General features: G+C 47.6%; 71 protein-coding genes (2 of these 71 running past the window's edge). 66 read left to right on the top strand and 5 right to left on the bottom strand.

Features of this window, described 5'->3' with window-relative positions; genetic code table 11:
• The 6 genes from EUBREC_RS09715 to EUBREC_RS09690 all read left to right on the top strand — a co-directional run.
• Positions 1 to 721, top strand: partial view of an MATE family efflux transporter gene (locus tag EUBREC_RS09715; RefSeq protein WP_049757254.1) — the 3' portion only. 614 nt of this gene lie to the left of the window's left edge; the window shows 721 of its 1,335 coding nt (coding positions 615–1,335); its start codon lies beyond the left edge, outside the window; it ends in the stop codon at positions 719 to 721.
• Positions 722 to 793: 72 nt separating this feature from the next.
• Entirely contained in the window at positions 794 to 2,137 is a 1,344-nt protein-coding gene (locus EUBREC_RS09710) for an ATP-binding protein (protein WP_012742986.1), read from the top strand.
• 8 nt (positions 2,138 to 2,145) lie between these two features.
• Positions 2,146 to 5,967, top strand: coding sequence for a type IA DNA topoisomerase (locus EUBREC_RS09705; RefSeq protein WP_012742985.1), 3,822 nt, complete (start codon positions 2,146 to 2,148; stop codon positions 5,965 to 5,967).
• Positions 5,968 to 6,132: 165 nt separating this feature from the next.
• Positions 6,133 to 6,807: an LbetaH domain-containing protein gene (locus tag EUBREC_RS09700; RefSeq protein WP_012742984.1), complete on the top strand. Its 675-nt coding sequence runs from the start codon at positions 6,133 to 6,135 to the stop codon at positions 6,805 to 6,807.
• Between the two features lie 122 nt (positions 6,808 to 6,929).
• Complete coding sequence (locus tag EUBREC_RS09695; RefSeq protein WP_012742983.1) at positions 6,930 to 7,631, top strand: iron-sulfur cluster assembly scaffold protein; 702 nt, start codon at positions 6,930 to 6,932, stop codon at positions 7,629 to 7,631.
• Between the two features lie 18 nt (positions 7,632 to 7,649).
• A complete protein-coding gene (locus tag EUBREC_RS09690) occupies positions 7,650 to 8,660 on the top strand; it encodes a GGGtGRT protein (protein WP_012742982.1) in 1,011 nt (336 codons plus the stop codon).
• A 228-nt stretch (positions 8,661 to 8,888) separates the two neighbouring features.
• On the opposite strand, the gene EUBREC_RS09685 is transcribed toward EUBREC_RS09690, so the two are convergent.
• Genes EUBREC_RS09685 through EUBREC_RS16665 form a run of 5 tightly spaced genes read right to left on the bottom strand, consistent with a single transcriptional unit; the run spans position 8,889 to position 11,575 of the window.
• Entirely contained in the window at positions 8,889 to 10,019 is a 1,131-nt protein-coding gene (locus EUBREC_RS09685; protein ID WP_012742981.1) for a tyrosine-type recombinase/integrase, read from the bottom strand.
• Positions 10,006 to 10,581, bottom strand: a complete 576-nt coding sequence (locus EUBREC_RS09680; RefSeq protein ID WP_012742980.1) for a hypothetical protein — start codon at positions 10,579 to 10,581, stop codon at positions 10,006 to 10,008. The genes EUBREC_RS09685 and EUBREC_RS09680 overlap by 14 nt, the downstream gene beginning before the upstream one ends.
• Positions 10,559 to 10,846 (bottom strand): helix-turn-helix domain-containing protein, encoded by a 288-nt coding sequence (locus EUBREC_RS18390; RefSeq protein ID WP_243006245.1) that lies wholly within the window; start codon positions 10,844 to 10,846, stop codon positions 10,559 to 10,561. Before EUBREC_RS18390 ends, EUBREC_RS09680 begins: the two co-directional genes overlap by 23 nt.
• A 28-nt stretch (positions 10,847 to 10,874) precedes the next feature.
• Positions 10,875 to 11,168: a hypothetical protein gene (locus EUBREC_RS09670; RefSeq protein ID WP_012742978.1), complete on the bottom strand. Its 294-nt coding sequence runs from the start codon at positions 11,166 to 11,168 to the stop codon at positions 10,875 to 10,877.
• A 41-nt stretch (positions 11,169 to 11,209) separates the two neighbouring features.
• The gene (locus EUBREC_RS16665) at positions 11,210 to 11,575 is read right to left on the bottom strand and encodes a helix-turn-helix domain-containing protein (RefSeq protein ID WP_012742976.1); all 366 of its coding nucleotides are present in this window, start codon (positions 11,573 to 11,575) and stop codon (positions 11,210 to 11,212) included.
• Positions 11,576 to 11,816: 241 nt separating this feature from the next.
• On the opposite strand from EUBREC_RS16665, the gene EUBREC_RS09660 reads away from it, so the two are divergent.
• The 60 genes from EUBREC_RS09660 to EUBREC_RS16640 all read left to right on the top strand — a co-directional run.
• Entirely contained in the window at positions 11,817 to 12,233 is a 417-nt protein-coding gene (locus tag EUBREC_RS09660) for a helix-turn-helix transcriptional regulator (protein ID WP_012742975.1), read from the top strand.
• A 28-nt stretch (positions 12,234 to 12,261) separates the two neighbouring features.
• Entirely contained in the window at positions 12,262 to 12,756 is a 495-nt protein-coding gene (locus EUBREC_RS09655; protein WP_012742974.1) for a helix-turn-helix domain-containing protein, read from the top strand.
• A 30-nt stretch (positions 12,757 to 12,786) separates the two neighbouring features.
• Positions 12,787 to 13,395, top strand: coding sequence for a cell wall hydrolase (locus EUBREC_RS09650; RefSeq protein WP_041254101.1), 609 nt, complete (start codon positions 12,787 to 12,789; stop codon positions 13,393 to 13,395).
• Between the two features lie 14 nt (positions 13,396 to 13,409).
• The gene (locus EUBREC_RS16660) at positions 13,410 to 13,709 is read left to right on the top strand and encodes a hypothetical protein (protein ID WP_049757235.1); all 300 of its coding nucleotides are present in this window, start codon (positions 13,410 to 13,412) and stop codon (positions 13,707 to 13,709) included.
• Positions 13,645 to 13,899, top strand: a complete 255-nt coding sequence (locus EUBREC_RS17490; RefSeq protein WP_012742971.1) for a hypothetical protein — start codon at positions 13,645 to 13,647, stop codon at positions 13,897 to 13,899. Before EUBREC_RS16660 ends, EUBREC_RS17490 begins: the two co-directional genes overlap by 65 nt.
• Entirely contained in the window at positions 13,878 to 14,108 is a 231-nt protein-coding gene (locus EUBREC_RS09640) for a hypothetical protein (RefSeq protein ID WP_041254099.1), read from the top strand. Before EUBREC_RS17490 ends, EUBREC_RS09640 begins: the two co-directional genes overlap by 22 nt.
• A gap of 1 nt (position 14,109) precedes the next feature.
• Positions 14,110 to 15,018: a recombinase RecT gene (locus tag EUBREC_RS09635; protein WP_012742969.1), complete on the top strand. Its 909-nt coding sequence runs from the start codon at positions 14,110 to 14,112 to the stop codon at positions 15,016 to 15,018.
• Positions 15,019 to 15,029: 11 nt separating this feature from the next.
• On the top strand, positions 15,030 to 15,827 hold the full coding sequence (locus tag EUBREC_RS09630) for a PD-(D/E)XK nuclease-like domain-containing protein (RefSeq protein WP_012742968.1): 798 nt from the start codon (positions 15,030 to 15,032) through the stop codon (positions 15,825 to 15,827).
• A gap of 19 nt (positions 15,828 to 15,846) precedes the next feature.
• Positions 15,847 to 16,626, top strand: a complete 780-nt coding sequence (locus EUBREC_RS16655; RefSeq protein ID WP_012742967.1) for a phage replisome organizer N-terminal domain-containing protein — start codon at positions 15,847 to 15,849, stop codon at positions 16,624 to 16,626.
• A 2-nt stretch (positions 16,627 to 16,628) separates the two neighbouring features.
• On the top strand, positions 16,629 to 17,483 hold the full coding sequence (locus EUBREC_RS09620) for an ATP-binding protein (RefSeq protein WP_012742966.1): 855 nt from the start codon (positions 16,629 to 16,631) through the stop codon (positions 17,481 to 17,483).
• A 4-nt stretch (positions 17,484 to 17,487) separates the two neighbouring features.
• Positions 17,488 to 17,757, top strand: coding sequence for a hypothetical protein (locus tag EUBREC_RS09615; RefSeq protein WP_012742965.1), 270 nt, complete (start codon positions 17,488 to 17,490; stop codon positions 17,755 to 17,757).
• 10 nt (positions 17,758 to 17,767) lie between these two features.
• A complete protein-coding gene (locus tag EUBREC_RS09610; RefSeq protein ID WP_012742964.1) occupies positions 17,768 to 18,217 on the top strand; it encodes a RusA family crossover junction endodeoxyribonuclease in 450 nt (149 codons plus the stop codon).
• Between the two features lie 10 nt (positions 18,218 to 18,227).
• Positions 18,228 to 19,352: a DUF1351 domain-containing protein gene (locus tag EUBREC_RS09605; RefSeq protein WP_012742963.1), complete on the top strand. Its 1,125-nt coding sequence runs from the start codon at positions 18,228 to 18,230 to the stop codon at positions 19,350 to 19,352.
• Positions 19,352 to 20,020 (top strand): hypothetical protein, encoded by a 669-nt coding sequence (locus EUBREC_RS09600; protein WP_012742962.1) that lies wholly within the window; start codon positions 19,352 to 19,354, stop codon positions 20,018 to 20,020. The genes EUBREC_RS09605 and EUBREC_RS09600 overlap by 1 nt, the downstream gene beginning before the upstream one ends.
• Before the next feature lie 2 nt (positions 20,021 to 20,022).
• On the top strand, positions 20,023 to 20,334 hold the full coding sequence (locus tag EUBREC_RS09595) for a hypothetical protein (protein WP_012742961.1): 312 nt from the start codon (positions 20,023 to 20,025) through the stop codon (positions 20,332 to 20,334).
• A 9-nt stretch (positions 20,335 to 20,343) separates the two neighbouring features.
• Positions 20,344 to 20,568 (top strand): hypothetical protein, encoded by a 225-nt coding sequence (locus tag EUBREC_RS09590; RefSeq protein WP_012742960.1) that lies wholly within the window; start codon positions 20,344 to 20,346, stop codon positions 20,566 to 20,568.
• 5 nt (positions 20,569 to 20,573) lie between these two features.
• On the top strand, positions 20,574 to 20,879 hold the full coding sequence (locus tag EUBREC_RS09585; RefSeq protein WP_012742959.1) for a hypothetical protein: 306 nt from the start codon (positions 20,574 to 20,576) through the stop codon (positions 20,877 to 20,879).
• A gap of 51 nt (positions 20,880 to 20,930) precedes the next feature.
• Complete coding sequence (locus tag EUBREC_RS09580) at positions 20,931 to 21,137, top strand: hypothetical protein (protein WP_041254097.1); 207 nt, start codon at positions 20,931 to 20,933, stop codon at positions 21,135 to 21,137.
• Between the two features lie 97 nt (positions 21,138 to 21,234).
• Positions 21,235 to 21,441, top strand: coding sequence for a hypothetical protein (locus EUBREC_RS09575; protein ID WP_012742957.1), 207 nt, complete (start codon positions 21,235 to 21,237; stop codon positions 21,439 to 21,441).
• Between the two features lie 89 nt (positions 21,442 to 21,530).
• Positions 21,531 to 22,127, top strand: a complete 597-nt coding sequence (locus EUBREC_RS09570; protein ID WP_012742956.1) for a hypothetical protein — start codon at positions 21,531 to 21,533, stop codon at positions 22,125 to 22,127.
• Positions 22,128 to 22,406: 279 nt separating this feature from the next.
• On the top strand, positions 22,407 to 22,922 hold the full coding sequence (locus EUBREC_RS09565) for a hypothetical protein (RefSeq protein ID WP_012742955.1): 516 nt from the start codon (positions 22,407 to 22,409) through the stop codon (positions 22,920 to 22,922).
• 273 nt (positions 22,923 to 23,195) lie between these two features.
• Complete coding sequence (locus EUBREC_RS09560) at positions 23,196 to 24,614, top strand: putative antirestriction adenine methyltransferase (RefSeq protein WP_012742954.1); 1,419 nt, start codon at positions 23,196 to 23,198, stop codon at positions 24,612 to 24,614.
• Between the two features lie 8 nt (positions 24,615 to 24,622).
• A complete protein-coding gene (locus EUBREC_RS09555; RefSeq protein WP_306718470.1) occupies positions 24,623 to 25,486 on the top strand; it encodes a ParB/RepB/Spo0J family partition protein in 864 nt (287 codons plus the stop codon).
• Between the two features lie 7 nt (positions 25,487 to 25,493).
• Positions 25,494 to 25,955 (top strand): helix-turn-helix domain-containing protein, encoded by a 462-nt coding sequence (locus EUBREC_RS09550; protein WP_012742952.1) that lies wholly within the window; start codon positions 25,494 to 25,496, stop codon positions 25,953 to 25,955.
• Positions 25,955 to 27,403, top strand: a complete 1,449-nt coding sequence (gene terL, locus EUBREC_RS09545; RefSeq protein WP_012742951.1) for a phage terminase large subunit — start codon at positions 25,955 to 25,957, stop codon at positions 27,401 to 27,403. Before EUBREC_RS09550 ends, terL begins: the two co-directional genes overlap by 1 nt.
• An 11-nt stretch (positions 27,404 to 27,414) precedes the next feature.
• Positions 27,415 to 28,893, top strand: coding sequence for a phage portal protein family protein (locus tag EUBREC_RS09540; protein WP_012742950.1), 1,479 nt, complete (start codon positions 27,415 to 27,417; stop codon positions 28,891 to 28,893).
• On the top strand, positions 28,814 to 29,770 hold the full coding sequence (locus EUBREC_RS09535; RefSeq protein ID WP_012742949.1) for a phage minor head protein: 957 nt from the start codon (positions 28,814 to 28,816) through the stop codon (positions 29,768 to 29,770). Before EUBREC_RS09540 ends, EUBREC_RS09535 begins: the two co-directional genes overlap by 80 nt.
• Positions 29,771 to 29,774: 4 nt before the next feature.
• A complete protein-coding gene (locus tag EUBREC_RS09530; RefSeq protein WP_012742948.1) occupies positions 29,775 to 30,254 on the top strand; it encodes an XkdF-like putative serine protease domain-containing protein in 480 nt (159 codons plus the stop codon).
• Between the two features lie 85 nt (positions 30,255 to 30,339).
• Positions 30,340 to 30,552, top strand: a complete 213-nt coding sequence (locus EUBREC_RS09525) for a hypothetical protein (protein WP_012742947.1) — start codon at positions 30,340 to 30,342, stop codon at positions 30,550 to 30,552.
• Positions 30,553 to 30,581: 29 nt separating this feature from the next.
• Positions 30,582 to 31,838: a hypothetical protein gene (locus EUBREC_RS09520; protein WP_012742946.1), complete on the top strand. Its 1,257-nt coding sequence runs from the start codon at positions 30,582 to 30,584 to the stop codon at positions 31,836 to 31,838.
• 17 nt (positions 31,839 to 31,855) lie between these two features.
• Positions 31,856 to 32,287: a structural cement protein Gp24 gene (locus EUBREC_RS09515; protein ID WP_012742945.1), complete on the top strand. Its 432-nt coding sequence runs from the start codon at positions 31,856 to 31,858 to the stop codon at positions 32,285 to 32,287.
• An 18-nt stretch (positions 32,288 to 32,305) separates the two neighbouring features.
• Positions 32,306 to 33,331 (top strand): hypothetical protein, encoded by a 1,026-nt coding sequence (locus tag EUBREC_RS09510; RefSeq protein WP_012742944.1) that lies wholly within the window; start codon positions 32,306 to 32,308, stop codon positions 33,329 to 33,331.
• A gap of 11 nt (positions 33,332 to 33,342) precedes the next feature.
• Positions 33,343 to 33,942 (top strand): hypothetical protein, encoded by a 600-nt coding sequence (locus tag EUBREC_RS09505; protein WP_012742943.1) that lies wholly within the window; start codon positions 33,343 to 33,345, stop codon positions 33,940 to 33,942.
• Positions 33,942 to 34,352 carry a hypothetical protein gene (locus tag EUBREC_RS09500; protein WP_012742942.1) on the top strand — a complete coding sequence of 137 codons (411 nt, stop codon included), beginning with the start codon at positions 33,942 to 33,944 and terminating at the stop codon, positions 34,350 to 34,352. Before EUBREC_RS09505 ends, EUBREC_RS09500 begins: the two co-directional genes overlap by 1 nt.
• A complete protein-coding gene (locus EUBREC_RS09495; protein ID WP_012742941.1) occupies positions 34,349 to 34,705 on the top strand; it encodes a hypothetical protein in 357 nt (118 codons plus the stop codon). Before EUBREC_RS09500 ends, EUBREC_RS09495 begins: the two co-directional genes overlap by 4 nt.
• Entirely contained in the window at positions 34,702 to 35,160 is a 459-nt protein-coding gene (locus EUBREC_RS09490; RefSeq protein WP_012742940.1) for an HK97-gp10 family putative phage morphogenesis protein, read from the top strand. Before EUBREC_RS09495 ends, EUBREC_RS09490 begins: the two co-directional genes overlap by 4 nt.
• 13 nt (positions 35,161 to 35,173) lie before the next feature.
• Positions 35,174 to 35,476 (top strand): DUF5026 domain-containing protein, encoded by a 303-nt coding sequence (locus EUBREC_RS09485; RefSeq protein WP_012742939.1) that lies wholly within the window; start codon positions 35,174 to 35,176, stop codon positions 35,474 to 35,476.
• Complete coding sequence (locus tag EUBREC_RS09480; protein ID WP_012742938.1) at positions 35,473 to 36,354, top strand: hypothetical protein; 882 nt, start codon at positions 35,473 to 35,475, stop codon at positions 36,352 to 36,354. The genes EUBREC_RS09485 and EUBREC_RS09480 overlap by 4 nt, the downstream gene beginning before the upstream one ends.
• Positions 36,355 to 36,365: 11 nt before the next feature.
• Entirely contained in the window at positions 36,366 to 36,605 is a 240-nt protein-coding gene (locus EUBREC_RS09475; protein WP_012742937.1) for a hypothetical protein, read from the top strand.
• A gap of 2 nt (positions 36,606 to 36,607) precedes the next feature.
• Entirely contained in the window at positions 36,608 to 38,011 is a 1,404-nt protein-coding gene (locus EUBREC_RS09470) for a phage tail sheath subtilisin-like domain-containing protein (protein WP_012742936.1), read from the top strand.
• A gap of 16 nt (positions 38,012 to 38,027) precedes the next feature.
• A complete protein-coding gene (locus tag EUBREC_RS09465) occupies positions 38,028 to 38,492 on the top strand; it encodes a hypothetical protein (protein WP_012742935.1) in 465 nt (154 codons plus the stop codon).
• A 79-nt stretch (positions 38,493 to 38,571) separates the two neighbouring features.
• Positions 38,572 to 39,141 carry a phage tail assembly chaperone gene (locus EUBREC_RS09460; RefSeq protein WP_012742934.1) on the top strand — a complete coding sequence of 190 codons (570 nt, stop codon included), beginning with the start codon at positions 38,572 to 38,574 and terminating at the stop codon, positions 39,139 to 39,141.
• A 153-nt stretch (positions 39,142 to 39,294) separates the two neighbouring features.
• Positions 39,295 to 43,983 carry a phage tail tape measure protein gene (locus EUBREC_RS16650; RefSeq protein ID WP_049757234.1) on the top strand — a complete coding sequence of 1,563 codons (4,689 nt, stop codon included), beginning with the start codon at positions 39,295 to 39,297 and terminating at the stop codon, positions 43,981 to 43,983.
• A gap of 3 nt (positions 43,984 to 43,986) precedes the next feature.
• Positions 43,987 to 44,670, top strand: coding sequence for a LysM peptidoglycan-binding domain-containing protein (locus tag EUBREC_RS09450; RefSeq protein WP_012742931.1), 684 nt, complete (start codon positions 43,987 to 43,989; stop codon positions 44,668 to 44,670).
• A gap of 10 nt (positions 44,671 to 44,680) precedes the next feature.
• On the top strand, positions 44,681 to 45,922 hold the full coding sequence (locus tag EUBREC_RS09445) for an XkdQ/YqbQ family protein (RefSeq protein ID WP_012742930.1): 1,242 nt from the start codon (positions 44,681 to 44,683) through the stop codon (positions 45,920 to 45,922).
• Positions 45,923 to 45,937: 15 nt separating this feature from the next.
• The gene (locus EUBREC_RS09440; RefSeq protein WP_012742929.1) at positions 45,938 to 46,294 is read left to right on the top strand and encodes a hypothetical protein; all 357 of its coding nucleotides are present in this window, start codon (positions 45,938 to 45,940) and stop codon (positions 46,292 to 46,294) included.
• Between the two features lie 14 nt (positions 46,295 to 46,308).
• Positions 46,309 to 46,746 (top strand): DUF2634 domain-containing protein, encoded by a 438-nt coding sequence (locus tag EUBREC_RS09435; RefSeq protein WP_012742928.1) that lies wholly within the window; start codon positions 46,309 to 46,311, stop codon positions 46,744 to 46,746.
• 14 nt (positions 46,747 to 46,760) lie between these two features.
• A complete protein-coding gene (locus EUBREC_RS09430; protein ID WP_012742927.1) occupies positions 46,761 to 47,879 on the top strand; it encodes a baseplate J/gp47 family protein in 1,119 nt (372 codons plus the stop codon).
• Positions 47,880 to 47,890: 11 nt separating this feature from the next.
• A complete protein-coding gene (locus EUBREC_RS16645) occupies positions 47,891 to 49,162 on the top strand; it encodes a putative phage tail protein (RefSeq protein ID WP_012742926.1) in 1,272 nt (423 codons plus the stop codon).
• Entirely contained in the window at positions 49,159 to 49,554 is a 396-nt protein-coding gene (locus EUBREC_RS09420) for a phage tail-collar fiber domain-containing protein (protein WP_012742925.1), read from the top strand. The genes EUBREC_RS16645 and EUBREC_RS09420 overlap by 4 nt, the downstream gene beginning before the upstream one ends.
• 19 nt (positions 49,555 to 49,573) lie before the next feature.
• On the top strand, positions 49,574 to 49,801 hold the full coding sequence (locus tag EUBREC_RS09415) for a hypothetical protein (RefSeq protein ID WP_012742924.1): 228 nt from the start codon (positions 49,574 to 49,576) through the stop codon (positions 49,799 to 49,801).
• Between the two features lie 2 nt (positions 49,802 to 49,803).
• A complete protein-coding gene (locus EUBREC_RS09410; protein ID WP_012742923.1) occupies positions 49,804 to 51,498 on the top strand; it encodes a hypothetical protein in 1,695 nt (564 codons plus the stop codon).
• A 385-nt stretch (positions 51,499 to 51,883) separates the two neighbouring features.
• Positions 51,884 to 53,140: an RNA-dependent RNA polymerase family protein gene (locus tag EUBREC_RS09405; RefSeq protein ID WP_012742922.1), complete on the top strand. Its 1,257-nt coding sequence runs from the start codon at positions 51,884 to 51,886 to the stop codon at positions 53,138 to 53,140.
• The gene (locus EUBREC_RS09400) at positions 53,106 to 53,465 is read left to right on the top strand and encodes a hypothetical protein (RefSeq protein WP_012742921.1); all 360 of its coding nucleotides are present in this window, start codon (positions 53,106 to 53,108) and stop codon (positions 53,463 to 53,465) included. The genes EUBREC_RS09405 and EUBREC_RS09400 overlap by 35 nt, the downstream gene beginning before the upstream one ends.
• On the top strand, positions 53,458 to 53,562 hold the full coding sequence (locus EUBREC_RS18005; protein ID WP_281952380.1) for a CD1375 family protein: 105 nt from the start codon (positions 53,458 to 53,460) through the stop codon (positions 53,560 to 53,562). Before EUBREC_RS09400 ends, EUBREC_RS18005 begins: the two co-directional genes overlap by 8 nt.
• Positions 53,563 to 53,580: 18 nt before the next feature.
• A complete protein-coding gene (locus EUBREC_RS09395; protein ID WP_012742920.1) occupies positions 53,581 to 53,871 on the top strand; it encodes a hypothetical protein in 291 nt (96 codons plus the stop codon).
• On the top strand, positions 53,858 to 54,319 hold the full coding sequence (locus EUBREC_RS09390) for an OTU domain-containing protein (protein ID WP_012742919.1): 462 nt from the start codon (positions 53,858 to 53,860) through the stop codon (positions 54,317 to 54,319). The genes EUBREC_RS09395 and EUBREC_RS09390 overlap by 14 nt, the downstream gene beginning before the upstream one ends.
• A 16-nt stretch (positions 54,320 to 54,335) precedes the next feature.
• The gene (locus EUBREC_RS09385; protein WP_012742918.1) at positions 54,336 to 54,557 is read left to right on the top strand and encodes a hypothetical protein; all 222 of its coding nucleotides are present in this window, start codon (positions 54,336 to 54,338) and stop codon (positions 54,555 to 54,557) included.
• A 66-nt stretch (positions 54,558 to 54,623) separates the two neighbouring features.
• Positions 54,624 to 55,328: an endolysin-like domain-containing protein gene (locus tag EUBREC_RS09380; protein WP_012742917.1), complete on the top strand. Its 705-nt coding sequence runs from the start codon at positions 54,624 to 54,626 to the stop codon at positions 55,326 to 55,328.
• 71 nt (positions 55,329 to 55,399) lie between these two features.
• Positions 55,400 to 55,614, top strand: partial view of a GH25 family lysozyme gene (locus EUBREC_RS16640; RefSeq protein ID WP_012742916.1) — the start only. Its footprint extends 850 nt past the window's final position; 215 of the gene's 1,065 nt are visible here — the first part of the coding sequence; the start codon lies at positions 55,400 to 55,402; its stop codon lies beyond the right edge, outside the window.

Below are 55,614 nucleotides of genomic sequence, written 5' to 3'. Positions count from 1 at the left end.
ATATTGTTTGAGCAAAGCAGATACCAGCTATAAGCTCTGCTTTAATAAGCTTGCGATTGATAAGGAATATATGCTTCAGATATTTCAGGTGGGAATTCCGGCCGGCATACAGAGCACAGTCATAAATATCTCAAATGCCATGCTTCAGTCATCAGTCAATTCCTTTGGCTCAATAGCAATGGCTGGATATACGGCGGCAAACAATATACTTGGCTTTTTGTATGTATCTGTCAACTCAATCACACAGGCCTGCATGAGCTTCACGAGCCAGAACTATGCGGTAGGAAAACAAAAGAGAATGGACAGGGTACTGATAGACTGTCTGTTCCTCACGACAGCGGTAGCACTTGTGATGGGAAGTGCTTCATACATATTTGGAACACAGATACTTGGCATATATACAAGTAATAGCGAGGTAATTAAATCAGGACTTGAGATTATTTCGATTACAACAATCCCATATTTCCTGTGTGGAATCATGGACCTTTTTCCGGGAGCACTAAGAGGAATGGGATACTCAACTGTACCTATGATACTTTCTATAATAGGAACAGTCGGAGTCAGAATCATCTGGATATATGGTCTGTTTCCAAGCCACAGGTCGCTGTTTTTCCTGTTTATATCATATCCCGGTTCATGGATAGCGACAATCATCATGCAGGCTATCTGCTATATGTTTGTCAGAAATAAAGTGAAAGCTACAATAGGAGCTCGGAAATAATAATTAAAATCTATTTGTATATGTGTTAAATTGTGATATAATATTTCCAGTTGATTATTTTGGAGGAATATTATGAAAGCAAAACACACAGATTTAGAGAAACTTGAGCAGCTCTATAAAGAGTCGGGTAACCAGCTCGTAGTGCTCTACGGAAGGAGAGGCTGTCAAAAGGAGGAGCTCATAAAGGAATTTTGTGACGGAAAGAAATTCTTTTACTACAGATGCAGACAGGCATCGCCAGAGCATCAGCTTGAGATGATGGGGGAGGAGATAAGCCGTCAGTACAAGGTGAGCCTGAGCAGACAGACATATGAGGAGTACTTCGCGAGAATCAAATCAGGTGACCCTTCCAAGCTTGTCGTGATAATCGATGAGGCACAGTTTGTGGCAAAGAGGGATACATCATTTATGGAAGCAGTTGCAAAGCTTAAAAAGCACAAGCTGTATCCGGGACCTGTACTTATAATACTTGCCACATCATCTACAGTCTGGGCAACACAGGAGGCATCAGAGCAGTTTAAGGGAGCCGAAATGAAGCTTGAATCGCTCAATTTCCTTGAGGTTGTAAGACATTTTGAAAGTCTTCCGGTCGCGGAAATCGTGAGGATTTACGGAGCAATCGGTGGAGTTCCGGCATATCTGGATAAGTGGGATGCAGCTAAATCCTTTAAGGAAAATATATGCAGGCTCGTATTGACACCATCGGGAGCACTGTATGGTGAGGCGGATGCTGTTATATCCTCAGAGCTTCGAGAGCTTTCTGCATATAGCACAATACTTGCAGCAATCGCAAGAGGTGAGAACAAGCTCAATGATATTTTCCATGCGACAGGATTTTCGCGTGCCAAAATCAGCGTATATTTAAAAAATCTTGCCACCTTCAATATCGTGGAAAAAGTAGTTTCATTTGAGACCGGCGGATGGGAAAATGCAAAGAAGGGAGTATATCAGATAAAAGACACATTTGTTAATTTCTGGTTTAAGTTTGTCTATCCGAATATGTCTAATCTGTATCTGCTTTCACCGGAAGAGTTTTATGATACATATATAGAAAAAGAGCTTGATGCGTATCTTGAGAGATATTTCAGGGAGGTCTGCACAGAGTATCTGCTTATATTAAATCAGATGGGACAGCTTCCGTTTACCATAAAGCGTGTGGGTACATGGATTGGAAAGACAGGCCGCATAGACATCGTGGCTCAGAGCGAGGATAGAAGGAGTATCATCGGCTTCTGCAACTGGGACAAGCCAATGATGACCATGGATATGTGCGAGAATATGGCTATGGCTATGGATCAGGCAAGGCTTACATCTGATGACTATTATCTGTTTTCGGCAACGGATTTTGAACCTGCACTGCAAAGCTATGTAGTCAGAGACCCTAGATTCAAGCTCATCAACATGAATGAATTATAGAGGAGCTTATGGGAAAATCACTGATAATAACAGAGAAGCCATCTGTGGCACAGGAATTTGCGAAGGTGCTGCGGGTGAGCGGACGTAATGACGGTTATATAGAAAATGGAGAATATGTGATTTCATGGTGCGTGGGACATCTGGTCGGGCTGGTCTACCCTGAGTCCTACGACATGAAATACAAGAAATGGCGTCTTGAGGATCTGCCGTTTCTGCCAAAGGAATACAAATATGATGTGATAGACAGCGTGCGCAAGCAGTACAATATTGTGCACGCTCTTTTGCAGAGAGAGGACATTGACAGAGTTTACTGGGCAGGTGATGCCGGAAAAGAAGGACAGACTATTGAGGAGAATATCAGAAACTTTGGTGGTGTCAGGGAAGGCATGGAGGAGCTTCGAGTCTGGATAGATTCGCAGACTGAGGAGGAAATCCTAAGAGGCATAAAAGAGGCAAAGCCGATGAGTGCGTATGCAAACCTCGGAAAGAGCGGCATCATGCGTACCATCGAAGACTATGCGATGGGCATCAACTTTTCGCGTGTCATGTCGGTCAAATACGGCAATCTGCTAAACGATGCAGCGGGTACACGCTCGTACACGGCAATCGCGGTCGGACGAGTGATGACCTGTGTGCTTGGAATGGTAGTAATCCGTGAGCGTGAAATCAGAAACTTTAAGGAGACTCCGTTTTACAGGGTAATCGGCAGGTTTACGGATGCCGGTGTAGAGGCAGAGTGGAAGGCTGTAGAAGGCTCAAGGTACTTTGAATCACCGCTTTTATACAAGGAAAACGGCTTCAAAGAGGAAAAAGATGCACTCGCTTTAATTGAAGAATTAAACGGCAAACAGGCAAAAATTAAATCTATAGTTAAGAATATTACTAAAAAAAGAGCACCGCTTCTTTTCAACCTGGCGGAGTTGCAGGCAGAGTGCTCAAAGAAGTTTAAAATCAGCCCTGATGAGACATTACAGGTGGCTCAGGATCTGTATGAAAAAAAGCTCACAACCTATCCTAGAACAGATGCCAGGGTGCTTTCAAGCGCTGTGGCAAAGGAGATTGGAAAAAACATAGGCAGGCTTAAAGGTTTTGAACCGACAGCAGACTTTGTGGAGCATATTATGCAAAAGAGGCTATATACCAACATAGCTGATACGCAGTACACGGATGACAGCAAGGTAACAGACCACTATGCTATCATTCCGACAGGTCAGCTTACAGAGCTTTCGGGGCTTACATCGCTTCAAAGAGCAGTATTTGAGCTGATTGTCAGGCGTTTCCTTAGTATTTTTTATCCACCGGCAGAGTATGAGAATGTGAAGCTTGTCGTAGATGTGGATAAGGAAAGTTTTTTTGCATCATCAAAGGTACTAAAGAGCGAGGGCTATTTACAGGTGGCGAATCCGCCGAAAAAGAAGTCGTTTGAGGAATCAAACGCACGAATACTTGGTAAAAACAGTGAAACTGCAGATAGTACAGATGAAAACAGCACAGCAAACGGCAGCAATGATGAGATAGTCGTAAATCCCAAGGTGATGCTTGAGCTTGCCGATAAGCTAAAGGCGGGTGATGAGATAGCATGCCAAGGCTATAATATCAAGTTTGGTAAGACATCTCCGCCAAAGCGCTATACATCAGGCTCCATGGTGCTTGCCATGGAAAATGCAGGACAGCTTATCGAGGACGAGGAGCTTCGTGAGCAGATAAAGGGCTCAGGAATAGGCACCTCAGCAACGAGAGCGGAGATAATCCAGAAGCTTGTCCGTATAGGATATCTGAATCTTAACAAAAAGACACAGATACTCACACCCGAAAGCCTTGGCGAGATGGTGTTTGAGGTCGTATACATGACAGTTCCGGCACTTCTTAATCCAAAGATGACAGCCAACTGGGAAAAGGGACTGGACGGAATTACAAGGGGCACGGTGGATTTCTGGGAATACAGGGGAAAGCTTGAGAGCTTTATCCGCAAAGAGACAGAAAAGATGATTGAGCAGAATCTGCGCCCTGAGATTGCAGACCGCATCAGCAGCTTTGCAGGCAAAAATGCCAGAGGTGCGGCGGCCAGACGAAAGATAGGTGTCAAGTGCCCTGTTTGCGGTGGCGAGATAGTGACCACACCGTTTGGCTATGGCTGCGCCAATTACAAAAATGATAAATCAGGATGTAATTTTAATATCGGACAGGTGGCAGGACTTGATATTCCGGAGGAACAGGTCAAAAAGCTGATTGAAGAAGGAATCACCGACACAATCCGTGGTTTTAAGTCGAAGAGCGGCAAACGCTTTGATGCATGCTTAAAGCTCAACAAGGATGAACAGACGAACAAGGTATCAGCCACCTTTGATTTTGAAAATGTAAAGCCGCAAAAGGTCGAGGGCATTGTATGCCCGGACTGTGGAGGCGATATATATGTGTCGCCATACGGCTACCGATGTGCAAACTATAACAGACAGACAGAGGATGGCTGCCATTTCTTCGTTGGAAGGATAGCAGACAAGCAGCTGTCACAGGTACAGTTTTTAGAGCTCATGGCAAACGGCAGAACAGAGACGATAAAGGGCTTTAAATCAAAATCGGGAAAGCGCTTCAACGCATGCCTCGTTTTAAAGAAGGAGCCGGTCACAGAGGGAAGTGAGAAAATGCACACCGTCGTAGCATTTGACTTTGACAATGTGGAGGACGAAATCATAAAGGATGTCGTCTGTCCGCTTTGTGGTGGTCAGATAAAAAAGACATCGTTTGGCTATGGCTGTGTGAACTACAAGGGTGATGAGCCGGGAAGCTGCCGCTTTTCGGTGGGACAGATTGCGGGAAAGACAATCACAGCCGCAAACTTAAAGCAGCTTCTTAATGATAAAAAGACCGAGACCATACGAGGCTTTAAATCCAAAAGCGGGAAACGCTTCGATGCGTGCCTGGTGCTTAAGGAGGATGAAAACAAAAAGCTCTCTGTCCAGTTTGATTTTGACCATGTAGAGCCAAAGACAGTGAAGGATGTAGTATGTCCGAAGTGCGGAGGCAAAATCCAGGTGGCGCCATTTGGCTTTGTATGCGAGAACAACAGGCGTGATGATCCTGAGAGCTGCCGCTTTATGGTGGGCAAGGTCGCAAGCGTCAAAATAAAGGAATCAGTCCTTAAGGAACTTTTGACAAAGAAAAAGACAGAAGTTATATCAGGATTTGTCTCAAAGACAGGCATGAAGTTTGACGCACCGCTAAAGCTCACAGAAGACGGAGATATAGCCTTTGATTTCCCCGAAAAGCCTAAGCCAATCGAGACAAATGTACTCTGTCCAAAGTGTGGCAGACCTCTCAAAAAGACACAGTGGAAATATGAGTGTGAGTGCGGCTTCAATGTTTGGCATACTGTGGCAAAGGTGGAGCTTTCAGAGGAAATTCTCACGGAGCTGTTTACCACAGGAAAGACTAAAAAGAAGGTCACAGGCTTCACCTCCAAGGCGGGAAATGTATTCGATACATGTCTTAAGTTTGAAAATGACCAGATATCATTTGATTTCGATAACCCCGGCGAGGAAGAAGTGCAGAGCACGGCTGAAGTACATAACAATGCTGATGCACATAACAATGCCGATGCACAGAGCAATGCTGATGCATATAACAATGCTGATACACAGAGCAATACTGATGCACATAACAATGCTGAAGTACAGAGCACGGCAGATGATGCGCCGGATGAGACAACCCTGAATGAGATGGGAATCCCAGAGGAATTTCTGGCAGGATTTGATATGGCAGCTGATAGTGTACAGGCAGATGATGTGTCGGAGGCGGCACTTGCGGCGGCGCATGAGCTGTTCGGTGAGTAGCTTTGCCTATAATTAATTATTAAATCTATAATTAATATGAATTTTTATATTTATGTTTAATACTTATATTTATGTTTAATATTTATATTTAAGTTTAAATATTAAAATGACAGTTAAAACAATAGTCAATAATTTTCACATAATTAAAAGAAAGGACATAGAAAAATGGAAAACGCAAAAATAACAAACCTCTATAATCTGGATGAAACAATCGCAAAGGAGTATTTATCACAGTTCACTTATCCATGGGAGGCACTTGCCGGAATAAGTGATTTCATCAAGGAGCTCGGACCAACACTTGACCCTGAAATCTATGAGAAAAGAGGCGAGGATATCTGGGTAGCAAAGAGCGCAACAGTATTTGACAGCGCATATCTGCACGGTCCACTCATCATCTGCGAGGATGCAGAAATCAGACAGTGTGCTTTTATCCGTGGCAGTGCAATCGTAGGAAAGGGCTCAGTAGTAGGTAACTCCACAGAGCTTAAAAATGTAATCATCTTCAATTCAGTACAGGTGCCACACTACAACTATGTAGGAGATTCAATTCTTGGCTACAAATCACATATGGGCGCAGGCTCTATTACATCAAATGTAAAGAGTGACAAGACTCTTGTAGTCGTAAAGGATGTTTACGATACAAAAGAGGAGATTGAAACCGGTCGCAAGAAATTCGGCGCTATGCTCGGTGACCATGTGGAGGTGGGCTGCAACTCAGTGCTCAATCCGGGAACAGTAATAGGAAGAAATTCAAACATTTATCCGCTTTCAAGAGTACGCGGAGTCATCCCTGCAAACCACATTTTCAAGGACAAGGACAACGTAGTTCTTAAAAAATAGTAATGTTGTTTGAAAAAATATTGTATTTTTGTTGTTTTTTGTCGATGATACTCTAGACTTATTACAAAAAATATGAGAGAATAAATCGGGTATGTTAAAACCATAACGAAAGGAGTCTTAAGATGATTTACACTAAGGAAGTTGAAAACATGTGTCCTGTAGCTAAGGGCGCAAAACATGAGCCAGCTCCTATCCCAGAAGAAGGAAAATGGGTTCATTCTAAGAAAATTGAGGACATTTCAGGATTTACACACGGTGTAGGCTGGTGTGCACCACAGCAGGGTGCCTGCAAGCTCTCACTCAATGTAAAGAATGGAGTAATTGAAGAGGCATTAGTTGAGACTATCGGATGCTCAGGAATGACACACTCTGCAGCTATGGCAGCAGAAATCTTACAGGGTAAGACAATTCTTGAGGCATTAAACACAGACTTAGTTTGTGATGCCATCAATACAGCTATGAGAGAGTTATTCTTACAGATCGTTTACGGTCGTACACAGTCTGCATTCTCTGATGATGGACTTGCTGTTGGAGCAGGACTTGAGGATTTAGGAAAGGGACTTCGCTCACAGGTTGGTACAATGTACGCAACAAAGGCAAAGGGAGTTCGTTACCTTGAGATGGCTGAGGGCTATGTAACAGGAATCGCTCTTGACAAGAACGATGAAGTAATTGGATACCAGTTCGTTTCTCTTGGAAAAATGACAGATTTTATCAAAAAGGGTGATGACGCTAACACAGCTTGGGAGAAAGCTTCAGGATCATACGGTCGTGTAACTCCAGAGCAGGGTGCTGTTAGGATCATCGATCCAAGACAGGAATAAGAGGAAAGGAGAACGACAATGGCATTATTTGAAGCATATGAAAGAAGAATAGACCAGATCAATGCTGTACTTAACAGCTATGGTATCAGCTCAATCGAAGAAGCTGAAAAGATTACAAAGGACGCTGGACTTGATGTTTACGATCAGGTAAAGAAAATCCAGCCAATCTGTTTCGAGAACGCTTGCTGGGCATACACAGTTGGTGCAGCAATCGCAATCAAAAAAGGATGTAGAAGAGCAGCAGACGCTGCAGCAGCAATCGGAGAGGGACTTCAGGCATTCTGTATCCCTGGATCAGTTGCTGATCACCGTAAGGTAGGTTTAGGACATGGTAACCTTGGAAAGATGCTCCTCGAGGAGGAGACAGAGTGCTTCTGTTTCTTAGCAGGTCACGAGTCATTCGCAGCTGCTGAGGGTGCTATCGGAATCGCTGAGAAGGCAAACAAGGTTCGTCAGAAACCACTGCGTGTTATCCTTAACGGACTTGGAAAAGACGCTGCACAGATCATCTCACGTATCAACGGATTCACATTCGTAGAGACACAGTATGACTACAAGGCAGCTAAGCTCAACATCGTATCTGAGCATGCATACTCAGACGGACTCCGTGCAACAGTTAAGTGTTACGGTGCAGATGATGTTCAGGAAGGTGTTGCAATCATGCATCACGAGAACGTTGGTGTTTCTATCACAGGAAACTCTACAAACCCAACTCGTTTCCAGCATCCGGTAGCAGGTACATACAAGAAAGAGTGTATCGAGCAGGGCAAGAAGTACTTCTCAGTAGCATCAGGCGGTGGTACAGGACGTACACTTCACCCAGACAACATGGCAGCAGGACCAGCTTCTTACGGTATGACAGATACAATGGGACGTATGCATTCAGATGCACAGTTCGCAGGATCTTCATCAGTTCCGGCTCACGTTGAGATGATGGGACTTATCGGAATGGGTAATAACCCAATGGTTGGTGCTACAGTAGCAGTTGCCGTTTCCATCGAGGAAGCAGCCGAGGCTGGAAAGTTCTAAATAGACTTTACAAATTGAAAAGACGTTAAACCCAGGAAGTACCGTAATCACAGCGATTGCGGTACTTTTTTGGTGCCTGGAAGTGGAAAAATGAAATTGGGTGTGAGATGGTGTAAAAAGTGGTGAAAATGGGAAAGTAGGAAACCGGTAGGTAACAAGTAGGAAACATGGAGAAGGTAACACTTTTTCAGTTACCTGCAGAATGCGGAAATACCGCAACCACGAGGGTTACGGTATCTTTTCCAGTTCGGCTCTGAGCCATTCTAAGTCACGGTCTGTATAAGCCGCCTCTGTTATGTCGGTGATTCTGTGACCGACAAGTTTTTTGATGGTGTATTCGTCAACCTCGGCTTTCTTTGCCATGGTGATGAATGTCATTCGAGGGTCGTGCGGCCGATGATCGTCTCTGAGTTTGAGAGCGGTGATCACTTTATCGAAACGGCCGGCATATTTGTCGTAGGTGATTGCCATGCCGCCCTTTGGAGAATCCGGATCATTAAAGAGCCGGTGGCTTCCAAGTTCAAGGGCATAGTCGTAGTTTTTCTTAACCAGGTCAAATATTTTCGGGTGGATAGGCACCATACGGTGTCGCCCGGCCTGTGTTTTCATACCACCGACAATATAGCGTTCTTCAAGATGCACGTCCTCTAGTTCCAGTATGGCGAGTTCTTGCGGTCGCCATCCCATGTAGCACTGTATGAGAACCCAGTCCACGAACCGGATTTTGCCGACGTTTTCCCAAAGCGTCTGCATCTCTGAGTCCTGGAAGATGATGTGGCCACGTTTTGCTTCTTCCTTTTCTTTGATGATGTCGTCCGACAGTTCAAATGTGCGGGAGTAGTTCTTATCAACAAGCTCATATTCGAGCGCATAGTCCAGCATTAAATTAAACATAGACTTGATCCGGGATTTTGTGCCTGCAGACGCAAGCACCTTTTCGCCCTTATTGGCTCCACGTGAAGGAATGATGTAGCCATCTTCCATTATGCCCTTGATGTGGCGGGCACGCAGGTCCTTAACACGCATTCCGGCAATGGCGTGGCAGTAGCTCCATGCTGACTTGATGGTACGGCAGGATGATTCACTTTCCAGGGTAGGGAAGTAAGCTGCAGTCCATTTGTCGTAGAGTTCCGCCAGGGTCATAGCGGCATTTTGTATATCGTAAGGATTAGCTCCGTACTCAGCGAGTGCCTGCAGAGCTTCCTTCTTAGTCTTGAATGTTCCAAGAGGAACACGGTTTTGCACGGTCTTTCCGGTCTGTTCGTCCGTGATCCAGCCTAGAGTAACACGGGCCAGGTAAGGCTTACGACGGTTTCCGGAAAGTTTTGTCACGCTGCCGTAGCCGTTAGGTAGTTTCATTTGACAACCTTACTGATTCCACAGCCGCAGGCAGGCCAGCGAAATCCGTTTTTGCTGGTTCGAGTTTAAGGAGAGAAGAGAGCGTGATTGTTTTCTGCTCCGGCACCTTCTCATTAAGAACCGAGGTGGGTAGAACATAAAAGTCCCAGTAGTCGAGATCAAGAATTGAAACATCACGTGTACGAGCGGTAAAGACGCAGAACACATACAAATCACTGTTACGCATAGCCATAGAGGCGTAGGTAGCTCCATCCCAGGCAAATTTCTTTGCAATGTCGAAGCTAATCTGCGAGAACACATCTTCCAGAGTCCACGCCTGCAGATAGGCAGACGACTTGACCTCGATCCGGAGACCGGAAGGAGAAGTAAGGTCGAACGGTAGCCAGTCGGCACGTGCGACGTCTTTTGTTTCCAAGGCAGAGTGTACGAGAAATTCGGCAAGCACTCCACGGTGGGTATTGTTGAGCAGATCAGAATACGCCCAACGCCAAAAATCCTGCAGCATGATAGAAGTACCGGAACCATGCAGGGTAAATGGTTCATTGCCGTTTAGTTGTTCCATGGTTTCCTCCGTATCTTTCCAGGAGCGTCCATAGGACACGCTTATCGTCGCTGGAAGCGATGGAATACAAGGACACGAGCATTTTATCGTCCGGGACATTATGCCGTCCAAGAAGGTAATCTACGGACACATCGAGGGCATCAGCCAGTAGCACGACATTATCGACGGTCGGTGTTCGCAGTCCATTGAGGTAGCGTGAGATTGTAGCGGCAGTCACACCGGAAAGAGCGGCAAGGTCGTTACCGTTCAAATGGTGTTCCTGCATACAATGCGAAAGACGCTCTGAGAATTTGTTAATATCCATAGGCGTAACCGGAGATACCGGTACCACGTATGGAACAGTCTAAAAGTTTCTTGCACTCAGAGTCCGTAAGCGGACCGTATGAGTGAACCAATCCGAACAACTGCAGGTCAGTGAGCATAAGCCGGTGCTGCAGGTGCCGGATCTTTGCTACGACACCGTAGGAGCGGTTCCTGGTGCCGTGATTGCAGCTGTCACAAAAAGAGGAGAGATAAAGAAGCAATGCAGCGGCATCGTTCCCGGACCTCTCCTCATTGCGTGCCAGCTCAAAGTATTTGTTATTCATAGGCACATCTCCTCAGTACCGGCCGTAAAGTCGGTACCATTCTAAACTGATAATCTTTTTTCTTTGTCGAGGTATTTCTGAGACTCTGTATAGGCTTTCAGAAATCCCTTGAGTTCCCCGATAAACTCAAATTGTTTGTTCTGTGGCAATGCCCGGTACAGTTCGAGAAGCTCGTCCTCTTCTGCAGTGGTGAGCTTGCGGGCAGGAGCCTCTTCGCCGGTCAATAGGTAATGAACTGACACGCCAAGGAAGTCTGCAATCGGTTTGATGTATTTCGCTGGTGGGTCGCTATTGCGAGTTTTCCAGGTAGACATCGTAGATGTCCGAATGCCGAGGCGGTCGCACAGATCAGTAGCCTTTTTGTCCGTTTTTTCAAGGGTTTCAGTGATTCTTTCGATGATTTCCATAGGCAACCTCCGTGGTAAAAATAATACGCAAATAAGAGCAAAAACATTTACAAACTCGCAGATACGTGCTATAATAAATACATGAAATACAAAACAACTCAAAGTTGCGAGCCGAGAGATTGTGCTTGTATTTCGTGCGTCTGTTTGCGAGTTTGTAAAGAGGTTTACTTACATTATAGCACGCAAATCAGAAAAGATAAATAGTTTTTACACAAATGCGAGAAAGGAGTGAAACGCAAGCATGAAGCAGGAAACATCACAGTGGGGCAAAGCTGTTAAAAAAGCAGTAATCGACCACGATATGACATTGAAGCAGCTGGCCGAAAAAATCGGCTACAGCAATGCTACTGTTTCCCAGGTAGTCAACGGCAGATATTCCAATTCGAGTTACAAGGTAATCGCTGAGAAGATCAACGAAGTGCTTGGAACGGAAGGACTGCCGGAGAGAACCGAAACACCGTCCGATGAATGGTGTCAGACAGTGAAGGTGGAACTGGTAAAACAGAGCATGACCGTCAATGAGCTGGCGAAGCAGCTGGATGTCTCCAGGGATCGGCTGTCACTGGTAATTAACGGCAAGATGATGAACGAAGCAATCGTAAGCGGGGTGAATAACCTGCTAGGAATCAACCTGGTCGCTGTTCCAGCTGATAAGTAAATTATAGCGGAAGGGTAGGTAACAAGAAATGGGAAGAGGCCCTACAAACGAGAACACAAATATGTATTTCCAGGCCAGAAAAAAGGCGGCAACGTACAACGAGAGGCTATGGAGCCGTGAAGGAGCTGCAGAACTGTTGGGGATATCGGTTTCAACATTGGCAGATTACGAGCTTGGCAATACGAAGGTTGTCCCGGTGGACAAGGTGGTGCTTATGGCTGACCTCTACAACGCCCCGGAATTGATTACTGGGTACTGTATGCGAGAATGCCCGGTACACGGATTCCTACCACTGGCAACCGAAGAGAAAAGTTTAGAAGGAATTGCATTAAGGCTTTTACAGAACTTCAATGAGGATTCATTGAAGAATATGCGAGACAGTCTGATCGAGATAACTGCAGATGGAAAAATCACAAAGGATGAATTGCCAGCCTTGGAAAAAATCATCGGGCAGCTCGAAAAGATGGCAGAGGTAATAAGCGAAATGAAAATTGTCGGAGAGAAGTATTTGAACGGCAAGTAAGCCGGAGCAACGCCGGAAAGGAGTTCAGAATTGAAGAAAGCAAGTAAGCGAAGAATATTGTTTGCGGCAAGAATGGCAACGATGGTCGGAGCTGCCTGTTTTGCAGTAAGTGGCATTTCAGAAACGCTCGGGCAGGAGAAAGAAAAAAGCCGGCCGGTCTACATAGCCACAGAGGAAGTGGCAGAGACGACGTATATGCCGGAGGTCGAAGAGACAACACAGCCAACGGAGACAGCAAAGGCAGTTGAGACAGAAGAACCGTTGATTGCAAGTATGGATTGGGACAAGGACGATTCTTACCTGCTATGCAAGATAGCAATGGCCGAAGCTGAGAGCGAAGGCGTGAAAGGAAAGGCACTGGTCATGCTGGTGGTCCTCAACAGAGTTTGGAGCAATGAGTTCCCGGACACAATCGAGGAAGTCATTTTTCAGAAGAACCAGTTCAGTCCAGTAGCAAACGGAAGATACGACGCAGTAGAGCCGGACGAGGAGTGCTACGAAGCATTGAAGCTGATCCAGGTAGACCATTGGAACGAAAGCCAGGATGCTTTGTATTTTGAGAGCAAGAGCGACAGTAAGTGGCACAGCGAGAATTTGGAATTTCTTTTCAAGTACGGCAAACATTACTTCTATAAGTGAAAGGAACAGGCGGTATGAGAAGATTTAGAAAGAAAGTCAGAAGATTTGTGAGACTGTATTGGTTTTGGGTAAGCCTGGGACTGGTCCTCACAAAAGTATCGGTTGAAGCAGCGTACATTGAGAGAGGCTATAAAGCCTACGGCGGTGAGTGGCTGGTCTTACCAGTGGTGTTGATCGTCGGATATTTCGTAAATGAGGCGAGAATGTACCTGCCGGACTTCATCGAAGAATGGAGAGAGGAGAAAGCCTATGAGCGAAGAGTTGCAGAAAATCGTAGACGAGTACAGAGAGAAAGAAATTCACATCTCAGATGAAGAGGCTGAGCAAATCTTATGGTTGTGCAACCGGAAGATGGATATAAGCAAGATCGAGAACAGAGAGGAATACCTGCCGCTGCTATTCAAGGACGAGGTTAAGAACTATCTGTTCAGATGCTCGGTAAACGCTACGACGTTTTTGAGAAGATTGGAGGCAGAAGGAATATGTGTGCAGAATGCGGTATGAACCCATGCCATCCAAGATGCCCGAACGCACCGGAGCCGGTACCGGTTCACGAATGCGTGAAATGCGGGTACGGAATCCTGGTAGGAGATAAGTTTTGGGATTCTCCGGAAGGGAAGATTTGTGAAGAATGCGTGGATGATATGAGCGCAGAAGAAATATTAAAGTTGTGTGGCGAAAGCCTCACGGAAGCAGAAAAGGAGGAAAGGTAGTATGGCAGAACAGAATGCAGTGGCAACACAGCAGGGAACGCAGTTAAGTGTAGCAGCGCAGGTTAAGAGCATGATTTCCCAGGACGCAGTAAAGAAGAAATTTACGGAAGTCTTAGGGCAGAAAGCACCGCAGTTTTTAGCATCCATTACGAATGTGGTTGCTGGATCAGCACAGTTAAAGAAATGCCCGGCAACAACGATCATGAGCGCAGCGTTTGTAGCAGCAACCTACGATTTGCCGATTGACAGCAATTTAGGGTTTGCGGCAATCGTGCCTTACAACAACAATAAGTACAATCCGCAGACGAGACAGTGGGAGAAACATCCGGAAGCACAGTTTCAGATGATGTATAAGGGATTTATCCAGCTGGCGATCCGCTCCGGATATTATGAAAAGATGAACTGCTCGGTTGTCTATAAGGACGAGCTGGTTTCATACAATCCGATTACCGGAGAGGTTGAGTTTGTGACGGACTTCTCGAAGTGTACGCAGAGAGCCGAAGGAAAATCGGAGAACATCGCTGGCTATTATGCCTGGTTTAAGTTATTGACAGGTTTCAGAAAAGAACTGTTTATGACAACGGCAGAGGTTGAGAACCATGCCCGCAAGTATTCGACAGCGTACAGATACGACCTGGAAAATAACAAGAAGGGCAGTAAGTGGACGACAGATTTTGAGGCAATGGCATTAAAGACGGTTATCAAGATGCTCCTAAGCAAGTGGGGTATTTTGTCAGTGGATATGCAGAGAGCAATCCAGGACGATCAGAAAGTTTACGACGAGGACGGCGAAGGAAGTTACGGTGACAACCAGCCAGACATCGTAGAGGCACAGGACCCGTTCGGTAATATCGAGCAGAAAGAAGAGGAACAGCAGATCGGCGGCTTAGATTTGGAAGAGGTTGAATAGGAGGAAGAAGAATGCAGCTGACATCAGAAAATTATTACAGCCAGGAGGCTAACAAGGAGTACATGAGCGTATCGGGATATAAGGATTTTGCCGGAACCTACGGCAAGATGCCTTGCGAGTTCTACGGAATGGAGAAACTGAACGGACGCTGGGAGGATGAAAAGAGTACAGCACTGCTGGTAGGAAGCTATGTAGACAGTTATTTTGAGGGAAGCCTGGATCAGTTCAAGAAGGACAATCCGGAAATCTTCACTCAGAAGGGAGAGTTAAAGGCAAACTTCAAGCAGGCAGAGGAGATCATCGCCCGTATCGAGCGAGACGAATACTTCATGAAGTATATGAGCGGTCAGAAGCAGGTCATTATGACAGGAGAACTGTTCGGGGCGAAGTGGAAGATCAAGATGGACTCATACATTCCGGGAGTGGCTATCGTTGATTTGAAGGTCATGGCATCCATTACGGATTTGAAGTGGGTAAAAGACATCGGCTACCTCGATTTTGTCCGTTACTGGGGTTACGACATCCAGGGGGCGGTCTACCAGGAAATCGTGAGACAGAATACCGGCGAGAAGTTGCCATTCTTTATTGCGGGAGCAACGAAGCAGACAGAGCCGGACATCCGTATTATCCACGTAACAGACAACTATCTGCAGGAGGCATTGCACATGGTAGAGATGAATATGCCGAGAATCCTCAGAGTTAAGAATGGAGAGGTTGAGCCGGACAGATGCGAATTGTGCGATTGCTGCAGACACAACAGAGTCTTAAAGAAGCCGATCTCGATTATGGACTTAACAGCAGGCATTTAAGGAGATAGGCGGTGACTGAATGGCAGACAACAGAAAGTATTACTACCTAAAGCTGAAAGAGGACTTTTTCGACACGGACGAGATGAAGATTTTAGAGAGCATGAAGGACGGATATTTATACAGTAATATCCTGCTGAAACTCTATCTGAAAAGCCTGAGCAATTCCGGCAGGTTGATGTATAGAAATGTGATTCCGTACACGCCGGAAATCCTGGCAACTTTGACAGGGCACCAGGTAGGCACCGTCGAGAAAGCATTGGATGTATTCAAGAAGCTGGATTTAATCGAGATGCTCGATAACGGAGCAATCTACATGATGGATATTCAGAACTTCATCGGCCAGTCGTCCAGTGAGGCTGACAGGCAGAGAGAATATTACAACCGCATGAAGGCTGAGAAGGAAGCACTGGCAGGAGAAAACACAGAAACGCCGGAACTTCCGGAGCCGAAAGAACCGGTACTGCCTGCAGAACGGAAGTCAAATAAGGCGATTGGTAATTACACCACGGATTTCGAGGAACTGTGGGAGGCATACCCGAGGAAGGTTGATAAAGGGCAGGCATACAAGAAGTATAAGGCCCGCCTGGAAGATGGCTTCTCCCACGAGCAGTTGTATGAAGCGGTAAAGAACTATGCGGCACAGTGTAAGAAGCAGAGAACAGAGACAATGTACATAAAGCATGGCAAGACATTCTTAGGAGAGTCAACGCCGTTCCTGGACTATCTGCCAAAGGACAAGCCGGTACAGAGCGAAGCAGAGTACGACGACAACGAGAATCCGTTCGGAAGGAGTGAGTGACGATGAATTTGGATTTGCAGAAGGTTTTACCTGCAGAAGCATTCGAGACAGAGCAGAATGAGGGCGACTACATCGGCAAAGACGGACTGCTTTACTGCGGAGTCTGCAGAACCAAAAAGCAGACCAGGTTGCCAGCGTCGGATTTTACCGGCGGCAGGGAGATAATTGTTCCATGTATCTGTAAGTGCAAGGTTGAGGAGAACAAACGCAAGGAAGAGGAAGAAAAGAAGAGACAGGAAATGCAGCGTTTGGAAAGATTGAAAGCCAGCAGCCTTATGGACGCCAAGCTGAAAGCGGCAAGGCTGGACGGATACCAGGTGGACGGAGACAATCAGAAAATCTACAACCTCGCAGGCAATTATGTGAAAAGGTTTGACGAAATGTACGAGAAACGCCAAGGGTTGTTGTTTTGGGGGACGGTCGGAACCGGGAAGAGTTACACGGCCGCCTGCATTGCGAATGAGTTGCTGAATCAGATGATCCCGGTGGTTATGACATCATTCGTGAAGATACTGCAGAACATCCAGGGCAACCCCGACGAGGAAGAAAGAATAATGGCGGGACTGAATGCGGCAAAGCTGTTGATTATCGACGACCTGGGAGCAGAGAGAAGTACCGATTATGCGTTAGAGAAGGTGTACAACATCATCGACAGCAGGTATTTATCCGGAAAGCCGTTGATCCTCACTACGAATATGACATTGAAGGATATGCAGGAGTCAGAGGACATCCGATACAGACGTATCTATGACAGAATATTTGAGATGTGTTTTCCGGTAAGGTTTGCAGGCAGAAGTTGGAGAGAAAAGGCGGCGTCGAAGAGGTTCGATGCCATGAAGAATTTAATGGAGGAATGACAGCATGGGATTGATTAAGGTGGCAGAAATCAGCATTGAAAAGCTGGAAGATCGCAAGACGGTTACGGCAATCCTGCACGAGAACGGTTATACCGTCGGGCCAGGAAAGAGAAAAAAGACAGAGACCGGAAAGCAGTTAGATTACTACTTGAAGGTGTATGTGGAGGAAGGCACAGATAAGGCAGAACTCTACAAAGCAACAAGCGGAAAAACGAAGGTGACAGCCAAGAAGGTGACGGATAAGATGTCGGCCGAGATTGGCGACAAGGCATAGGAGGCAGAAAGTGGATGAAGATATGAAGCAGATTCGTTTCACAATACCAGGACAGCCATTCGGGAAACAGAGACCGAAGTTTTCAAGAGCTGGGGCGTATGTTAAGACGTACACCCCGAAAGAGACCACCAGTTATGAAAACCTGGTGAAGCTGTTTTATAACGAAGCAGCCAAAGGAAAGATGTTTCCGGAAGGGGCAATGCTGGATGTAAGGATAATTGCATATTACGAAATTCCGAAGTCTACCAGCAAGAAGAAACGCAGGGAAATGTTGGAACACAGGATCAGACCAACCAAGAAGCCGGACTGGGATAATATCGGCAAGATTGTTTGCGACAGTCTAAACCTGGTAGCGTACCACGATGATTCGGCAGTTGTGGATGCACAGGTAAGGAAGTTTTACTCAGAAACGCCGAGGATTGATGTGATGATAAAGGTCGTAGGACCGGATCAAATTTAGGAGGTAGACAATGGCAGGAAGAAAGAAAACTGAAACAGTGGAAGCAGAAGTTGTTGAGACAGCGGTAGTACCGGCAGGGAAAATGGAGTTCAGACTGATTAACCCGACAGAGGATGGTTTTCTCAGACGCATTCAGTGGAACAAGGAAGAGTTGGAGGCTGCAGTAAGAGCCAAGATCGCCGGTTACGAGAATGTGGTTTACACCGAGGAAAACATTAAGGCAGCGAAGAATGACAGGGCAGAGCTGAACAAGCTCATTAAGGCTATTGAGGAGAGAAGAAAGCAGGTAAAGAACATCATCAATAAACCTTATGCAGTGTTCGAGGCAGAGTTAAATGAAATCACGGCACTTATCAATGAGCCGGTCGCACTGATCGACCAGCAGGTAAAGGCGTTCGAGGAAAAACAGAAGGAAGAAAAGAAAGAGGCTATCAAGGCTACCTACGATGAAAATATCGGAGATTTGGCCGAGGTATTGCCGTTTGAAAAGATTTTCGACAGCCGTTACCTTAATCAGACATATAAGCTGGCAACCGCACAGAAGGAAATTGTGGACAAGATCGACACGGTTAAGACAGATTTGGAGATTATCGACATCCTGGATAGTAAGTATAAGTTGAATGCGAAGGATGTGTATATCAAGACCCTGGACCTCAGCAAGGCACTGGCAGAGAACAAGAGACTGGCAGACTTGGAAGAAAAACTGGAAGCAGACAAGCGTCGTAAGGCTGAGGAAGAGGCCGAGAGAAAACGCCAGGAAGAAATCCGCAAGCAGAAGGAAGCTGAGGAGCAGGCAAAGCGCGAGGCAGAAGAAGAGGAGCGTAAAGCGGCAGAAGCTAAGAAAGCACAGGAAGCCGCCGCAGAAGTCGAACAGACAGAACCTCAGTCCGAAATGGGTAAGGTGATTGAGTCTATTGAAAAATCGGCATTCGCCCAGGCAGTAGCCGGAGAAACGCAGGCGGAACCAGCAGCGCAGGTGGTTGATCCGTTTGCGCCAAAAGAAGAACCTGAGCAGGAAAAGAAGTACAGAGTACGTTTCTTTGCAGACGGAACTAAGGAGCAGCTGGGGAAACTGATTGCTTTTATGAATGAGAACAATATCAAATACGGCAAGATTGCAAAGGAGAGTAAGTGATGAATGATTTTGACAAGAAATTGGATTTCGACAGCAATACCTTCGAGAATATGAAGCACGATATGAATTTTGTTCTGCAGAGACTTCTTGGAAACATGATTGAGAAGCAGTCCAACGAAGGAAGTATGACAATTAAGATTGACGTTACCATGGTAAAGGAGTTTATCCCGAACTATGACCCGAATATCAAGGGAGAGTCCAGGGAGATTAGCAAGCCGCAGTTCAAGCACAAAGTCACATCTGCAGTAAAGATTACCGACGAGAAAGGTGGAAATCTCAATAACGAGATGGAGATGGTTATGGATGAAGAGACTGGTTGTTATGTATTACAGCCGATTGCGAACACCCAGCAGAGAACGATTTTTGATTCAGACTTCATGCAAGGTCAGAAGCAGGAAGGTGAAGGAAACGAGGATATTATCGACGGTACATACATCGATGCAGATGTAAGACCGGCGTTACCTGGACCGGCAGATGAAGAGAAGCCTGCGGAGACCGAGAAAACAGATACCCAACCTGCAGAAGAAACGCCGTCAGAAGAGAACAACGGAGAGCCGGGAGATACACCGGCCGAGGAACCTAACGAGGAAGAGCCGGAGGATATTACAGACGACATCCTGGGAGATGCAGACACAGAAGGTTACGATTACGAAGATCCGGAGGAGTAGATATGGGACTGATGAAACCAAGAGTGAGCAGTTATGTGGACAGAGGCAATGAATTGATTGCAAAGGGCAAGACCAAGCAGGCAATGAACCTGGTGAGTCACGGTCTGCAGTATTACTCAGAGAGGGTTATCGACAGCATATCTCCATACGCCAAGAACGACGCGGGACTGATAGTTTTAGTCCTGCGCCACCTGGCAGATGAAGTCGAGAAGAACAACCCAGGAGCAAAGGAACTGGCGGCTGGTATGGAGAAGTGCGTAGGCAAACCTTCCCTGCAGGAGATTGAAAGAATTAAGAAACCGAACAGAAAGTAAGGAGGCAGAATGAATACACCGGAGAGTGATATGGAACAGATGAAATTTGCGAGAGAATGGGTAAGAGCGCATGCTGCAAAGAAGATGGCAAAGTATGAGAAAAAGCTGAGAAGAGCTGCAAAGGATTTCTTCGGGCATCCGGTAGCAATCGCATATTTGAAGCCTGGCGTGATGCTTGAGATTAAAGATACCGGAGAAAAGGCAAAGATTGTAGCGGACGAAGAGAAAGGATAAGCGATATGGCAAGAGGTTTCTTATACGTGTATGAGCGGATATACAAAGGAGAGACTGAGATGCAGGCTGAGTTCCGGAAGATACCGGTCAACGGTAAGCGAACCTCAGTAGCAGATCAGAAGAGAGTCCGGAAGATTATCTCAGATAACGCATATAGAATAGCGCAGGAATGCTCGGTGCTGGTGAGCTATCCAAAAATGAGAATTGAAGGTACTGCAGTCAACTTGGAAGATGCGAACATCATGCTCCCGGACTGCAGAATCATCAGCATTGAAGAATTGAAGAAAATTGAGCGGGGGGGGGTGAAATAGGTGCGAAGGCACAAAGAGACCGAAGAGGAAGCGGTAAAGAGGCGGCAACAAATGTATGGATGCAATGGAAAGTGTTGCGATAGAGTAATTGATCCGGAAACGGGCGAAGGCCAGTATTTCATATGTGGTGGTATAGATACCTGCGACGAAACAAGGGTAGGCGAGTTTATAGGAATGGTAGGAGCAGTACTGTTTATCGTCCTGGCACCGATCATGTTTATAGCGGGAATAGTAGCTTTGATAGTGTTTGGAATATAGGAGAGCAATAATGGAATGTGATGTAAGAAAGGAGTGATAAAATCCCATGAGGTCCCATGATCCGTTCGGGACTTGCAGGAACTGCGGGTGTCATATTATGTGGGTTAAGACAAAGGCTGGAAAGAATATGCCGGTAGACCCAACGATGATCAGCTACCGCAGGCCAGGAGCAGGAGTGAAGGCAAAGGAGAAGATAGTTACGCCGGAAGGCGAGGTCGTATGTGCTGATAAGGTATCATCCGAGAGCGCAGAAGGCTTTGGCTACATATCACACTTTGCCACCTGCAAGGCAAGAAACCGTTGAGAAAAAGAAAAGCCGCCCCTTTGATAGGAACGACTCGTGACTGAGAATATTATACTCGCAAATGCGAGCAAAGTCAAGGAGGCGACATTATGGCAACGGAGAATAAGGAGAAGGCAAAGGGCGAAGCAATCTTCCCACTAACGCAGGAACAGATCAACCAAATAGCTGCTATCGGTGCCAAGGAAGGTGTAAGGGCATACAAGGAAGAGCAGAAGAAGGAAGAGCGTAGGAGAAAGAAGGAAGATAGCAAAGTCAGAAAGACAAAGAAACTGCTCAGCTCGTACAGAAGAATCAAGGCGACATTATCGGATGGAGAGCAGTTCACTCCGGAGGAGCAGGCAGAACTGAGATGGAAGTTCATTGAGGACCTTATGGGAAACACAAGAGAGATAGCAGGAAAGTCCGAGAGGACAATCAAAGATACGGAGCGCAAGCGTGAAGAGGATTTATACTGCGTGTTCCGGATAGAAAAAGCGACCGAAATGTACCGTGAGGAGTGCGAAAAGAGCGGAAGCGAAGAGGCGAAACGCCGTTATAGAGAGTTAAGCATGATGTACCTGGACGAAAAGCCTTATACGGTGCAGGAGATTTCGGAAGTAGAAAACATAAGCGATAAGACCGTCTACAAGGACATAGGAATAGCATGTGGCATTGTGGCTATTTACTTACTGGGTGCGGATTTCTAAACGCTCCCTGTGGCTGTAAAACAACCTGGTAGAAAATGAGTAGGTTGCATAAAGAATTACCAAGTGGTAATATGCTAATTAGCCGATAACCCAAATGTCACCCCTAAAAATAGCCAGTTGTATTTCTTCCCAACGGCAGGCACGGCAGGGCGAAATCCCTGCCAGTTAGCCGAAGAGGAAATATGAACAATCGGTTAAATAAGGCTATTTCAGTGTACTTAGGCAGGTCTGTATAGTATAATAAAACTATAAACAACCAGCATAAAAGGAGTGATTGAGATGGCAATTTGGATTAGCAGGTATAGCAACAAGGAATTACAGAGTGGCAAGTATTACCCGGTAGGAATAAGCATCGGAACACCGAAGTTTCCGCTGGGATACACGCTGAGGAAGCAGTGCTACTCACTGGCACCGAAAGGCTATATGCTGAATATGGAGCTTGACAGATTCAAGCCTGCATATTACGAGAAGTTGGAAGGTATCGGCACCGACAGAATTATTGATATGGTCGAGAAGATGAATACGGAGGCAAGAGCAGAAGGGAAAGAACTTGTGCTTCTCTGCTACGAAGATGTGAGAGTTCCAGGAGACTGGTGTCACAGAACCGTATTCGCTGAGTGGTGGGCGGAACAGACCGGAGAACTGATTGAGGAGTTATACGATCCGTCAGAGCCGAAGGTCAAGAAGTCTGCAGTCAAGAAAGAAGGCAAGGAACCTGTCAAGAAGGCAGTCGAAGCCAGGAAGGAAGAACCTGGTTACGAGCAGCTGAGTTTGTTTGGTTTGGCAGGGATTTAATCATAACATCCGGAACTGGTGTAAGTAGCACGTGGCTATTCCATAGTTAAGGTCCTGTTCATCGCAGGGTTCCGGTCCAAAAACAACGGCATCGCATCCGAAAGGGTACGGTGCCTTATTTGTTATCACGGAACGTACCTCAGTGTCCTTCGGGTCTGAGGTCTTTTTTGTGCAATATGCTGAGGCAGGTATCAAAAATCCCCGGGTCAGTACCAGGGAACCGCCTCGGCTTTTTGTATATATTGAACAATTTTTAGGGAAGGAGACAAGGATATGGCATTTTTTATGGATCCGGGAGCAATGTTCCTGGGGTGCTTAGGTCCGTCGGAGCAGAAGTTTCTTGTTACTCTGATAGAGACTGCAGCAAAGTCCGGATATACAAGGTTCGTTGAGCCGTGTGCCGGTACCTTTGCAATGGCGAACCTGGCAGTACAGAATGGGTTTAGGCCGGAGCAGATCGAGACCAGCGACGTCAATATGATGTCAACAGTCCTCGGATATGCGATTACCGGCCAGTCATTAGAGCCACTGGAAATCCATGCACAAGGCTTTAGTGACGAAGAGCTTCTTGACCCGGCAACGGCATTGTATGCGCAGCTGTACCTCAGAACCTCGAAGAATGCGGGCAATGATTATTTCTATCAGATACTCACAGACCTACGCCTCAGACGAGAGGAACACATCGAGAGTATCAATCGGCAGATAGAGGTAATCAAGAATCTGCTAGGTGGCATGAGCTACAGACCATTGGATATGTGGGAGCATCTGAAAGAGGTGCTGGACGATCCGCACGCTTTGGTTATTGCAAACCCACCGACCTACTTCTCCGGATATGAGAAGTTCTACGACACACAGGGCAAGATGACCTGGAAGGAACCGCCGTATGAACTGTTTGATCCGGAGACAGGGCACCAGCAGTTCTACGACCTCTGCATGGATGCAAAGGCGTTGGTTATCTGTTACCAGGAGAAGAGAGCGGGCGAAGCGGTAGGATATACGATATATGCTCGCTCCGGCACGAGAGCAGATTTGAATGCTTACATCACTACGAACCGGGAGGTAGAGGCAACCGCCCTGGCAAACGGCAAGAAGATAAAGCGCCCGGCAGAGAGTAAGTTACAGCCGTTAGACTGCAGTATGCTTCCGAGAGATTATGTGATCCGGGAAGATAGCAGGGTACAGGTTATCCCGATTAAGTCAGCAGAGGCTCAGTATTACAGAGAGTTATGGACTCACAATTTTGTCGGTTCATCGGCGACGTTCAACAGGGCATTGCTGATTGATGGCTATGTGGCTGGGGTATTCGGCATCTCGAAGATGGCGGCAGACAGCGTATTCGTTTGGTACGTGATGAAGGTGCCACACAAGACATACCGCCTCGGCAGGCTGTGTTATATGCTGGCGCAGAACAGAGATTTTGTAGATACACTCCTGGACAATATCGAACAGGAGAAGGTCACAAAGATGCGCACCGCAATGCTTACCAGGTACCCGGAGAACAAAGAGGTACGAGGCATCATGAAACTGGTAAACAGGGTTGAGGACAAGAAGAACGGCTACAAGCTCACGTATGAGGCTGAACTAGTAGAGGGAAGAACCGAACAGCAGACGCTTCAAGAATGGCTAAGGAGGGAAAACGAATGGCAGAAGAACAGAGCAAAGGCATCCAGCAAATCGAAGGATGCGAAGTAATCTATGATATGGGTTCCGGCTTGGTGATCGCCAAGGTTCCGCTGGATAAGGTTAAGGAGCAGGACATCAACGCCAGGATAATGAAAAACGAGATGCAGGATCAGTTGACCGCTAATATCAAGAAGCGAGGACAGCTGGAAAGCCTGCCTCTTTTTGTTTTGGTGGATGGCAAGCTGGAAATCATCAGCGGCCACCACAGAGTAAAGAGCGCACGTGCTGCAGAGATGAAGGAAATCATCGCTATTGTCGATGTGTCCGGTCTCTCACGAAGCAAGATTGCGGCAAAGCAGCTGGCACACAATGCAATTTCCGGTTTCGACGACGACAGTACGTTGAGAGAAATCGTGAAGATGATAGACGATGTGGACGATATGATTGAGTCATTCGTCGGCAAGGAGATCATGGAAGAACCGCTGGAACAGTACGACAAGATGCTGAGTCCTGCGGTTCAGTTTGATTTTAAGAATGTGACGTTTACATTCCTTCCGCACCAGGTAAAGGATATGGACGCACTGGTTAAAGACCTGGAATCAAAGGCTCCGGACATTGTGGGCGTGGCATCCTACGAGCAGTGCAAGGGATTTGTGGAGACACTTAGCAAATATCAGAAGTTTACGGACATCCGAAACGTCGGTGCGGCTATCCACTCCATGATTGAGAACGCCGCTCAGAAGATGGACGACTGCGGTTTCACAGAGGAAGGAGAATGGACCTACCTCGCTAAACTGTTTGGCAGTAATGCGGTACCGGGTGAGTCCGCTTCCGTTATTCAGCAGGCAATCAAGAAAGCTGAGAAGGAAGGGACAATCACGAGTAAGAACAGGTGGCAACTGATCGAGTACCTATGTGCTGACTACCTCAGTGGCAGGTAGTTAATGTATGGCAGCTAAGTCAAAATACAATGCCCCTTACCACGATAACTGGGCGTGGTCTTTGGCTGCAATGGGTGCCACCAATGAAGAGATCGCCCTTGCCATGGGAGTCTCCGAACGAACCATTATGCGATGGGCCAAGGAACACGAATCATTCGGCAAGGCGCTTGGAGAAGGTAAAGGCGTATCAGATGCGAAGGTAATAAGGAGTCTCTACGAGAGGGCTACCGGCTATGAGTACGAGGAAGAGAAGAAAATCATTGAGTATGACAAGGACGGCAATGTGAAACCGGTCAAGATTGAAAAGACCAAGAAGCACGTACCGCCGGATGTCACGGCTCAGATATTTTGGTTGAAGAACCGGCAGAGAGACCGCTGGCAGGATAGACCACAGGACTATGTGGATCAGACCAGCGACAATGATGCGGAGGTTCAGATTTACCTTCCGGATAATGGGAGGGACGATTGATGAAAGAGAAAATCGTATTAGCTCCGCAGAAAGGACCGCAGGAAATGTTTTTAGCGACCTCTGCGGATATTTGCATTTATGGAGGCGCTGCAGGCGGAGGAAAAACCTTTGGACTGCTGTTAGAGCCGCTTCGGTACATGAACAATCCGGACTACAACGCAACTATCTTCCGACGTGACTACACGCAGGTAACATCTCCAGGAGGCTTATGGGATAGTTCACGAAAGATTTACCGCTACGTGAAAGGTTCCCGGCCGTTAAAGACACCAAAACTACACTGGACTTTCAAAAGAGGCGCATCGGTCAATTTCGCCCACCTCGGACGTGATGAAGATTGCGACGACTGGCAGGGCTCACAGCTCACGATGATAGGATTTGACGAGCTGACGCACTTTAGCGAGTACCAGTTCTTTTATATGCTGTCTCGAAACCGTACAGATTCCGGTGTAAAGCCGTATGTACGAGCCACCTGCAACCCGGACGCAGACTCTTGGGTTGCTGAGTTCATTTCCTGGTGGATAAACCAAGAGACCGGCTACCCAATACCGGAACGGTCGGGAGTGATCCGCTGGATGGTGCGGCTGAATGAGGTCGTTACCTGGTTTGACAGCAGGGAAGAGGCAGTGCAGGGAGCTATCGAGAACGGTGTCAAGCCGGAACAGGCTGAGACGATGCCTAAGAGCGTGACGTTCATTGCGAGTACGCTGCATGATAACAAAATTCTGATGAAGAATGACCCAGGGTATTTAGCCAACCTGCAGGCGATGACTCTTGTGCAGAGAGAGCGACTACTGCATGGCAACTGGAAGATTAAAGCCGCCGCAGGTTTGATGTTCAAGCGAGTAAAGGTAAATATGCTGGAAGAGATACCGCCCGATGTTATCAAGTGGGCGAGAGGCTGGGACCTTGCGGCAACATCTGAGGATGAAAAGGGAGACCCGGCATACACAGCAGGCGTGCTGATCGGAAAGAGAAGAAACGGACGGTACATTGTGGCCGACGTTATCAATCGCCGGTTGAGTTCGTCCGATGTGAGAGAAATTATAAAGCAGACCTGCATAGCCGACAGGGCGAAATACGGAAGGGTAGCAACAAGACTTCCGCAAGACCCAGGCCAGGCAGGTAAAGACCAGGCACAGAGTTTTATGAAGCTCTTGGCCGGTTTTACTGTTAAGTGCATTCAAGAGTCCGGAGACAAGGTGACGAGAGCAGAACCGTTCTCGGCACAGTGGTTAGGGCTCGAAGGCATGGATAAGGGCAATGTTGATGTGCTGATTGCACCGTGGAATGAAGAGTATTTCAACGAGTGCGAGAACTTCCCACAGTCGAAATTCAAGGATATGGTGGATGCAAGTTCGTCGGCATTTACAGAGTTGGAGAGTGGTGCTACATACTCAGCACCGCCTAAGGATAGCCAGTTAGGCAAGAGCAGTTATTGGAATAAGTGAGGTGAGAACAGATGGCTAACAAAGAAATCGGTCGCATAGGTCAGCGACGCTACGGAGGAACAATCTATGAGGAGTTCCTTCACGAACTGAGAGGCACACGAGGAATAGAGGTCTACCGTGAAATGTCTGAGAATGACGATGTGGTAGGTGCGATCCTCTTCGCTATCGAGATGCTGGTAAGACAGTGCGACTGGAATGTAGAGCCGGGAGGCGACACCGCAAAGGACAAAGAGGCTGCAGAGTTCGTAGAAAGCTGTATGCACGATATGCAGGACACCTGGACGGACACAATTTCGGAAATCTTATCTTTCCTCACTTACGGTTGGAGCTTCCACGAGATCGTGTATAAGCGCCGTATGGGAAATACGAAGAACCCAACCACGAAGAGTAAGTACACGGATGGTTTGATTGGATGGAAGAAGTTACCTATCAGAGCGCAGGAAACGCTCTACAGATGGGAATACGACAACGAGGACAATCTGCTGGGAATGACTCAGATGCCGCCTCCGGACTTTGGTACCTACACGATACCAATGAGTAAGGCTTTGCTGTTCCGTACAAAGAGCAGGAAGAACAACCCGGAAGGACGAAGCATTTTGAGAAATGCTTACCGATCCTGGTACTTCAAGAGAAGAATCCAGGAGATTGAAGGAATCGGCATTGAAAGAGACCTTGCAGGACTCCCGGTAATGCACGGACCGGAAGGGTTAGACCTTTGGAACGATGATATTGAGGACAACAAGCAGACACGAATTGCGTTGGAAAATATGGTAAAGAGTATTCGCCGAGACGAGATGGAAGGTGTGGTACTTCCGGCAGGATATGAGTTGGAGCTGTTAAGTTCCGGCGGCACCCGACAGTTTGACACGAATGCGATCATCAACCGCTACGATACCCGAATTGCAATGACGGTACTGGCGGATTTTATTTTCTTAGGGCATTCAGAGACCGGTTCCTGGGCGTTGAGTTCCGATAAGACGGAGTTGTTCGCTATGGCAATCGGTGCATTCCTAGACATGATCTGCGAGACATTCAACAGCCAGGGCATCCCGCCGTTGATCGATATTAACGGTGAACATTTTGCAGGCATCACGGAGTACCCAAAGATGTCCCACGGCGACATTGCAGATGTGGACGTAACGAAGGTCGCGGCATTCATCAAGGATATGACTGGCATCGGAATCTTAGTACCGGACGACGGACTGGAAGATTACATTCGCCAGGTCGGACACCTGCCGGAGAGGACAACGGACGACAGAACAGTAGACCAGCGGCGTAAGCAACAGGCGGAGCAGAACCAGCCACCGGAGCCTGAGACAGCCGCAGGAAGCGATGGAAACGACGAAGGCGAAGAAATCCCCGACAATGTGGCGGAAGCCGCTAAAAGGCGATTAGGAAGGAGCGGTGCAAATGGCAATAAGGTTCATACGGCCAAAGCGAATACGCAAGGCAAAGACACCGGGCAGTCAAGAAGTCCTACGCAGACTTGAAGAGTACCTGCAGAACGAATGTGACGAACCGGTTGAAATCCTATGCGGGTTTTGGCAGGATCAGCAGGATGCCATCACGTACCAGGAACTCCGAAAGGCAGTAGCGGACGGAAGCCTCAGCAAAGAGACATTAGAGGCTTGGCAACAGGATTACTCAGTGCTTGTTGCCGAGAGATTACAGTCAATGTGGACGCAGGCAATGGCAGCGGGACCAACCGGGCAACCAATCCTGGACGGTCTCGCTTTTGAGTTTGACACTCAGACACCTGGCGTTCTCGACTGGATCGGTGAAAGAGGAGCTGAGTTTGTTACCCGATGCACAGAAGAACAGAAGGACGCAATAGCGGCACTCCTGGAAAAGAAAATGAGAGAGAGCCATACAGTAGATGAACTGGCAAGGCTCATTCGTCCATGCATCGGTCTGACAGAGGGTGACGCAAGAGCAAACGCCAGGTATTATGACAATATCGTGGCTACGATGCGAAAAGAGCATCCGAGAATGAAGATTGAGAGCATCCGCCGGAAGGCATTGGACGCTTCTCAGAAATATGCAGAGAAACAGCACCGGGCCAGGGCGTTCACAATCGCTCAGACCGAGAGTGCTTTTGCTTATAACCGTGGAGCCGATGAAGGCATACGCCAGGCACAGGGCGAAGGGTATCTTGGAACGATGGTAAAGAGATGGAGTACATCCGGAGACGATTCGGTGTGCGACATCTGCAATGCGCTGGAAGGTACTGAGGTAGATATGGACTCCGACTTTGATTTCAAAGGAAAGGTTCTGTTTGCAGGACAACATATGTTACCACCTGCACACCCGAGATGTGCCTGCGCTATCGAGTATATCGAAGTGGCTGCACCGAGAGGAAGGAAGTGAGAAAGTGAAGAAGTTCTCTGATTTCATCAAGAAGTCTGCAGAACCGCAGAAGAAAGAGCCTGCCAGCAATGTGATTAAAGGCAGGTTTAAGATTGCCAAGTCCGACGACGACAAGCACCTGGCATTTGGCTGGGCGAATGTGGCTATCCGTGCTGACGGAGAAGAGATTGAGGACTGGCAGGAGGATATCATCGAGCCGGAAGAACTGGAAAACGCAGCATACCAGTATGTATTACTCTATCGTGAAGGCGGAGAAATGCACGAAAGAGGCGGAGCTGCAGTCCTGGTTGAATCCGTGGTATTCACGGAAGAGAAAATGCAGGCAATGGGAATCCCGGCAGGCACTCTTCCGATTGGTTGGTGGATCGGCTTCAAAGTAACCGACGAGGATGTATGGGAAAAGGTTAAGGACGGCACATATCCGATGTTCTCAATCGAAGGAGAAGCCGAGAGAGTCGAAGTAGAAGATGAAAACACCTTGTAAAAATGGGGCGTATTGAGTTTTTCAGCAGTCTTAACCTTATAATTCCACATACGAGAGTGTAATAAGGGCATAGGTAGTTCACATTATGGAGACAAATCTAAGCAAAAAGAACAAATTGATAAAACAGATCAGCAAGGCATCCGATATGGTGCCTTTTTCTGATTTCCTGCTCGAATTTATGGACCGCTACGGTTTGAATAACCTGCAAGAGTCCACAGTAGAGCAGTTAGAAGAGTTTATCAGCAACAGAAACATCATTCCGTTATTAGGAGAGGCACCGCAAAGGTGTCTTTTTTAATATAAATCTTGCGGAAAGGAGGAAGCAAAGTGGCAACAAAGTTAAAAAATCTCAGAATCAGCAAGGTTGATTTTGTAGATGAAGGTGCAAATCCGGATGCTCACATTAAGCTAACAAAGAGTAAAGGCGAAAAGGGGCAGTCCACAGGAGAGAATGGCGATAAGAATGGTTTTGTCAGCCGATTGTTCGGTTTCATCGGCAAAAAGGCCGGCATGAACCAGGAAGAGATCGACAGTGCAGTAGAGGAAGTTCTGAAAGGCAACTCTGTTAGTTTCAACGAGCGTTTCAATGAAATCAAGAACAGAAAGATTGCTGATGAAATTTGGGATATATGCTACGCACTGCAGGCAAGCCTCTGTTCGATTCTGAATGATGAGGAGCTGGATAGCACCGGCGCAGCAACAGCGATGAATGAGAGCCTTGACGAGTTCACTGCAGTAGTGAAGGAAGCGATTAGCAACTGGTCCGGCGGAAAGGTAATCAACATCGTAAAGAGTGACGAGGTGACGGAGAGTGACCTGGCAATGATGAAGTCTGCGGCTGCAAGGCTGAATGACAACATCGAGAAGGCACAGACCGCCGCTGGAAAGCCTGCCGGTGAAGGAGACGATCCGGAGGTAGACACAGAGGACAAAAAGGACCAGGGCAAAAAGAAACAGTCGAAAGGAGACAACGAAGATATGAAGATCGACAAGAGCAAAATGACCCAGGCTGAGCTTCTCATTCTCGAAGATATTGAGAAGAGATACGGCGTGGAAGACGACCCGGCTCAGACAGAGCAGACTCCGGAGGGAAAACCTGCGGTAACAAAGTCTGTTGAGAAGCCTGAGCAGAACCAGGAAACACCTGCAGATGGCGAGGACATCTACAAGGGACTCAATCCTGCTGTTAAGGCAGAAATCGAAGCACTCAGAAAGTTCCGTGAGGATGCTGAGAACAGAGAACTTGAAGCCGCAGCAGGCAAGTATGAAATCATCGGCAAGAAGAAAGAGGAGCTTGTACCTATGCTCAAATCTCTCAGAGCTACCGGTGGAACTGCATACAACGATATGATCGCCGTTCTTGATGCCACCGTGGAAGCGGTCAACAAGTCCGGCGTTTTTTCCGAGGTAGGCAAGCCCGGCCACGGCTCTGTGCACGTAAGTGATGCAGAGGGCAAGATCGAAGGTATCGCCAAGAGCTATATGCAGAAAGAACCTTCCATGAGCTATACGGATGCGCTGGCTAAGGCTTGGGAAGATAACCCGGACCTTATGGACGCATACGACGCTGAGGAAGGATTTTAAGGAAGGAGGAAAAGACCATGGCAAAGAGAAACTTCAACGGCTCACAGATTAACCAGTCTGTGACAATCGCAGAGCAGGCCGGTGCTGCTATCGACGATGTGAGAAACCTCATTCTCAAATATGACGAGAATGGAGATGTAGTCGTAGCAACCGACGGCACAGCACCTATCGTAGGCATTGCAATTATTGAGGCAGGCTATAACGACATCTCCGGAGCAGAGTCCGGAAAGGTTGCAAAGGGCGACCAGGTAGATGTTCAGATTAAGGACATCGGCTACATTCTTGCTGGCGGAGCCATCAAGAAGGGCGAAGAGGTAACTGCAACCGCAGGAAAAGCAACAAAGGCAGCTGACGGAGATTATGTGATCGGCGTGGCGCTCAGCAATGCAGCTGAGAATGACTATGTTAGAGTTCAGATTTCCAAGTATCAGAAGAATGCCACAAAATAAAGAAGGAGGAAATGGTAAATGAAAAGAACAACGAAAAGCATCCAGGCAGAAATCGCAAAGGGTGCATTTAGACCGCACACAGCGCTTTCAACAATGGCGCTGGCTTACTATCAGCAGGAAACAACATCTTTTGCAAAGAATATGTTTCCTGTTTGCCCGGTGCAGCTGTCCTCTGACAATTACTATGTATTTGACAAAGAGGATTTGTTACGTGATAACTGGAATAGAAAACCGGCATACGGTTCAGTTGACCCGGCAGTAATCTCAGAGCATACAGAGAACTATGCCTGCCACGTAGATCAGATGATGATGGGTATTGATAATATCCGTCAGACAGACCTTAACCGCAGACAGGGACCTCACACCAAAGACCCACGCCAGCAGAGAACTAAGGTGATTGCAACACAGGCAAACATCCACCAGGATGCAGAGTTTTCAAAATCTTTCATGCGCAAAGGAGTATGGAAAAACGAGGCAACAGGCACCGATTCCGTGTCTGTTACATCCGGACAGTTTATCAAGTTCAGCAACGGAAACAGTGACCCGATCGCTTTCTTCCAGAACAAAATGACTGAGATCAATGAGGAAACCGGCCGCACCCCTAACAGACTTGGATTGGGTGTAAACGTCTACAATGCGTTAAAAGAGCACCCGGCAATCCTCGAGAGGGTAAAATACGGCGGTTCTACTCCTAACCCGGCAAAAGTAAATCTTAACGTACTGGCACAGCTCTTTGAAATTGACAGAATTGTCCTCGACAGAACTGTTCAGAACAAAGCTGGATTAGGACAGAATGCAGATATGGGATATATCGGGGATCCGAACTCATTCCTGTTAGCATATGCGACAGACACACCTTCCGTCGAGGAGCCTTCTGCAGGTTACATCTTCACATGGGATATGCTGGAGAATGGAATTTTGCTTCCGATTCTGAATTATCCTGGCGCACCGGGAACACATTCAGAGCTCGTTGAGGGTCTTATGGCATACGACATGAAGAAAACCGCAGATGATCTCGCATTCTTCGGTTGCGACGCTGTATAAGGAGGTTCGCCATGAAATTGATTGCAAAGAAACGCTGCAGTTATGGCGGCAGAAAATTCTTCGCAGGGGATGAAATCCCGGCAGACATTGTGTTAAATGTCGAGAGGGAAGAAAAACTCGGCGTAATCTCAATCGCAAATGACGAAGCAGGGGTACCGGAACAGTCCGGTGCCCTTTATTCGCAGGAGCAGGTAGACAAGATGATGGCCGATGCAGTCGCCAATGCAAGCAAAGGATTTACGCAGGAGCAGGTGGACGAGATGATCCAGTCCGCAGTCGCAGAGCTTAAACCGTTCGACTCCGACAATGCTGGTTTTACCGTGACAGTCAAGGGCGAGGGTGACAATGTGACGGCGGTTTCCTGCAGTGCAGAGGATATTCAGTCTGTGGTCGATGTACTGCAGATGAATGCGGACGATGGTGCAAAGGCAGTAGCCAACGTACAGTCCGACAGCGTTCTGATTTTGCTTCACGCCTTAGACACACGCGTTACAGTCAAGAAAGCGGCTCAGAAACAGCACGACACTTTATTCTCCGCTGACGGCAATTCAAACGAATCCGTAGGCGGTAACGCAACCACAGACAGCATTACGGAGGGAGCTGATACCTAATGTCAAAAGGTGCATACACATATGAGCCGGGAAACATCACGGAGTTTGGCAAAGACCGTATGAGGTTTGAACTTGGAGACACGATGGTAGAGGGCCTGGCAGATACGACGGCATTGACCGACGAGGAGATACAAGCAGCAATCGACGCATACCCGAATAAGTGGAAGCGTGCGAAGCTGATGCTTCTTGAAAGTTTGTGCCGTCGTTTTGCGTATGAGGTCAACACAAAGACCGGTCCTCTCAGCCTGGATATGAATGGCAGGGCGAAACTTTGGAAAGAAGATTACGACAAGCTGAAAAAAGAGGTCCAGGCAGAATCAGTGTCAGTGCCACGGTTCGGAAATGGGGTAGATGGTCCGCCTTACTTCCATACCGGAATGCACGAAAACGAGAGGGTGTGGAACGGATGATAAATGCGAGATTTATGTATTTAAGGCCGGGAAACTTATTCAAGGATTTTGTTGTCGAGTCAAATACGCAGGTTGTAACAGCGAGCGGAAGGGTAGTAAACGACCCGAAAGGAGACGGCTCAAAGATCATCAGAGGATGTCTTGCCGAGTCCACGAAGGAACAGAAGGAATCTCATTCAACGAGAGACCGTGTTTGCACCCATACGATTGTGCAGGCGGGAAGTCCGGAAGCAAAGAAGTCCGATAAACTCATACTCGGAAATCGCACGTTTTACATCATCGACCTGGACGAGGTGGGTAGCTTGGGTATATCCACAATCTACTACGCCGAGGAAAGGAAGGATGTCAAGTGAAACTGTGGAACGATGGAAAAGCAGGGAGCGCAGGAAGTGCCATAAGGGCAACAGTCAAAGGACAGGTAGCCAAAATCAACCGGCAAGTCGTAGCCAGGGGCGTTAGGGCAGTGAATGCTATGAGAAACGCAGAACTGGAAGTGCTAAAAGGTCAGAGAAGCGGGCGAACATATCGCAAGCCGCACAGCAAAGCGACCTACACAGCTTCGGCACCAGGAGAACCACCGGCAAGACGTACAGGAAATCTCCGTATGCACTGGAATGGCCAGGTAAAGAGCGAAGGCAGTACCGCTGGTGGCGGAGTCCAAATCATTGCAGAGCTGGAAAGCCAAGAGAAGTATGCTGGCTACCTTGAAAACGGAACGAAGAAAATGGCAGCAAGACCATTCGTAGACAAGATCAAGGAGAAGGCAACCCCGGAAATTGAGAAAATTTACAAGGAGCCGTATGGCTAAGGAGGCATGATATATGGCACTGGTAGTAGAACAGCCGATAGCAACCTTCGATTTGAGCGAGATTGCCAGGGGCGATTTGGTCTATGGCAAGCATCGCACATGGCCGGAAGGTAAAGCCGGATTTGTAACATCAGCCACCGAGAAGGAGCTGATCGTCCAGTATCATCCGGGTATCGGCAATGTAACTAATCACTTTCGGATTCCCATTGATGAAGCGGTAGACGCTCAGTGGGAAATCCGATATTCACACGATATGTCGGAGGTCAAGACCTACGGCATCGAAAAGCAGGACACTGAGGAAGGAGCGACAGAGTGAAGCTGGAAGAACTGATTCAGAAAAGGTTCGTCAGTACGGCAGCACTCGCAGAGAGGCTTACAACCTACAACGGTGTGCCTGCTGTTTTTAGTCCGGAAGCACCGGGCGACGAACAGGATGGGTGGGGCGGTGAAACGCAGTACCCTATGGTAACTTACAACTACGACCTGCAGGCAAACGAAGAACGAAACAGTGCCGGTAGTCTTTCGGTATCGATATTCTGTCAGAACACAACAGATGTATTCCCGGAGGACATAGCGCCTATCGTGAAGGAATGCCTGCGTGATGTGATCCTTCTTCCGGAAGGCGGTACGCCGTACTGCTTTACCTGGGCGAGAACGGATGCGTTCACTATGGGCGAGGATGCAGGAAAAGCCGGTGTTGTAATCGGCTGTGAAGTCAGATTTGACATCCTGGAATATCCGTCTATGGAAACGTCCGACCCGGACCCAGTAATGGCGGTTGATAAGTACATCAAGGAATTGTACCCGAAATGCCTGGTGATGGGGTATGACCGGATGGAGGAGATAACCGAAGCCTCAGCGGATCAGCCGGTGGTTTACTGCAGACTGATTTCATCTGAGAAGCAGGAAGAAACGAATACAGTAGCTTGGATGGACGGTAGAATTGCCGTCCATGTTTTGTGCCCGGAAAGCACAGTGAGATTGAAGATGGCCGCAGATATTGCCAACCATTTGTCACTCGACGGAGAGGTAATTATGCTGGACTATTCGCCTATGTTCATCAAGAGACTGCAGGTGAATTACAAATCTGACTACTTGAAGGAAGGCCAGGTATTCATCACAGGTCACTATGGATTGCTTAGGTACAAGGCTAAGCCTCACGTGCTTATGGCAGCTCATGGAAATTACAGTTAAGGAGGTAAAACATGGCTAAGGAAACAGCAACTCCGGCACCTGCTGAAACAAAGGCAGAAAAGAAGCCGGAGAAAAAGGCCCCTGCAGAGTCCGTTTACACAGTAAGCGAGCTTGCAGGCAACGCAAGAAGCGTATTCGGCACAATGCAGGAATGCGTTGTAGCCGCTCTGAAAACTGACGGCAAAGCCGAGTACACAGTATCAGAGGCAAAGGAAATTGTAAGCAAGTTCTTACAGAAGGAGGTTAAGTAAAAATGGCAGGAACATTCATTTTAGGCGAAACTAAGGTGCGTCCCGGTACCTATTTCAACATTCAGAAGAAAGGCGGAAATGCCGCTGCTGGCGTTATGAATGGTGTTACCGCAGTAATCTTCCGTGCAGATTTCGGTCCTCTCAACGAGGCAATCGAGTTATCTGCAGAGGATGGCTACGAAGGAACATTCGGTACCGCACTTACTACGGACGCAATGAAAGAGGCAATCGCCGGTGGCGCAAAGACGATCATCGCCTGCAGAGTCGGTAACGGCGGCACTCAGGGCAGTATCAAGTTGCAGGACAGCGAAAGCACAGATGCAGTAAGCATCACAGCAAAATATCCCGGAGCAAAGGACTTTGTAGTAACAGTCCGTGAAAAGCTCTCAGACAGCACTCTCAAAGAGTGCATTTTTTATGCTGGTACAACAGAGTTTGAGAAGGTGGAATTTACCGCCGGAACAGACGAAGCTAATGCCCTTGTGGATGCGCTGGCGTCTTCCAAGAATTTCAAGGCAGAGGTTATCAAGTCCGGCACCGTAACATTACAGAACGTGTCTCAGTCCCAGTTTACAAAGGGAACTGATCCACAGGTAACGAATGGGGACTACTCCAATGCGTTTAAGCAGGTAGAGGCGTATGAGTTTAACACAATCTGCGTCGATACCGAGGACACTTCGGTACATCTGCTTCTGCAGAGCTTCATCAATCGTATTTTTGATGCGGCATCCCTTACACAGGCGGTCGTTGCCGAGAAACACACGGTAGACCTGGAAACAAGGGAAGCACACGCCGCTTCATTCAATGACGAGAAGATGCACTACGTCCTTAATGCCCATGTGAATGAGCAGGGTACGGAGATCGACGGTTATCAGACTGCAGCACGTATTGCTGGTATGATCGGCGCAGTAGCGGCAAACTCTTCGCTCACTCATACAGTAGTCAGCGGCTTCTCCGAGATCAAGGAAAAGCTGACAAACACTGAAATGATTGCCGCAGAGAAGAAAGGCTGCCTGGTACTCAGCTATAACAAGGCTAAGCAGGTGTGGATTGATAATGCGATCAATACCCTCATTACGCCGAAGGACAACCAGGACGACGGCTGGAAAAAGATTCGCCGTGTTAAGACTCGTTTCGAGCTTATCAGACGTATCAATACCACTTCTGACAACCTGGTAGGCAAGGTAGACAACGACACCAACGGTCGGGCAACTGTAATTTCTCAGCTGCAGGCAGTCGGTGATGCAATGAGAGAGGAAGGCAAGCTGGTAGCCTGCACAGTAAGCGAGAGTTCCGCTTACACAGCAGACGGTGACTCCGCATGGTTCGACATCGATGTAATCGACAAGGATTCTATGGAGCATATCTACCTCAGCTTTATTTTCCGTTTCAGCACCAATGAGTAGAAGGAGGTAAAAAGCGATGATTAGAAACGAGAGAGCCGCCGGTGACTCAAGACACGCACGTACCGGTAAGGATGGAGCGTTCTACAGTGAGGACGGCGTTTTACTTGCGACAGTTGATACGTTCACATCTAACGTGAACTACAACAACGCCAAGTACAGTGTGCTTGGAGACGCACAGGAACACGAGACAGCCAACACATTTGCTGTCAGCCTCACGATGTCTCAGATCGTAGTGGAGGACGACCAGTTCTTTGTAGAGGTCATGGAGGCATTAGAGACTCAGATCCCGCCGCACTGGAACTTCCAGGGTTCACTTCTCGGACGTAATGGTTCAGAGGAGCGTGTGGTTTACAAGGAGTGTATCCCTTCCGGACAGATCGACATTCAGAATGTCACTGTCGGCGATGTTATCAAGAGAAACTGGAACTTCTTTGTCAACAGACCGCCTAAGTTACAGTCACTACTCGGCGTAGACAGATAAGAGGTACCACATAAGAAACCAGTAGGGGAGCCGGAGCGGTTCCCCTTTATTTAATCAAAAAGAATTGGAGGACATTCAAATGGCTAAAGAATTTGTAAAAGGCGTAACAGTAGGCGAGGCAACAGCTGAGGAGAATACTCAGCCTGCAGTAAGCACAGTGGAGACAAACGAAGAGGAAACAAAGCAGGTAATCAGAGCGAATGAGGAGGACTTCATCGCAGGTCTGATTGCGGCTGCAGATTTCGCTTCCGATGAAGAGGAAACACAGAGGATTGAGATTGTCAGAAACGGCAAGCTCGCTTTTGCATTCTCTATCAGACCTCTCGGCTCAGAGGAGTACGACAAGTGCCGTAAGAAATTTACAAAGTATGTTCGTAATAAGCAGCTTGGTATCAAGATGCCGGAGGACACAGACCGTATCAAGTACCAGTCAGCAATCATCCACAAGGCGACTATCGCAGAGGATAGAGAGAAGTTATGGGACAACAAGAAGGTATGGCAGGCACTTGAAAGCAAAGGATTTCAGATTATGTCCGGCCTGGATGTAATCGAGTACACACTTAAAGCTGGCGAGAAAGACCGCATTATTGATGCGATCGACACCCTCAGCGGCTACGAGAGCAACATTGAGGAAGTAGCAAAAAACTAATTGAAGCGGGGGGCAAGATGTGCTTGCTGCATCACATATTCCAAAAGACAGGAATAACCCCCGATGAATTTTACGAGAAACCGAAAGGCGTGCAGGCGTTCATGCTTGCGTCTATGCGGATAACCCTAGAATCACAGAAAGGAGGTAATGACGGTGGCGGAAACACTTAGAATCGAAATTCCTATTGAGACGGTCGATAATACCGATCCGGGAGTCTCCAATGCTACGAAGAAATTCGAGAAGATGGAACGAGCGGCCAATAGTGCGAATAGTTCAGCCAAGAAAGCGAGCGACACAGTTTCCAAGTTTGACAAGCAAGCTCAAAAAACCGAAAAGAGCCTGGCAAGTTGGGCGAAAGAAAAGTACGAAGTCCTGCTTGAAGCGAAGGAACGGATCAGTCCGGTACTCTCTACGCTGGGTAATGGGTTAAGGGGTTTTGCAGGGAAAACATGGAGCGTTACAATGCGAGCGATTGACCTCATAACCTCCCCGGTTCGAGGGATCATAAACCTGTTGAAGAATCCGATCTTCCAAGTCGGAGCGGTCCTGGGAGTCAGTATCGGTCTGAAAGACACGATAGAGACATACAAGGACTTCGAGGCCGCAATGTCACAGGTCCAGGCTATAAGCGGAGCCACCAGCACAGAGCTTGTCAAACTGACGAATAAGGCGAAGGAAATGGGTGCAACCACGAAATTCACAGCCGAAGAGTCAGCGCAGGCGTTTAACTACATGGCAATGGCTGGATGGAAAACCGACGATATGCTGAACGGTATCGAAGGCATTCTCAGCTTGGCGGCAGCTTCCGGAGAAGATTTGGCAACGACATCCGATATTGTTACGGATGCGCTTACGGCGTTCAATATGAAAGCTGGTGATGCCGGACACTTCTCAGATGTATTGGCAGCGGCTGCATCAAATGCGAACACGACAGTCTCCGGAATGGGCGAGACTTTCAAATATGCAGGTTCTATGGCAGGGTCGCTCAGTTACTCCATAGAAGATGTTGCCCTTATGACAGGCTTAATGGCAAATACCGGAATTAAGGGAACGATGGCCGGTACGGCACTCAACTCAATATTCACGAGATTATCGACGAACACCAATGGAGCGGCTGATGCTATGAAAGACTTAGGCATCAGCTTTTTTGATTCCAACGGACAGGCCAGGGATTTATCTGACGTGATGGGTGAGTTAAGGACGGCTACGGCAGGTATGACGGCAGAGCAGAAGTCAAACCTGGCAAATACAATCGCAGGAACGCAGGCACAGAAAGGCTTGCTTGCTATCTTGAACGCCTCGGAAGAGGACTACAATAAGTTGGCAGATGCCATCAACAATGCAGACGGAGCAGCAGCGAATATGTCTGAAACGATGATGGACAACCTGCAGGGTTCTATCACATTGCTGCAGAGTGCAGTAGACGGAGTGAAAATCTCATTTGGTGAAAGGTTATCTCCATACGTGAGAAGCCTGGCAGATTGGCTTACCGATCAGATGCCAGCGGTTGAATCCGGTCTTGATGAAATGATGGACTGGGTAGATACAAAGGTGGACCGCATGAAGAAGAAATTCCATGACTTAACAGAGTCAGAAGAATGGAAAAACGCAGATTTCCTCGGCAAGGTGAAACTGAGCTGGGATGAATTTATTGCTGATCCGTTCAAGGAGTGGTGGGACACCAAAGGAAAGTCAAAATTTGCTGATTTCGCCGGAGACATCGGAAAAGGCATCGGTAGCGGAATTAAGATCGGAGTTATGACAATGCTCGGTATTGACATCTCGGAAACATTCGACGAGGGAACCAGCATCGGAGCGTCGTTCGCTAAAGGATTCTCAGAGGGATTTGATTTCGATGCCGTGTCTGCGAAGTTGATGGATGGACTCGGTAATTTAGTATCAAATGCGGGCAAACTGCTTCCGGGCGGTAAGTCTGCAGATTTGTCGTCTGTATTCTCAGCGGTATTGCTCGGTAAGATTGCCAGTCCGTTTATCAGTCTTGGCAAGGGAGCAATCAGCCTGGGGAAAGCAGGAAAGACGGTATTAGGTTCGGGAACCGGAGAGATGGGACTTGGGACAGCGATGCTTGGTTCGTCCGCAATGGGTACCGGACTTCTCGGAAAGTCAGCAATGCTGGCAATCAACCTCGGAGCAGGAAACCTGGCCGGGGGAGCATCACTAAGCGCAGGAGCTTTATCTGCAGTCGGAATGGGTGCAGGAGCAGGAGCGATTGCCGGTGGTGCAACACTCGTAAGTAGTGCAATGGATTTGTATAAATCTATCAAGTCCGATAATAAGGACGAGAAAGCCGCTTACGGTGGTTCAGCCGCTTGGAAAGCAGGCGGTGTAGCAGCTGGTGCGGCGGCCGGTGCAGCACTTGGTTCTGTAATTCCTGGTCTTGGTACAGCGGTCGGTGCTTTAATCGGTGCCGGTGTCGGAGGTATCGCAGGATGGATCAAGGGCAATAAGGTCAAAGAAGAGTACCAGGATAATGTCGAAGAAATGCAGAAGGAAGCCGAGAAAGCTCAAAAAATTTTCCAGGCAACCGGTTTGTCAATCGAAGATGTGCGATTTCAGAATAAGGCGCTGCAGGATGCTATGAACGATAGCGAGGTTTCTGCGGAGCAGTTTTCAGCTATGTTCCAGGAAGAGTGCGAAAACGTGGCAAAGAATGCTTTCGGAAAGGTTAAGTTATCCCTGGAAGAGGTCAAGAGTATTGCGAGTGATATTACATTCGGTGATATGACGGACGGACTGAACACCTTCACAACTGCAACCGGCGACACACAGCAGGCACTTAGCGACCTGCAATCATCAGTATCAACCTTGAAAAAGGAGAACTGGAAAGTCAGCTTAGGAATGAAACTGGACGAACTGCAGAAGGACGATTACAAGAGCGCAATCGAAAACTTCATCAGCGATAGCCAGTCCTATATTGACAACAACCATTACGAGGCTACAGTCGCTTTGAAGCTGCTTACTGGAACCGACGCAGATACCAGTGGTCTCGACAGCTACTACGGCAGCATGAAGAAACAGCTGGACGATTTGGGAAAAGAACTCAGTGGAAAAGTGGATATTGCCTTAGAGGATAGTGTTATCAGTCTTGACGAGTCTGCAGAAATTCAGAGCTTGCAGGATCAGATTTCTGCTATCACAGGAAAGATTTCGCAGGCCAGGACGGATGCGGAATTTGACACATTGAAGATTAAGTATTCCGGCGCAGAGCTGGATATGGATAGTTTCAATGCTTTGCAGGAAGAGCTGCAGACACAGGTAAGTAATGCGTCGGATCAGTACGAGCAGGCACTTACGCTCACGCTCACAAATCTGAACCTGCAGCTGGCAGATGGAGCTATCACGCAGGAAGAGTACGATGCGGCCGTAAAAGAGGCAACCGATGGCTACTACGCCCAACTGAATGAGATTAACGCAAGAGTATCTTCATTCAACCTGGAAACGATTGCAGAGGCGTGGGACTCCTCACTTCAAGGCTATATGCCGGAGATTGAGGGAAGCACAAAGGAGAAGCTGGAAACAGCTTTGAACAATGCGTTGCTGGCACACCCGGACGTACAGACTTGGACTGCAGCTGATGTGGCAAGCTGGATGGGATTAGACAAGCTCAATCTCGATACGGCAGTTCAGACGGACATTGCGACTCAGATTTTGCAGACGGCACTTGCGGTACCGGATGGCACCAAAGAGAAGATTATGCAGGATTTCAAAGATTCTGTACCGACTGCAGAGGAAATCAAGGAAGCAATCGACTGGGATTCAATGACTAACGAGGATTGGACGGAACTCATGGAGTCCATCACAGGTCCGACGGAAGGCGAGTCAATCGGCTTGAATACAGAGGATCTGAAAAAGAAGATGTCGGACTACTACGGTGAGTATTTCGAGAGTGTCAAGACGTCCTATTCGGAAGCGCTTCACAATGCCCTGGAGAACAGCGGCAGTGAAGAAACACTCAGCACATTTATGCAACAGTATATGCAGGATCAGATGGCCGATTTTGATTTTTCAACGGTCATGGAGAATTACGGTCCTATCTCGAACGAGTATTTTGCTACACTGCAGTCAGAGTGGCAGACAGCCGGTACAAACCTTGGAACGTCTCTCAACACAGGAGCGTCAACGAGTCTTACCAATGGCTCGGCAGGATTGAGAACCAGTTTGCAGACCTCTCTCAATACAGCAACGGCAAGTCCGTTCAGCATCAGTCCGACGGTAAACGTAACACCGAAGTACAACCTGCTGACGCTGCCGACAATTCCAACAACGACATCCACACCGGCGAAACACGCTGCGGGTGGTCGAGTTGGTGGCGGTCCTCAGCTGTCATGGTTGGCAGAGGAAGGGTGGGACGAGTTTGTTATCCCGACAAATCCAAGCCGAAGGACAAGAGCACTTGAATTGTACGAGCAGGCAGGCGAGGCACTCGGCGTTTCTAAGCACGCAGAGGGCGGCCGTATAGAAGGCTCAAATTTGAGTGATATGGTATCAGACCATAATTTATTCACTGAGGCGACAAGAAACGCATCCTATGGCTATAACGAAACCACAGAAGGTAATTACGAGGACAACTCAGCAGAAACATTTGCTCCGGTAAGTTCAGAGGTTCCGACCTCAACGCCACAGACCGGTCCGATCAGTGTGAATGTTGCAGTTAGTCCGAATTTCCAAATCGAGGCGAAGGAAGGTCAGAGCGAGGAAGATATTGTTGCCGTAATCAGAAGGCACTTAGGCGAGATCGCAGACGAACTCGGCGGAAACATCGCCGACAAGTTAAGCGAAGTATTCGCCAATATGCCGGTAACAAGCACGAAAGGAGCGTAGGCAATGGATATTAAACTAATTCCGGTGGAAAAGGGTTCAAAGTTTACGTTCCCGGCTCTACCCGAAAAGGTGCAGGGCAAATATGCAGCCAAGTACCAAAGTTTTGACATCATCTCCCTGGGTACCGTAAAGGTACCTAAGGGGACGGATGTTTCAGAGTTTTCGTGGGACGGTGTATTTTTTGGAGCATCAAAGAAGAATGAGGCAATCGTCAAGACGAATGCCTGGAAAAGTCCAAATGAGTGTGTAAAAATTCTGAATGACTATATGTTGAATGAGACAGTGCTTACATTGATCGTAACGGAAACGTGGATAAACGTGGATGTTACGATTTCTTCATTTCAGCCGAGACCGGTTGGAGCGTATGGCAATGTCGAGTATTCCATTACGTTTGTTCAGAAGAAACCGTTGAAAATCTACAGTACAAATGAACTGAAAATTGCGGCGTTTGTAAGGAAAACGAAGCCGAGAGCCAGTTCATCATCGAGCGGAGGCAATTATACAGTAGTCTCCGGAGATACGCTGTGGGGCATCGCTTCAAAGAAACTGGGAAGCGGTACCAAATGGACGACAATTTACGATGCAAACAAGGATACGATAGAGTCCACAGCAAAGAAACACGGAAAAAGCAGTTCAGATCACGGTCACTGGATATGGCCAGGAGAAGTTCTGACAATCCCAGGATAGGAGGCACGCTATGATTGATTTGGCGAAAATCCAGTACCGGGTCGTGGTTATGGACGAAAGTAAGAACCAGTACAACATCAAGGAGTACATCGAAAACCTCGGATGGGAAGAGAACGACGGCGAGTTATCCGTCAGAACCTCATTTGTGGCGAAGAATGATAAGACATCCAAGGGTTACCTGTCGAAGATAATCAAGCCGGGGTGCCTGGTCGGAGTATTCGCAACAGACGGTGCTTCCCAGGACGAGGAAGTAGCACGAGGGTACGTGGAAACGTGGAATCCGGTCGAAAAGAGCGGAGGGCATACGCTGAAATGTACCTGCTACGACGAGCTTTACAAGCTGCAGAAGAGCCAGGACAACAGATATTTCCCTTCCGGAACCGGCACAAAGTCGGCGATAGAAGGGATTCTTGATGATTGGGAGATACCGCAGGGATCATATCAAGGCCCGAATGCTTCACACGGCAAAACGGTGGAGAACAATAAGTATCTGTCAGACATCATCATCAATTTGCTGGACGATGCAGCAAAAAAAGGCGAAGAGCAGTGCTTTGTGCAGGCCAGGAAAGGTAAGACATCCGTTATTCCGAGAGGAAGCAATAAGACGGTGTATGTATTCCGGACAGATAACACGCAGATGTTCAGTCAGAGCATAAGCACAGCAGATATGATTACTAGGGTCAAGGTTGTAGGGAAGGCAGACGATGATGGAAGAACCAGTGTTGAAGCCACGGTAAACGGCGAGACAAAGTATGGTATCCGTCAGAGAATTTATACGAGAGGTAAAGATGAAAGCCTTGCGGACGCAAAATCTGCAGCACAGGAAATCTTGGACGACGAAGGAAAAATCAAAAAGGAGATTAAAGCACAGTCTCCGGATGTTCCGTTTGTCCGAAAAGGCGACCTGGTGTATGTAATGAGTGAGCTGGCTCAGTCGTATTACTACGTGAAAGGCATCCAGCACACGGCAGACACCTACAGCATGACAATGGATTTGGAACTTGCAGAGCCAAAGAAAGAAAAGGCAAGCTCCGAGAAAAAGAAAGATTACAATGTGGGCGACATCGTGAATTTCCACGGTGGAACCCATTATGTGAGCAGCTACCCAGGCTCAAAAGGCTATAACGCCAGGGCAGGAAAAGCAAAGATTACGATTAAGAACGGTTCCGGGAAAGCACACCCTTGGCATCTGATCCATACGGACAGTGGAAGCAACGTGTATGGGTGGGTTGACGACGGAACTTTTGATTAAAGGCAGGTGATACAGATGGATCAATTTGACGGACACCCAGGGACAGCGAAACTGGCGCAGGTGTTAGATAAGAGAACCTCGCAGAAAACAGAGTCTCCGCTGACTTTAGATTTTGGAGAAATCCAGGCAAACGGAAGTTTGAAAACGAACACATTCCCGGTGCCGATCCCGAAGGGAGACTACACGATCTGCAGACTGGCTGCAGGATTGACACTTTCAACCTCGGAACAGAGCTGGCTTGGCAAATCGCCGTCGGGCGTTCCTCTTCATAGCCACAGTGTAACGATACCCGCAGTGAAAGCGGGAGATCGAGTGCTGGTTGCCTGGATTCAGAGCGAAGCAGTCGTAATTGATGTGATTGAGAAATCATAAAGGAGGCGAGGCAAATGTCACAGCCACTATTTCCGGTTGTTGAGGTACCGGATTTTATCTCGGAGGACAGCCAGTACGACACTCAGTACAAAAGGAGTATGAAGTGGAACACGGAACTGGGAGACTTCGTGAGAGATGGGGCGCACCGGATTAAGGAATGCGACGGCAAAGAAGCCTTCGCCATTTGGTGTTTTAAGATTGCACAGACAGAGCGGTACCGCTGTTTGGCGTACCCCGATTCAATCGGTACCGAAATGGAGCGTGCCATGGATAACGACGATGAAAAAACTGTTGAGTCCATGGTGGAAAGAACAATCACAGATGCAATTATGGTAAATCCCCGGGCAGAAAATGTCCGGGATTTTCAATTTACCTGGGAAGGCGATCAGATGCACGTAACCTTCAAGGTAAAGGGTAGCAACTGGGATGAAGAAATAGAGATTAGCTTGTAAAGGAGGTGGAGAGTATGCAGCCGGAATTTAACAGACCGGAGTTCCTGGAAGGAAACTCGGCAGAGGAAATTCACGAGCGAATGATGAATAACCTGCCGGACGACATCGACGATATGCCGGGTGGGTTTCCGTATGATATGACGATGCCTGCAGCGTTGGAAAAAGACGAAATTATCAATTTCCATATCGTAAGGGCATTGATGATTGCGTTCCCGGAATACGCCTGGGATGAATGGTTAGACCTTCACGGTCGCCAGGTACATCTCACAAGACACGAAGCGGAACCAGCTTTTGGCTATGTGAAAATCACAGCTGCAGAAGGAACCGAGATTTTATCCGGAACGGTATTCTGTACGGCGGCAACCGAAACCGGCCCGTCGATTGAGTATGCCACCACAGAGGATGTGGTTGTTGGAGGCGAAGGATCAGTGCTTATACCGGTATCAGCGGTTGAAGCAGGCACAGGTTCTAATGTAGCGGCGAATACGGTCGTGCTAATGATGGTACCCGATAAGAATGTGACCGAGATTAACAATCCGGAGCCTATTCGTGGCGGCACTGAAAGAGAGACAGACGATGATTTTTACGACAGGATCGCTGCAGAGTACGACAACAGCATGACATACCTGGGGAACGATACGGACTATAAGAGATGGGCGAAACAGGCGGGAGCAGGAGATGCAATAGTTATTTCTACGTGGAACGGTCCCGGTACAGTGAAACTGGTGCTGGTAGACGGAAACGGAAAACCGGCCAATGCGAAGCTAGTGCAGGATGTGTATAACTACATCGTTTCTCCGAATGATAGGTCAGCAAGATTGCTTCCTACTGGAACAGCAGAACTGACTTGTGCGGCAGCCACAACGGTTGCCGTAAATTATGTTATTGCAGGACTCAGCTACGATGAAACAACCGGCATCGAGCAAATTAAGGCAGACTTTACGGAAGCCGTGAGAGCGGTCTATGCACAGGCGAAAACCGAAGGAGTTCTAAGGTACAACGATGTAAGACCGTTGATTTCTGCAATCGCAGGAGTCGAGGACTTTGAAACATTCACGATGAATGGGAAAATGCAGAACATCACTCTGAAAAGCGAGGAGTACCCGGACACCGGTACCCTTAATTTTAGTTAGGGGGTGTGAATGTGGAAAAGTTTGATTTAGAGAATTTCCCGGTCAGCGAGAGTGCAAAGAACATGATTGCCTCAGTTTCAGATGGCTTTTACGACAATTCCTATGTCGGAAAGTGGCTGTATGAGGTCATGGGCCAGGAATACGACACGGCAAGAGAAATAGCTGAGGATATTCTAAACCAGCTGTTTCCGGAAACTGCCACATGGGGACTGATGTACCACGAGATTAAGTGGGGACTGCCGGTGCGAGAAAATCTTCCATACGAGGAGAGGCGACAGCTGATTTACCGGAAGAGAGACTACCGGGCGCCGATGACACCGTATCGGATGGAAGGGTACTTAAAAACCGCTACCGGATTTGATGTACGAATTGCAGACATCAACGATCCGGGAGATTATGGTTTTGTGGCGCCACACCCGAATGTGTTCAAAGCATACTTTATGGGCGAAGGGACACTTGCATCAAAGCGAGCGAGAGCTATGCTGAATGAGCTGAAACAGTCACACACGATGTTTACGATGAATGACCGAACCGAGATTGTATCAGACAATCGGAACTTAGAGGAGATGAATCTGAAAAAGATAATCTTCCATATCGCAGAGTCATTTTGGTATAGCGATCTGCTGGATGGAAGAAAACCGCTGGACGGTTCCAGCCTTCTCTATCCGTATATGAGATACAATCTGATGCTTGGTTTTAAGTATATGCTCGGTGGATTTACAACCCCGACAGACGCAGACCTGCAGAAGGTAAAATTCAGAGCAGAACAGAAAACAGAAAATGATGTCAAGGCAGGAGCAATCCGGATCGCCTCGGACATCATTTTTTGGAATACGCACCTATTGGATGGTTCGTGGGATTTGGACGGCTCACACAGGCTTGATGTTACACGAGGCTATCAACTGGGCGTTGCAATCGTTGCAATGGTTGCCTGCGCCTACAACAAGGTCACAGACTCAATGAAAGTAAGAAGTACATACGGCTTACGGTCAAGTTCGGATGCCAGGGCGGCGATTCGTTCGGAGTTTGAGGCTGATTTTTGGAACACTGTCTATTTGGACGGAAAGCTGCTACTCGACGGCAACGCTATGTTGGAGCACAGAGGCGGCAATAAACGACTTGAAGCTGCAGTTACGCATCACATGGGAATCGAAAGAGAAGATATGGATGTGGAGGCACAGGTCATTACCAAAACAAGGAATTACTGGTTTCTTGATGGCAGCAATGCGCTGGACGGAAAGAAGAACCTTAATTCAATCTATAGAAAGGAGTATATCCAATGAGTACAGAAAAGAGCAAAAACGTGGTGGTCACGAAGAAAGCTAGGGAGAACCTGGTTAAGGCACGTGCCGGAGCCATTACGCTTCCGAAGATTATCGGTATGGTGTTTGGCGAAGGCGGTGTAAGCAGTTCCGGTACGGTCATTGCGCCGACGGAATCTCAGTCTAAGCTCAATAAGGAATTGTTCCGCAAAGCCATTGATGGTTACACATTCCCGAATGACACAACCTGCAGATACGAATGTACCCTTGCAGAGAGTGAACTTGCTGGAAAAGAGATCAGCGAAATCGGATTGTATGACACCAATGGCGACATTGTGTGCATCAAGACTTTTACCAGGAAGGGCAAGGATGATGATGTAGAACAGACATACGTGCTTGACGACATCTTCTAAGCCAGGAAGGAGGCAAAACGTGAAAGATTACACAGTAAAAAGCGAGACTGCGGTATTCTCTGACACTATGAAGATTACCGAAACGACAGACTCGAACCATGCGAGCAATATCAATGCAGGACCTATGTGTGCATTTGAAAATACTATTGCAAATCGCAGGGACATCACAAAAATTCAAAATGCTAAAGCGCAGCTGGCGTTCGATGAATCGGACGGCGGCTTAAATATTATCATCAAGGAGGGTTAAAAATGTCTGACAATGTAATCAATATTCCGAGAGAATCGACGATGAAAGCTCTCATGGAAATGCAGAAAATGGCTGTGGCAGGTGGTGCAAACCCTGGTGCAGCCGACCTTTGCTATAAGTACATGGTTGCACAGTGTACCAGCAAAGAGCAGGTTGACAATCTTTTCATCGAATGGTGGAAATCACAGTACGACGCAAGCAAATTCACAAAGGTAGAAATGCTGGAAAGATGGTTCGGCAGAGTCCTCGAGGACGACAGAGTGCATGGTGTCTCATTCCCACTGTTCGCAACCAGCTCTACAGCCATCGGAGAATTAACGGACGACAGCGTTGGCTTGAAATGCGTTCCATCTACTGCAAAGACGCAGGGGCAGGATGACTTTGCACATCTTCCTCAGTTTTGGTGCCTGGAAGTATCTGCAGAGAAGAAAACAGACGGAAGCCACGAGATTTTCTATGTTGAGCATATCGATGATATTAAAGACGTTCGCTCCGGCGAACATCTTTGCTGGGTATTACAGAAAAATACCTACACGAAAGAGTGGGACGAGGACGGATACCGTTACTTAAAAATGAAATGCCACCAGTCAACCGGTTACGAATTATGGCCGGAAGGAAGAGATCGCACCGGTAGAGTTTATGCGTATGCAGCGAGACCTAAGTATTACGCAGGAATCGGCGCAAGTGGAAAAATCACCTGCGGAACCGGCTTAGCTCCGGTAAACTGGACTTCTCATACTGCAGGTGTTACCAAATGGAGAGACAGAGGAACACAGTATAGTGGAGCGAGCGGAAAGACGATCAAGTTCCTTGACCGTATGATGCGTCTTAAATATGCAAGAAAAGGCAACTCCGGAACAATCGAAGGCTGCTCTAGTTATAACTACCAGTACACGGCTGCATATTCTGAGGAAGGCGTTGAAAGAGTCCTTTTGACACCCGAGCAGGCGGCAAATTTATTTGTTGGAAGCAGTGTTCAGATCGGCATTCAGAGTGGCACAGATAGAAATACTGCGAGCAACTATTCCGTCTGCAGAAACAAGCTCATTACTGCAATCAAGGACGTTGAAATCGGCGGTACCACATACTCTGCAGTTTATGTGGATAACGGTGGTACCACATTCGACACAACAGCCGGAAGCACATATTTAAGCACCGATCCTTACTGGTCCGGTTGGAATGATGATGTACTTGGAACTGACGGAAGCAAGTACAATTACACCAACGGAAAAGAGCCGGGTATGCTGCAGAAAATCGAGTTTATGAACGGCTCATATTTAATCATTAGCGATGAATTATGGCAGTGGAGCACCGATGAAAACGGAGACTATAACTTTGACTGCTTTGTTTGCGAAGATCAGTCCAAAGTAAGCGGAACAGCAATTACCGAGGACTACAAAAAGCTGACAGCCTTAACGATGGTCATTCCGAAAGGTACAACAGGAAAGTGGACTTACATCGAAGATACCGCCATTTCAGATGTTGAGTGGCCTCTTGGTATCGACGCAAGCGGTAGCGGCGTCGGCTGTAAGGCTGGCTTCTACTGCTATCCCGCCGCGTCCGGGGTCCGCGCCGGTTGGTGCTGGGGCGCCTTGCGCGACGGTGGCGTTGCGGGTCTCGCGTGCCGTCCCTCGGACAATTCCGTCGGCGGTGCGTACTGGTGCGGCTCTGTCGGTTCACCTGGACTGGCTGGGTAAAGCAGGGTGAATTGCCTGTAAGGCAAGAGGGGCGGCAGGCCCCACTAAGATATTAACTGTTGCAAGAGTTAATAAAATGGGTTGTATGGTGTGACAGAGGCTGGCTTCAACTGCAATCCCGCCGCGTCCGGGGTCCGCGCCGGTTGGTGCTGGGGCAACTTGAACAACGGTGGCAATGCGGGTCTCGCGTGCCGTAACTCGAACAATTCCGTCGGCGATGCGAACTGGAACGGCTCTGTCGGTTCAACTGGTTAGAGAGTATATCATTCATTGCACCATACAGCACACGCTTATGTGCGAAAATTATTTGAAACCAGCGGCGGCTAGTAGCGAAAGCGAACGTCGCCGGTAATAACCAGATGATATACACGAAAGGAAAGCAATTATGAAAACATACTGCAAACCTGCGAAGGTAGATGTGGAAAACACAGAATTTAATATACCTGCAGTTCGCAAGGCATTTGATGGGAAGTACAAAAGAAGAGATTTTCAGAGATTGCTTCTGAACACAGGCCTGGTGACCGAACAGGAACTTGCGCAAGAGTTCCTTGACGGTACAAAGCAAAAAATATACACAGCTACGGATGCAATAGCAGAAGAATTAACACAGCGCATCAGAAACAGAGATTTGAAATTGCGCCCAATTCGCCAGTTCCAGCGAGAAGATGGATTGACTCACAAGCTCAGAAATATATGCCAGGAATATCCGGATCAGCAGATAATGGAATACATAGCGGTTTACTCATTAGAGGAATTGTTCCATGCGAAGTTACTGCCGATTCAATACGGAAGCATTCCAGGAAGAGGGCAGCTGGCAGGCAAACGGAAAATCGAAAGGATTTTAAGGCGTAAGTTTACCGGAAGGCTGGATGTGGTCAAGTGTGATATTCACAAGGCATATCCGTCCGTAACGGTAGAGTGTGTTATGAACTTGCTAAAAAGAGATATTGGCAAGAATAAAGTTTTAATTTGGTACCTGGGTGCTCTTATGGAAAATTACCCAGGAGAGCATCTTTGTATAGGCGGGTATCTTCCGTCGTGGCTCTTTAACTATGTTATGAGCTATGTTTTGAGATACCTGTTGAGCCTGAGTCAGTCAAGAAGAGGGGTACAGACCAAAATGGTAAAAGCTATCGTTTGCTATGCAGACGATTTTACAGTTTATGGCTACTTCTCACAGCTGACGAAAGCGCTCAAAAAAGCTACGAGATGGAGTAAATCAACGCTGGGATTGGACGTAAAGCCGGCCTGGCAGATATACCACATTTCATCATTCGAGGAAGAGAAAGAATTTCACAGAATGAGACAAGGCGGAAGTCATAAAAGGACGCAGGGCGTAGATATGATGGGGTTCGTTGTACGAAGAACGTACACCATTATAAGAAGCAGGGTGTTTAAGCGTATCCGGAGACAGTTTTTGAGAGCTGCCGTCGATTTGGAACGCTTAGGATATATCCCATGGTGGCGAGCCTGCAGAATTATGGCGTACAAAGGGTGGACAAAGTACAGCAACAGCCAGGGTTGCTCCATTAAGTACAATATGCAGAATTTATTTAAGATTGCCGCACAAAGCGTATCACGCTACGGCAGAAAGGAGTATGTCAAGTATGAACAAAGAATGTTACTCATTGCAGCCGCCTAAGATCGAGGTGTTTCCTATTCATGGCGGTACGGACATCATTCTGAGAAAGAACATCAAGAAAACCACCAAGGAGCCTATGGAAGAGGGTGGAGATTCAACCATCGTTTATGAATGCGACGAGGTGCAGCTCAGACACAAGGGCACAGTTACCAAAACAGAGGTGAACAACAACTTCGAGTACTGGTGGACCATCGGAGAAGGCGGTACCGAGGAAGATGCCGCTGACAAAGAGGCAGAAGCAGCCGGTGAGCCTACCATCATCGAGCGTTTGGAGGCCGTGGAGTCTGCAATTATTGAGTTAGCGGAGGTGATTGTAAATGGCTAAATTTTACTACACACAGATTAAGCTCGGAAACATGACTATCGACGAAGTGCCGACCAGGTGGAGAGCATCCGTTGATAAAATGTTAAAGGCAGAGTAAGGCGAAGGGCAGGTATGTATGCAGCATAAAAGAATCCCATATGCCGAGTTTTACGACTATGACAGATTGGAAAAAGCGGCACACGACCTGCACTGGGAAGAGACAGAGGAAAACGAAATCCTTCTAATCAATCTGCATAATCAGTTGGTATGGCATCTGTACCGGTTCGATAAGGACCCGCGCGCGGATGCCATTCTTTATGCAGTAATAGAGGCCATTTTGGGTGAAAAGGCGGCAGATATTACGGACGTGCCGTGGGAATTACGGTGCGTTTGGGAAGGAGGTAAAAGAGCCAATGTCTTTGAATGAAATTCTCGCAAGTGGTGGAGCGCTACTGCTGTTCTTGACACTGGTGCAGATTACGCCCATCAAGGTAAATCCGTGGTCTGCAGTTGGAAAGATTATCGGAAACGGTATGAGAGCCATCGGAAAGTCGATGAATAAGGACGTTATGGATAAGTTGGAATCAGTGCAGAAAGAGTTAAAAGACCTGGGAGAAAAGCACAACAAGCTCGAAAGGCGTATGGATAAAGATGATGCGGACGAATGCCGCACAAGAATCCTGCGATTTGCCGACGAGTTGAGAAGGGATGTCAAACATTCCGAGGAGTTCTTCAATCAGATTTTGGATGATGTTTCGGACTACGAGCGTTATTGCGCAGAGCATCCGGAATATAAGAACAGCAAAGCGGTAAATGCCATTGCCGAGATAGACAAAGTTTATCAGAAGTGCATGGAAAAAAATTCATTTTTATAACAGGAGGTAAAGAAACATGAAGAAAATTGATTGGGTTAGAAAACTTACAAGCAGAAAGTTATGGACTGCGGTAGCGTCATTCGTATCTATGATGATCCTGGCTACTGGCGGCACAGACAACACGGCAACACAGGTTACAGCACTCATTATGGCGGGAGCGTCCGTAGTGGCGTACATCATCGGTGAAGGTTTGACTGACTCAGCCAACATCGGCTCCAACAGTGAGGATGAGGAGTAATCTGAGAACATATCGTAAGCACAGGGCGGTCGAAAGACTGCCCTATTTTTGTTAGGAGGAAGAACCATGAGTTTAGTAGTTGGAAGCGCGAGAATTGACGAGAACGGTCACATTTCCGGAGGAAAACCGGGAGATCAGACTGGAAACGAGGTATCAACCCAGGCGTATTACGTCCATTCAAAAGGCTGGTACTGTCTGAGACCGAAGAGCATCACGGTAGCAAACGCCATCGCAGAAGCTATGCTGCAGGGATGCAGAAACAACAATATCGGATATTGCCAGGGACATAGAAGCAATGTGATCGAACAGCTGAGAAGAGTCGGAAAGCTCTCTAAAATTTCTGTAAAGACAGAGGCAGACTGCAGTTCACTTGTGAGAGCGTGCTGCATCCAAGCTGGCTTTGATCCAGGAAATTTCAATACGGCTTCTGAGGCATCGGCATTGAAGGCAACCGGACAGTTTATGGAAGCGATTGCGGTAACTTCCAAGACGGAATTGTTCAACGGTGATGTACTCGTCACAAAGACCAAAGGACATACGGTAGTTGTTGTTTCCGGAAACCCGAGACACGGAAATACTTATTATCCTAAGTATGAAGGAACATCGGGGTCTATTATTACGGCGCTTGCTGCAGTGGGCGAAAAAGACACATCGAAGGCGCACCGGGCCAAGATTGCAGCCGCAAATGGCATTACAAACTACGCATATACCGCAGCGCAGAACACCAAGATGGTTAATCTTCTCAAAAAAGGAAAGTTAATCAAAGCATAAGTTCTGAAAAAGGTATCACATCGGGGTGGCTGAAAAGCTGCCCCTTATTTTGATTTAAGGAGGAATTTTCTATGGAAAAACTTTTTGGTATTGATATTTCACACTGGCAGGGAGATATGAGCATTGAGCAGGCCAGGAATGAAAGAGGAGTGAAATTTGCTATTATCAAGGCTGCAGGTGCAGACGATGGCAAGTATAAGGACAGCAAGTTTGAAAATTACTATGCACAGTGTAAGGCTATCGGACTTCCGGTAGGTGCATACTATTACGGCAATGCAAAGTCTGT

Origin of the sequence: Agathobacter rectalis ATCC 33656 (assembly GCF_000020605.1) — a bacterium.
GTDB classification, from domain to species: Bacteria; Bacillota; Clostridia; order Lachnospirales; family Lachnospiraceae; genus Roseburia; species Roseburia rectalis.
This window is presented reverse-complemented; position numbering and strand designations above follow the sequence as displayed.

Bases quoted from the DNA above. Each gene is read 5' to 3' on its own strand.
- EUBREC_RS09710 (WP_012742986.1), top strand. From the start codon at position 794: ATGAAAGCAAAACACACAGATTTAGAGAAACTTGAGCAGCTCTATAAA.
- EUBREC_RS09705 (WP_012742985.1), top strand. From the start codon at position 2,146: ATGGGAAAATCACTGATAATAACAGAGAAGCCATCTGTGGCACAGGAA.
- EUBREC_RS09700 (WP_012742984.1), top strand. From the start codon at position 6,133: ATGGAAAACGCAAAAATAACAAACCTCTATAATCTGGATGAAACAATC.
- EUBREC_RS09695 (WP_012742983.1), top strand. From the start codon at position 6,930: ATGATTTACACTAAGGAAGTTGAAAACATGTGTCCTGTAGCTAAGGGC.
- EUBREC_RS09690 (WP_012742982.1), top strand. From the start codon at position 7,650: ATGGCATTATTTGAAGCATATGAAAGAAGAATAGACCAGATCAATGCT.
- EUBREC_RS09685 (WP_012742981.1), bottom strand. From the start codon at position 10,019: ATGAAACTACCTAACGGCTACGGCAGCGTGACAAAACTTTCCGGAAAC.
- EUBREC_RS09680 (WP_012742980.1), bottom strand. From the start codon at position 10,581: ATGGAACAACTAAACGGCAATGAACCATTTACCCTGCATGGTTCCGGT.
- EUBREC_RS18390 (WP_243006245.1), bottom strand. From the start codon at position 10,846: ATGCAGGAACACCATTTGAACGGTAACGACCTTGCCGCTCTTTCCGGT.
- EUBREC_RS09670 (WP_012742978.1), bottom strand. From the start codon at position 11,168: ATGAATAACAAATACTTTGAGCTGGCACGCAATGAGGAGAGGTCCGGG.
- EUBREC_RS16665 (WP_012742976.1), bottom strand. From the start codon at position 11,575: ATGGAAATCATCGAAAGAATCACTGAAACCCTTGAAAAAACGGACAAA.
- EUBREC_RS09660 (WP_012742975.1), top strand. From the start codon at position 11,817: ATGAAGCAGGAAACATCACAGTGGGGCAAAGCTGTTAAAAAAGCAGTA.
- EUBREC_RS09655 (WP_012742974.1), top strand. From the start codon at position 12,262: ATGGGAAGAGGCCCTACAAACGAGAACACAAATATGTATTTCCAGGCC.
- EUBREC_RS16660 (WP_049757235.1), top strand. From the start codon at position 13,410: ATGAGAAGATTTAGAAAGAAAGTCAGAAGATTTGTGAGACTGTATTGG.
- EUBREC_RS17490 (WP_012742971.1), top strand. From the start codon at position 13,645: ATGAGCGAAGAGTTGCAGAAAATCGTAGACGAGTACAGAGAGAAAGAA.
- EUBREC_RS09640 (WP_041254099.1), top strand. From the start codon at position 13,878: ATGTGTGCAGAATGCGGTATGAACCCATGCCATCCAAGATGCCCGAAC.
- EUBREC_RS09635 (WP_012742969.1), top strand. From the start codon at position 14,110: ATGGCAGAACAGAATGCAGTGGCAACACAGCAGGGAACGCAGTTAAGT.
- EUBREC_RS09630 (WP_012742968.1), top strand. From the start codon at position 15,030: ATGCAGCTGACATCAGAAAATTATTACAGCCAGGAGGCTAACAAGGAG.
- EUBREC_RS16655 (WP_012742967.1), top strand. From the start codon at position 15,847: ATGGCAGACAACAGAAAGTATTACTACCTAAAGCTGAAAGAGGACTTT.
- EUBREC_RS09620 (WP_012742966.1), top strand. From the start codon at position 16,629: ATGAATTTGGATTTGCAGAAGGTTTTACCTGCAGAAGCATTCGAGACA.
- EUBREC_RS09615 (WP_012742965.1), top strand. From the start codon at position 17,488: ATGGGATTGATTAAGGTGGCAGAAATCAGCATTGAAAAGCTGGAAGAT.
- EUBREC_RS09605 (WP_012742963.1), top strand. From the start codon at position 18,228: ATGGCAGGAAGAAAGAAAACTGAAACAGTGGAAGCAGAAGTTGTTGAG.
- EUBREC_RS09600 (WP_012742962.1), top strand. From the start codon at position 19,352: ATGAATGATTTTGACAAGAAATTGGATTTCGACAGCAATACCTTCGAG.
- EUBREC_RS09595 (WP_012742961.1), top strand. From the start codon at position 20,023: ATGGGACTGATGAAACCAAGAGTGAGCAGTTATGTGGACAGAGGCAAT.
- EUBREC_RS09590 (WP_012742960.1), top strand. From the start codon at position 20,344: ATGAATACACCGGAGAGTGATATGGAACAGATGAAATTTGCGAGAGAA.
- EUBREC_RS09585 (WP_012742959.1), top strand. From the start codon at position 20,574: ATGGCAAGAGGTTTCTTATACGTGTATGAGCGGATATACAAAGGAGAG.
- EUBREC_RS09580 (WP_041254097.1), top strand. From the start codon at position 20,931: ATGTATGGATGCAATGGAAAGTGTTGCGATAGAGTAATTGATCCGGAA.
- EUBREC_RS09575 (WP_012742957.1), top strand. From the start codon at position 21,235: ATGTGGGTTAAGACAAAGGCTGGAAAGAATATGCCGGTAGACCCAACG.
- EUBREC_RS09570 (WP_012742956.1), top strand. From the start codon at position 21,531: ATGGCAACGGAGAATAAGGAGAAGGCAAAGGGCGAAGCAATCTTCCCA.
- EUBREC_RS09565 (WP_012742955.1), top strand. From the start codon at position 22,407: ATGGCAATTTGGATTAGCAGGTATAGCAACAAGGAATTACAGAGTGGC.
- EUBREC_RS09560 (WP_012742954.1), top strand. From the start codon at position 23,196: ATGGCATTTTTTATGGATCCGGGAGCAATGTTCCTGGGGTGCTTAGGT.
- EUBREC_RS09555 (WP_306718470.1), top strand. From the start codon at position 24,623: ATGGGTTCCGGCTTGGTGATCGCCAAGGTTCCGCTGGATAAGGTTAAG.
- EUBREC_RS09550 (WP_012742952.1), top strand. From the start codon at position 25,494: ATGGCAGCTAAGTCAAAATACAATGCCCCTTACCACGATAACTGGGCG.
- terL (WP_012742951.1), top strand. From the start codon at position 25,955: ATGAAAGAGAAAATCGTATTAGCTCCGCAGAAAGGACCGCAGGAAATG.
- EUBREC_RS09540 (WP_012742950.1), top strand. From the start codon at position 27,415: ATGGCTAACAAAGAAATCGGTCGCATAGGTCAGCGACGCTACGGAGGA.
- EUBREC_RS09535 (WP_012742949.1), top strand. From the start codon at position 28,814: ATGGCAATAAGGTTCATACGGCCAAAGCGAATACGCAAGGCAAAGACA.
- EUBREC_RS09525 (WP_012742947.1), top strand. From the start codon at position 30,340: ATGGAGACAAATCTAAGCAAAAAGAACAAATTGATAAAACAGATCAGC.
- EUBREC_RS09515 (WP_012742945.1), top strand. From the start codon at position 31,856: ATGGCAAAGAGAAACTTCAACGGCTCACAGATTAACCAGTCTGTGACA.
- EUBREC_RS09510 (WP_012742944.1), top strand. From the start codon at position 32,306: ATGAAAAGAACAACGAAAAGCATCCAGGCAGAAATCGCAAAGGGTGCA.
- EUBREC_RS09505 (WP_012742943.1), top strand. From the start codon at position 33,343: ATGAAATTGATTGCAAAGAAACGCTGCAGTTATGGCGGCAGAAAATTC.
- EUBREC_RS09500 (WP_012742942.1), top strand. From the start codon at position 33,942: ATGTCAAAAGGTGCATACACATATGAGCCGGGAAACATCACGGAGTTT.
- EUBREC_RS09495 (WP_012742941.1), top strand. From the start codon at position 34,349: ATGATAAATGCGAGATTTATGTATTTAAGGCCGGGAAACTTATTCAAG.
- EUBREC_RS09485 (WP_012742939.1), top strand. From the start codon at position 35,174: ATGGCACTGGTAGTAGAACAGCCGATAGCAACCTTCGATTTGAGCGAG.
- EUBREC_RS09475 (WP_012742937.1), top strand. From the start codon at position 36,366: ATGGCTAAGGAAACAGCAACTCCGGCACCTGCTGAAACAAAGGCAGAA.
- EUBREC_RS09470 (WP_012742936.1), top strand. From the start codon at position 36,608: ATGGCAGGAACATTCATTTTAGGCGAAACTAAGGTGCGTCCCGGTACC.
- EUBREC_RS09465 (WP_012742935.1), top strand. From the start codon at position 38,028: ATGATTAGAAACGAGAGAGCCGCCGGTGACTCAAGACACGCACGTACC.
- EUBREC_RS09460 (WP_012742934.1), top strand. From the start codon at position 38,572: ATGGCTAAAGAATTTGTAAAAGGCGTAACAGTAGGCGAGGCAACAGCT.
- EUBREC_RS09450 (WP_012742931.1), top strand. From the start codon at position 43,987: ATGGATATTAAACTAATTCCGGTGGAAAAGGGTTCAAAGTTTACGTTC.
- EUBREC_RS09445 (WP_012742930.1), top strand. From the start codon at position 44,681: ATGATTGATTTGGCGAAAATCCAGTACCGGGTCGTGGTTATGGACGAA.
- EUBREC_RS09440 (WP_012742929.1), top strand. From the start codon at position 45,938: ATGGATCAATTTGACGGACACCCAGGGACAGCGAAACTGGCGCAGGTG.
- EUBREC_RS09435 (WP_012742928.1), top strand. From the start codon at position 46,309: ATGTCACAGCCACTATTTCCGGTTGTTGAGGTACCGGATTTTATCTCG.
- EUBREC_RS09430 (WP_012742927.1), top strand. From the start codon at position 46,761: ATGCAGCCGGAATTTAACAGACCGGAGTTCCTGGAAGGAAACTCGGCA.
- EUBREC_RS09420 (WP_012742925.1), top strand. From the start codon at position 49,159: ATGAGTACAGAAAAGAGCAAAAACGTGGTGGTCACGAAGAAAGCTAGG.
- EUBREC_RS09410 (WP_012742923.1), top strand. From the start codon at position 49,804: ATGTCTGACAATGTAATCAATATTCCGAGAGAATCGACGATGAAAGCT.
- EUBREC_RS09405 (WP_012742922.1), top strand. From the start codon at position 51,884: ATGAAAACATACTGCAAACCTGCGAAGGTAGATGTGGAAAACACAGAA.
- EUBREC_RS09400 (WP_012742921.1), top strand. From the start codon at position 53,106: ATGAACAAAGAATGTTACTCATTGCAGCCGCCTAAGATCGAGGTGTTT.
- EUBREC_RS18005 (WP_281952380.1), top strand. From the start codon at position 53,458: ATGGCTAAATTTTACTACACACAGATTAAGCTCGGAAACATGACTATC.
- EUBREC_RS09395 (WP_012742920.1), top strand. From the start codon at position 53,581: ATGCAGCATAAAAGAATCCCATATGCCGAGTTTTACGACTATGACAGA.
- EUBREC_RS09390 (WP_012742919.1), top strand. From the start codon at position 53,858: ATGTCTTTGAATGAAATTCTCGCAAGTGGTGGAGCGCTACTGCTGTTC.
- EUBREC_RS09385 (WP_012742918.1), top strand. From the start codon at position 54,336: ATGAAGAAAATTGATTGGGTTAGAAAACTTACAAGCAGAAAGTTATGG.
- EUBREC_RS09380 (WP_012742917.1), top strand. From the start codon at position 54,624: ATGAGTTTAGTAGTTGGAAGCGCGAGAATTGACGAGAACGGTCACATT.